This is a genomic window from Thermus aquaticus (genome assembly GCF_001280255.1).
GTDB classification, from domain to species: Bacteria; Deinococcota; Deinococci; order Deinococcales; family Thermaceae; genus Thermus; species Thermus aquaticus.
This window is the reverse complement of the sequence record NZ_LHCI01000106.1, coordinates 291,388-343,395: the sequence shown is the minus strand read 5'-3', so window position 1 is coordinate 343,395 and position 52,008 is coordinate 291,388. Positions and strand designations below refer to the sequence as shown.

Below are 52,008 nucleotides of genomic sequence, written 5' to 3'. Positions count from 1 at the left end.
ATCAGGATTGTAGCCTGGGCGCAAATCCCACTACCCTTGCTTCCCCTTTCCTTCGGCCCACCAGCCCTGGTGATCCCGGGAGCCTTTTTCCGGGGCCCCCATGCTGGCGCAAGCCAGCATGGGGTGGTATTAGGCCAGGCGCAGGGGCTCCACCTCCACCGGGGTGCTGTGGAAGGTGCTCCCGCCCCCCAGGTCCGTGAGCCTCTCCGAGGTGAGGTGGTTTACCCCCTTGCCGTCTATGGCCCACTTCTCCCACCAGGTGCCCTCGAGGACCACCGTCCCCGGCATGGGGGCCTCGGTCACCACCGCCTTCCGGGTGATGCGGCCCCAAGGAGAACGGATGTGGACCAGCATCCCGTCCCCGATCCCCCGGGCCAGGGCGTCCTCGGGGTGGATGAGGAGCCGGGGCTCCCCCCCTTCCGCCTCCACCAGGGCCCGGACGTCCCCGTAGGTGGTGTTGAGGAAGCGGTGGGCCGGGGGGGTGATGAGGATCAGGGGGTAGCCGGGCAGGGGCTCGGTGGGGATGACCAGAGGGGGCGGGCTGAAGCGCACCTTCCCTTGGGCGAAGGGGAGGAAGGGCTTGGGGAGGTTGAGCTTCAGGAAGCCCTCCTCCTTGAGCCTTTCCAGGGTGATCCCCTGGAGGAAGGGGTGGTCGGTCTGGAGGAGGCTTCGGGCCACCTCCTCGGCGCTCCAAAAGAGGGTGGGTTCCTTCAGGCCAAGCCGCTTCGCCAGCTCCCGGAAGACCCAGGTGTTGGGCCTAGCCTCCCCTTCCGGCTCCGCCAGGGGTTCGTTCCAGGAGAGGTAGTAGTGGCCGTAGCTGGTGTAGAGGTCCGGGTGCTCGTAGAAGAGGGTGGCGGGGAGGAGGTAGTCGGCGTAGAGGGCGGTTTCCGTCATCACCTGCTCCAGGACCACGGTGAAGAGGTCCTCCCGCTCCAGGCCCGCCTTCACCTTCCCGGCGTTTGGGGCCACCACCAGGGGGTTAGCGTTGAAGACGAAGAGAGCCTTGATGGGGGGGTCCAGGGCCGTGAGGGCGGTGCCCAGCTGGTTCATGTTGACGGCCCGCACCCTGGGGTTGGGGCGGAAGTAGCCTTCGGGGGGGTGCGTCCCCTCTAGGAGGTGCCGCCCGCCCAGGAAGCGCTTGTTGAGGAAGAAGGCCCCGCTGGTGGAGAGCATGGCCCCGCACCCCGGGTAGCGCCAGGCCCCGAGGAGGGCGGGGAGGAGGATGACCGCCCTTAGGGCGTTCCCGCCCCCCGGGTGGCGGGTCATGCCGTAGCCCACCCGGAGGAAGACCCTTTTCGCCTCCCCCATCTCCCGGGCCAGGCGGAGGATGGCCTCCGGGGGCACCCCGGTGAGGGCGCTCGCCCTTTCCGGGGTCCACCTCTCGGCCTCCTCCCGGTAGGCCTCGAGGCCCAAAGCGGCCTTTTCCAGGTACTCCCCGTCCACCAGGCCCTCCCGGAAGAGGACGTGGGCCAGGCCGTAGGCTAAGGCGGCGTCGGTGCCGGGGCGGATTTTGATGTGCCAGTCGGCGAAGCGGCTGGTGAGGTTCTCGTAGGGGTCAATGTGGACGATCCTGGCCCCCCTTCGCCGGGCCTCCTTGAGGAAGGGGGTCAGGTGGCTGTTGGTGGAGAGGCTGTTGATGCCCCAGAGGACGATGTGGCGGGCTTCAGGAATGTCCTCGGGGTCTGGGGCCAGGCGGGGCCCGTAGGTCATCTCCCAGGCGGCGCTCCCCGCCGTGGCGCAGATGGTCTCCAGGAGTTCGCTCGCCCCGATGGCCCGGAAGAAGGCCAGGGGGTGCTGGTTCTCTATGAGGCCCATGGTCCCGGCGTAGTGGTAGGGGAGGACGGCCTCGCCCCCCTCCCGGTCCAAGACCTCCATGAGCCTCTGGGCGATGCCGTCCAGGGCCTCCTCCCAGGAGACCCGCCTAAAGCGCCCTTCCCCTTTCCGCCCAATGCGGCGCATGGGGTAAAGGAGCCTCTCCTGGACCCGTTCCGGGTAGCGGTAGGTCTTGGCGCAGGCGAAGCCCCGGGTGATGGGGTGGCGGGGGTCCCCCTCCACCTTGAGAAGCCTCCCCTCCCTGAAGGTGAGGCGGAGGCTGCAGGCGTCCGGGCAGTCCAGGGGACAGGTGGCCCGCATGGGCCTATAGTAGCCCAAGTTTCTCCAAAAGGGCGCACCTTTCCTCGTAGGGGTCGGGGAGGAGGCCTAAGGGCTCGTCCAGGCGCAGGACGAAGCCCTCCCGGTAGAGGGGCCAGCGGGGCCAGCCTTTGGGCTCCCCTTCCCGGGCGAAGGCGACCCAGTAGCGGCGCATCCTGGCGCCCAGGGCCTCGGCCTTGGCCCGGGCCTCCTGGGTCAGGAAGAGGGGGAGGAAGGGCATCTCCTGGAGGTTGCCGAAAAGGGGGGCCAGGTCCAGGCCGTGGAAGGCCCCCAGGCCCTCGAGGCCCGGCACCCGGAAGGTGAAGAGGTAGGCGTGGGTGGGGGCGAAGGCCCTCTGGACCCGGGCCGCCTTTAGGGTGGGGCAGAGGAGGGTGCGTTCCGTCTGGTAGGCGGCGTAGGCCCTCCTGGGGTCCCGGAAGCGGCCTTGGTAGTGGGCGAGAAGGGCTTCCCGCACCCCCGGCTTTTCCCCCTTCAAGGCCTCGGCGAAGCCCGCCCAGCTCCTGGGGCCTTCCCCCGGGGGCACCTCTTCCGCCGTGGCCCCGGCGAGGAGGGGAATCCCTCGGGCCTCCCCATCCACTAGGGCCTCCAGGGGGCTTTTGGGCAGGAGGCGGGGGTTTAGGTGGGGCTTGAAGGGGGAGGAGAGGAAGAAGGTGGCCTCGAGGCTCCCCCCGCCCCCGGGCACCAGGTCCCCGACCGGAGCCCGCCTCAGGCAGGTGAGGTCCTTGGGGTCGCACCCCGCCTTGGCCGCCACCTTCTCCCCCACCTCCAGGTCCTTTTCCAGAGGGCGCACCTCGGCGCACCCCCCGGACTGGAGGATGGCCCCCTTGACGAGCCTTCTCGCCTCGGGCAGGGCCAGGAGGGTGCAGGTGAGCATGCTTCCCGCCGACTGGCCCAAGAGGGTGAGGCCCTCGGGACTCCCCCCGAAGTAGGGGGCCACCCTCTGGGCGAAGCGCAGGGCGAGGAGGGCGTCCAGGAGGCCGTAGTTGCCCACGGCCACAGGGTCCTCTTCCCGGAGGGCGGGGAGGGCTAGAAACCCCAGGGCCCCCAGGCGGTAGTTGGGCAGAAAGACCACCGCCCCCTCCCGCGCCAGCCGCCAAGCGGCGTAGATGGGCTCGGCCCCGCTTCCCGAGAGGAAGCTTCCCCCATGGAAAAAGACCATGACCGGAAACCCCCCAGGGGGTGGGGGCCTCAGGGGAAAGTAGACCTGGACCTGGAGGCAGTCCTCCTCCTGGGGCGGCATAGACCCCCCGAACCGGGCCGTGAGGCCGGGGGGCTGGGGGCAGGCCCGGACCGGCCCCTGCCTCAGGCCCTCCACGGGCCTGGGGGCGGTAAAGCGCCCCGCCTCCCCGTAGGCCAGGCCGTACACCGCCCCCACCCCGTCCCGGGCCTCGCCCCGGAGGGGGCCTTCCGGGGTGAAGAGGAAAAGCTCCGCCGCCAGGGCGGGGGAGAGGAGGAAAAGGAGGAGCCAGCGCATGGGCTTATAATCCCACAAAGATGGAGGGCCTCGAGGCGGGCTTCTGGGCCCTGGGCCTCCGGGTGGCCGGGGTGGACGAGGCGGGCCGGGGGGCCTGGGCCGGGCCCATCGTGGTGGGGGCGGTGATCCTCCCCCCAGGCCGCTATCCCTTTAAGGACTCCAAGCTCCTCACCCCCAAGGCCCGGGAGGCCCTGGCCGAGGAGGTGAGGCGGGTGGCCCTGGCCCACGCCCTGGGCCTGGCCGAGGTGGAAGAGGTGGACCGGCTTGGGGTCTATAGGGCCACCCTCCTGGCGGCCAAGAGGGCCCTCTCCGCCCTGGCCCTTCCCCCAGAGGCCCTGGTGACGGACTACCTTCCCCTCTCCATCCCCCTTCCCCTCCTCGCTCCCCCACGGGCGGACCGGGAAAGCCCCAGCGTGGCCGCCGCCAGCATCCTGGCCAAGGTCCACCGGGACCGGCTCATGGCCGAGCTGGACCGCCTCTACCCCGGCTACGGCTTCGCCAAGCACAAGGGCTACGGCACCCCCGAGCACCAGGAGGCCCTCCTCGCCCTGGGGCCTTCCCCGGTGCACCGGCGCCGCTTCACCCCCGTACGGGCTTCCTTAAGGTTTCCCCAAGACCCCTAAGCCTCTATGGGGTTAGGCTGGGGAGGAGGTGCCTATGCGGCTTTTGTGGGTTCTTCTGGTTGGGCTTCTTTCCGCCTGCACCATCACCCTCGAGGGCGTCACCCTCTCCTACCGCCTGGACCTCACCCCGGCCATCCTGCGCTTTGAGCCCGACCGGGGGGCGGGGGCCAGCTACTTCGTGGGGGAGGAGATCCGCTTCCTCCTCACCCTGGGCCGTCCGGGTTGGGTGAGCCTGGTGGTCATAGACCCCGACGGGCGCGCCTACGAGCTAGACCGCTTCTACCTGGAACGGGGCACCCACGTCCTGCCCCCCGGGGCCTACCGCTACCGCCTGGTTCCCCCCAGGGGCCTCCACCGGGTCCGGGCGGTCTACACCGAGGCCCCCCCAGCGGATAGGGTGCGGCTGGAGGGGGTCTTCACCGACTGGGACGCCCGGCTTAGGGTCTACCTGGAGGCCTCCGGGGCCCGGGGGTACCAGGTGGCGGAGACCCACTTCTACCTCTACTGAGCTGCAACTTTATTCCCGAGGGGCTTGTCAAGGGCCCTGGGTGTTGGGGTATAATTCCTCCGGACCGCGAAGGAGGTCAAAATGAAGCGGCGTGACTTTTTGAAGAAGGCAGGCATCGGCGTAGCGGCCAGCGCGGCCTTCGGCCCCGCGTTCGCCCAGGCGAGCCCCACGGTGCGCTGGCGTTTGGCCTCTAGCTTCCCCAAGAGCCTGGACACCATCTACGGGGCGGCGGAGGTCCTGGCGGAGCGGGTTTCCGCGCTCACCGGGGGCAAGTTCCAGATCCGCCCCTACCAGGCAGGGGAGATCGTTCCCGGCCTCCAGGTGATGGACGCTGTCCAGCAGGGCACGGTGGAGGCGGGGCACACGGCGAGCTACTACTACGTGGGCAAGGCCCAGGTCCTGGCCTTTGACACGGCTGTGCCCTTCGGCCTCACCGCCAGGCAGCAGAACGCCTGGATGTACTACGGGGGCGGCATTGAGCTCTTCCGCTCCGTCTTCGCCGACTTCGGCATCATCCAGTTCCCTGGGGGCAACACCGGGGTCCAGATGGGCGGCTGGTTCCGCAAGGAGATCAAGGGCCTGGCGGATATGAAGGGCCTCAAGATGCGCATCCCCGGGCCCGGGGGCCAGGTGATGAGCCGGCTCGGCGTGGTGCCCCAGGTCCTCGCGGGCGGGGACATCTACCCGGCCCTGGAGCGGGGCGTGGTGGACGCCGCCGAGTGGGTGGGGCCCTACGACGACGAGAAGCTGGGTTTCTACAAGGTGGCCAAGTACTACTACTATCCCGGCTGGCACGAGCCCGGCCCCATGCTCTCCTTCTACGTGAACCTCAAGGAGTGGCAGAAGCTTCCCAAGGAGTACCAGCAGGCCTTTGAGGTGGCCGCCGCCGAGGCCAACCAGGCCATGATGGCCAAGTACGACCAGGTGAACCCGCCTGCCCTCCAGCGCCTCCTCAAGGCCGGGGTCCGGCTCCGGAAGTGGCCCGCCGAGGTGATGAAGGCGGCCCAGAAGGCGGCCTTTGACTGGTACGAGGAGGAGGCGGCCAAGGACGCCACCTACCGCAGGGTCTACACCGCCTGGAAGAGGTTCCGGGAGGAGCAGTACCGCTGGTTTGGGGTGGCCGAGCTGGGCTACGAGCAGTTCGCCTTCCCCGCTGTCTAGACCCTGGGACACGGGAACCCCCGGGGCTACCCCGGGGGCCTTTATATACCCCGCCGCGGTGGGGTACTTAACTCCCCACGAAGCGCAGGATGGGCTCCCGCAGGAAGTAGACCAAGACCAGGACCAGAAGCTGCAGGAGGATGAAGGGGATGCCCCCCAGGTAGATGTCCCCGGTCTTAACCTCCTTGGGGGCCACGTTCCGGAGGTAGAAGAGGGCGAAGCCGAAGGGGGGGGTGAGGAAGGAGGTCTGAAGGTTCACCCCCACCAGGAGGCCGAACCAGAGCTTGTTGATCCCCAAGGCCTCCGCCCCGATGGCCAGGAGGGGCAGGGCGATGAAGGCGATCTCAAAGAAGTCTATGAAGAAGCCCAGGAGGAAGACCAGGACCATGACGAAGAGGACAAAGCCCACTTCTCCCCCGGGAAGCCCCGTGAGGAAGCCCTCCACCCACAGGTCCCCGTCCACCCCCCGGAAGACCAGGCTGAAGAGGGTGGATCCGATGAGGATGAAGATGACGAAGGCGGTGAGGGTGGCCGTTTGCTCCATGGCCTGGTAGAGGACCCGGAAGGAGAGGCGGCGGTTCAGGGCCGCCAGGACCAGGGCCCCCACCACCCCCATGGCCCCGGCCTCCGTGGGGGTGGCCACCCCCAGGAGGACGGTGCCCAGGACCAAGAAGATGAGGACCAAGGGGGGGACCATGGAGAGGAGGGCCCGCCGGAGGAGGGGGTTTTGGCGGATACGGGGGAGGAGGAAGAGGGTCCAGAGGAAAAGCCCCAGGAGGACCTCGAGGCCCTCAAGCCAGCCAGGCAACTGGAGGAACTCCCCCAGCTTCCAGGATCCCACCCCTACCAGGAGGTAAGAGAGGAGGGCGAAGGCGGCCTCGGGCTCCTTGCCGGCGTCGGGGCGGGCCTCGAGGGGCAGGGCCGGGGCCCACGTGGGCCGGAAGAGGGCCACGTAGATGACGTAGAGGAAGTAAAGGCCCACGGTGAGGCCCGCGGGGACCAGGGCCGCCCGGTACATGTCCCCCACGCTCACCCCCAGCTGATCCGCCAGAACGATGAGGACCACGCTGGGGGGGATGATCTGGGCCAGGGTGGCGGAGCCCAGGATCACCCCGCTGGCGAAGCGGGGGTTGTAGCCATATTTGAGCATGATGGGCAGGGAGATGATGCCCATGGCCATGACGCTGGCCGCCACCACCCCCGTGGTGGCCGCCAGGATGGCCCCCACGAAGACCACGCTCAGGGCAAGCCCGCCCCTAAGGGGCCCGAAGAGCTTGCCCATGGTGTCCAGGAGGTCCTCTGCCAGGCCGCTCCGTTCCAGGAGGATGCCCATGAGGGTGAAGAAGGGGATGGCCAGGAGGAGCTGGTTGGACATGATGCCGAAGATGCGGTCGGGCATGGCCCGGAGGAGGGCGGGCGGGAAGATGTCCAGGGCGATGCCCAAAAAGCCGAAGACGATCCCCGTGGCCCCCAGGGCGAAGGCCACCGGGTAGCCGGAGAGGAGAAAGAGGATGAGGGCCAGGAACATCAAGGGGGGCATGAGGGCATGGAGGTCCATCACTCCACCCCCCTCCCCTTTTCCTCTGCCAGAGCGTAGACCCCTGCCAGGAAGGCGATGCGCTTGATGAGCTCGGAGAGGCCCTGGAGGGCCAGGAGGGCGAAGCCCACGAGGAGGGCCAGCTTGATGGGCCAGCGGGGAAGCCCGCCCGCGTCGGGGGAGGTTTCCCGGATGGCCAGGCTGGTCATGGCCCAGGGCCAGGCTAGGTAGAGGACCCCGAGGGCCATGGGGATGAGGAAGAGGAGGGTGCCCAGGAGGTCTATCCAGGCCCGGGTTCGCGGGGAGAGGCGGCCGTAGATGAGGTCAATGCGCACGTGGGCGTTCTTCTTCAAGGCGTAGGCCCCTCCCAGGAGGAAGATGAGGCTGAACATGTACCACTGGGCCTCGAGGTAGGCGTTGGAGCTGTAGCTGAGGCCGTAGCGCATGAGGGCGTTCCCCGCCGAGAGAAGGGCTACCAGAAGCGTGAGCCAGGCGATGATCCGGCCCACCCCTTCGCTGAGGGCGTCTATGGCTTTGGCCAGACCGAGGAGCAGGCGCATGTTTTACCTCCAAAACCCGCCCCATCCTAAGGGAGGGGGGAAGAGGCCGTCAACACGGGCTTTTCCAAAGCCCGCACAAATATGCGCTACCGGGCCCGCCTTATGCCGGCCACCAGAAAGGCCCCCAGGAGGAAGAAAAGCCCCGCCAGGAGGAAGAGGACCGTGTAGCCCAGGCCCGGGCTTGCCGCGTTGAGGAGGTCCAGGGGGCGGCCAAAGGCCCCGGCCAGGACCTGGGGCACCACGATGGAGGTCTGCCACAGGCCCATGTCCGTGGCGTGGGCCTCGGGGTCCTTGAGGACGTCGGCCACCAGGGCCCAGTCCACCGCCAGGTAGACCCCGTAAAAGAGGCCGAAGAAAAGGGCGAGGAAGAGGAGGAGGTCGTAGCGGGGGAAGAGGAGGATGAAGGGCATGAGGAGGCCGAGCCCCGCGCCAGAGAGGTAGATGAGGGGCTTCCGCCCCACCCGGTCCGAGGCCCGCCCGGCGGGCACGCTGGCCAGGGCCGCCCCCAGGGAGATGAGGAGACCCAGGAGGGCCACCGCCTGGAAGGGCTCCTCCGTGATGGTCTGCCCCAGGGCCTGGAAGGCCCGCACCACGTCGGCCAGGAAGTACTGGAGGTAGGTCTGGGCCAGGTAGAAGCCCAGCATCACCAGAAAGCGGGTGAGGTAGACGAGGAGAAAGTCCCGGTCCCGCCAGGGAGCGGCCATGGCGGAAGAGAAAGGGCGGGGGTTGGCCCTGGGCAGGCGGTCCGGCACCAGGGAGAGGCTAAAAGCGGCCCCCAGGAGGTTTAGGAGGGCCGCCAGGTAGGCCTGGGGCTGTAGGGCGAGGAGGAAGCCCACCACGCCCCCCAGGACCTGTCCCGAGACCTGGAGCACCCCCATGTACCCCGAGGCCGTTCCCCTCTCCCCTCTGGGGACCAGGTCGGGGATGAGGGCCGAGTAGGGCCCGGTGGCCAGGTCGTCGGCTACTTGGAGGAGGAGGTAGGCCAGGAGGAGAAGGCCGTAGCTTGGGGCGTGGGCCAAAAGGACGAGGGCGAAGGCGGTGAGGAGGCTTCCCCAGAGCAAAAAGGGCCGCCTCCGCCCCAGGCGGTCGGAGAGGTAGCCCATGATGGGGGGCCCCAGGATGGCCATGGCCGCCCCCAGGCCGAAGAGGAAGCCCAGCCTGGAGGCCTTCTCCTCCGGGGGGGAGAGCTCGGCCACCTTGGCCGGGAGGAGGACCAGAAGGACCAGGAACCACTTGAAGCTGGTAGCGAACCAGTAGGCGGAGAGGCGCAGGAAAAAGCCCGGTCCGTGGGCCATGGGGGCACTTTACCAAACCGCGGCCTCGGGGACCACCAGAAGGGGCAGGGGGCTTTCCTGGACACGAGGACCTCCACCATCCGCCCCAGGCGATGGCGCCAGGTGCTCCTGGCCTTGGAGCCCAGGACCAGGAGGTCCGCCCCCCGGTCCTGGGCCAGGCGGGGGAGGACCGGGACCTCGCCCCGGTGGAGGAGGTAGCGGGCGAGGCCGCCCCGGGCCAGGGCCTCAAAGTAGGCGCTGGGGACCACGTGCAAAAGCTCGGCGGGCATGCCTAGCCCCCTTGCAGGTACCGGGCCGTGGCCACCATCCATTCCAGGGTCTCTCCCAGGTCCACCGCCGCCAAGAGCCTCGCCACGAGCACCTCCTGCGCCCACTATAATCCTAGGCGTGCTCCGGCTTGGCGACCACCTCCTGGACCTCTCAAAGCCCCGGATCATGGGGATCCTCAACCTGACCCCGGACTCCTTCTCCGACGGCGGGCTCTACCTGGACCCGGAAAGGGCCCTCTTAAGGGCCAAGGCCATGGTGGCCGAGGGGGCGGACCTCCTGGACCTGGGGGCCGAGTCCACCCGTCCCGGGGCCGAGCCCGTGCCGGTGGAGGAGGAGAAGCGGAGGCTTTTGCCCGTCCTCGAGGCCGTCCTCTCCCTGGGCGTGCCGGTCTCCGTGGACACCCGCAAGCCCGAGGTGGCCGAGGAGGCCCTCAAGCTTGGGGCCCACCTCCTGAACGACGTCACCGGCCTAAGGGACGAGCGCATGCTGGCCCTGGCCGCCCGCTACGGGGTCCCTGCGGTCATCATGCACATGCCCGTCCCCGACCCCAGGACCATGATGGCCCACGCCCATTACGGGGACGTGGTGGCCGAGGTCCGGGCCTTTCTCAAGGCCCAGGCGGAGAGGGCCCTGAAAGCCGGCGTGCCCCAGGTGGTCCTGGACCCCGGCTTTGGCTTCGGCAAGCTACTCCCCCACAACCTGGCCCTCCTCCGCCACCTGGAGGCCATCGTGGAGCTGGGCCACCCCGTTCTGGTGGGCCTTTCCCGCAAGCGGATGATCGGGGAGCTCACGGGGGTGGAGGCCCCCCAGGAGCGGGTCTTTGGCTCCGTGGCCGCCCACCTCTACGCCGCCATGAAGGGGGCCAGGCTCCTTCGGGTGCACGACGTGAAGGCCCACCGGGAGGCCCTTCTGGTCTGGGAGGCCCTCTGGGGGTGAGGGATGGGGGAGATCGCCCTTCTGGGCCTGGAGTTCTACGGACGGCACGGGGTCATGCCCGAGGAGGGGCGGCTTGGGGCCCGGTTCGTGGTGGACCTCTGGCTGGAGGTGGCCTTTGAGGGCAAGGGGGACTGCCTGGAGGAGACCGTGGACTACGCCAAGGTCTACGCCCTGGTGGAGGAGGCCGTGCGCCACCGGCGCTTCTACCTCATAGAGGCCCTGGCCGACCACCTGGCGGAGACGCTCCTTCAGGCTTTTCCCAGACTTCTCGCCGTCCGGGTAAGGGTGCACAAGCCCCACGCCCCCATCCCCGGGGTCTTCCGCGACGTGTACGCCGAAACGCGAAAAACCCGCTCCTAGAGGGCGTTTCTTTGGCTCATCTTGCGCTCATGGAAGGGGTGTGGTAGCATGGCCCCGCCCGAAAGGGCCAAGGAAAAGGCGTATCCCTGCCCCCACCGCTCCTTTGAGCGGTGGGCTATAAAACTTCTCACGCCCTTGGGCTAAACTGAGGGTGCCCGTAAAGGGGCGGGCCTGCTATGGAAAGGGTAGCCATATTTATTGACGGCTCCAACCTGTACAAGGGGTTGGTGCAGCACCTGGGCTCGGACTATCGGCTCAACTTTGTGGAGTTCATCACCCTCCTCACCGCCGGGAGGAAGCTCCTCCGGGCCTACTACTACAACGCCCCCCTGCCCCCGGAGGACCCGGCGGCCAAGGCCCACCAGAGCTTCCTCAACTACCTAAAGCGGGTGCCCTACGTGGCCGTGCGCCTGGGCAGGCTGGAGCGGCGGGCCGAGGGGTTCGTGGAGAAAGGGGTGGACATCCAGATCGCCATTGACATCCTGCGCCTGGCCTACGCCGACGCCTACGACATCGCCATCCTGGTCTCGGGGGACGGGGACTTCGCCGAGGTGGTGCGGGTGGTGCAGGACATGGGCAAGCAGGTGGAGAACACCACCTTCCACGCCCTATCCTCCCACCGCCTGGCCCAGCAGGCGGACCGCTTCTACCCCCTGGACGACTTCCCCTGGGAGCGCCTCCGGGCTACCAGCCTCCCCCAGGCCCCCGAGGCCGAAGGCTAAGCGCCCCACCGCGGCTTTGGCCCCGTGGGGCACTATAAAAGCTCTTCCGGCCGGAAGAAGAGGGCGATCTCCCTCTGGGCGTCCTCGAGGGTGGCCGAGCCGTGGATCACGTTCTCGTCAATGGTGGTGGCGTAGTCGCCGCGGATGGTGCCGGGCAGGGCGTCCTTGGGGTGGGTAGCCCCCATCATCTTGCGCACCTCGGCCACGGCGTTGGGGCCCTCCAGGACCATGGCCACCACCGGCCCCGAGGTGATGAAGCCCACCAGGGAGGGGAAGAAGGGCTTTTCCCGGTGCTCGGCGTAGTGCCTTTCCGCAAGCTCCTGGGAGATCCTGAGGGCCTTGAGGCCCACGATGCGGAAGCCCTTGCGCTCAAAGCGGGCCAGGATCTCGCCCACCAGGCCGCGCCGGAAGCCGTCGGGTTTCACCATCACGAAGGTGCGCTCCATACCTCCTGGAGTCTAGCAGGTCTTATGCCACCCCGGCAAAAGGCTCCTGGGGAACTTACCGGGGCCGGTGGGCTGAAGGAAACAGGCAAGGGTGTTAGGGGCGGAAGTAGCCCAGGAGGATGTAGGCCACCACCACGATCCAGAGCAGGATGAGGAGGGCGTCCCGCCAGCTTACCCGGGGCCTTTTGGGGGGCTCCAGGACCTGGGTGGGAAGCTCCTCCGGCTCCTCCCCCAGCTTGAGGCGCACCGGGGAGCCCTGGGCGGCCTCGAGGGGGAGGGCGTAGGGCCTCTGGCCCTGGGGGAGCTCCTTGGGTAGGCGCACCACGACGGCGCTCACGTTGTCGGGCCCGCCCCACTCGTTGGCCAGCTCCACTAGCCTCCTGGCCGCCTCCTCGGGGGGGAAGTTCTTCAGCACCTCCTTCAGGGTGCGGTCCTCCAGCACCCCGGAAAGCCCGTCGGAGCAGAGGAGGAAGGTGTCCTCGGGGAAGAGCTTGAGGCCCAGGAGGTCTACCCGGGCCTGGGGAAAGGAGCCCAGGGCGTTGGTGATCACGTTGCGCCAGCGATGGGTCCTGGCCTCCTCGGGGGAGAGGAGGCCCTGGCGCACCCTTTCCGCCACCCAGGAGTGGTCCTCGGTCAGGAGGGTGAACTCCTCCCCCCGGAGGAGGTAGGCCCGAGAGTCCCCCACGTGGGCGATGAGGGCGTAGGGGAGGTCCAAGAGGAGGCAGGTGGCCGTGGTGCCCATGCCCCGGTTCTCCGGGCGCTGGGCCTCGGCGTAAATGAGGGCGTTGGCCCGCTCAAAGGCCTCCAGGAGGGCCTTGGGGGAGGGCTCGGCCTCCTTGAGGCTTTCCAGGATGGCCTCTACCGCCAGCCTGGCGGCCACCTCCCCCGTGCGGTGCCCCCCCATCCCGTCCGCCACCACGAAAACCCCGCCCCAGGGGGTGAGGGCGTGGCCCACGGCGTCCTCGTTTTTGGGCCGCTTGCGGCCGGGGTGGGTTTCCAGGGCGAAGGAGAGGCTGGGCACGGGGGGATTTTATACCACCCCATGCTGGCCCAAGCCAGCATGGGGGCCCCGGCAAAAGGTTCTTTGGGGAAGTCACCAGGCATGGTGGGCCGAAGGGAACGGGAAACAAGGGTATTGCTGCATAGCCTTGACGCATACCGCATAGCGGGGTATGGTGAAAATAAGCCCGGGCGAAACGCCCGGCGGTTTTGTTTTGGAGGGCGCCATGCGCTTGGAAAAGATCGCCCCCTACACCTACCGCATCCCCAAACAGGGGAAGATGCGGGTGGACGCGGTCTTTTTCGCCTCGGAAGAGATCTTAAAGGACCTCGAGGCTGAAGGCTACGCCTCCTTGCAGCAGCTCATGAACGTGGCCACCCTGCCCGGCATCGTGGAGCCCGCTCTGGCCATGCCCGACATCCACTGGGGCTACGGCTTTCCCATCGGCGGTGTGGCGGCCTTTGACCCGGAAGAGGGGGGCGTGGTGAGCCCAGGCGGGGTTGGTTTTGACGTCAACTGCGGCGTCCGTCTCCTCGCCTCCAACCTGACCCTCGAGGACCTCCTCCCCCGGCAGCGGGACCTGGCGGACACCCTTTACCGCCTGGTGCCCTCGGGGGTGGGGAGCGAGCGGAAGGACGTGCGCTTCAGCAAGAGGGAGCTGAAGGAGATCCTGAAGGAGGGGGCGGGCTGGCTCATCAGGAGGGGCTTTGGCTACCCCGAGGACCTCCGCTTCATAGAGTCCGAGGGCCGCCTTCCCTGGGCCAACCCCGAGAAGGTCTCCGACCGGGCCTTTGAGCGGGGGGTCCCGCAGATCGGCACCCTGGGGAGCGGGAACCACTTCCTGGAGGTCCAGTACGTGGACGAGGTCTACGACGAGGAGGCGGCCGAGGCCTTTGGCCTCTTCCCCGGCCAGATCACCGTCCTCATCCACACGGGGAGCCGGGGTCTGGGGCACCAGGTCTGCCAGGACTACGTGGAGCGCTTCCTTAAGGTGGCTCCCCGCTACGGCATTGAGCTGGTGGACAAGCAGCTTGCGGCGGCCCCCATCAGGAGCCCCGAGGGGGAGGACTACCTGCAGGCCATGGCCGCCGCCGCCAACTTCGCCTTCGCCAACCGCCAGCTCATCGCCCACTTCGTGCGGGAGGCCTTTGAACGGGTGGGCTTCGCTCCGAGGGACCACGGCCTTCGGGTCCTCTACGACCTGGCCCACAACAACGCCAAGTTTGAGGAGCACCGGGGAAGGCGGGTCCTGGTCCACCGCAAGGGGGCCACCCGGGCCTTCGGCCCCGGGCACCCCGAGATCCCCCTGGAGTACCGGAAGGTGGGCCAGCCCGTCCTGGTGCCGGGGGACATGGGCCGCTACTCCTACGTCCTTGCAGGCACGCAAAGGGCCATGGAGGTCTCCTTCGGCAGCAGCTGCCACGGGGCCGGGCGCAAGATGAGCCGCCACCAGGCCAAGAAGGTGGCCCGGGAGCGGAACCTGGTCAAGGAGCTGGCCGAAAGGGGCATTCTGGTGCGGGCCGCCACCCGGGCCACGGTGGACGAGGAGATGCCCGAGGCCTACAAGGACGTTTCCCTGGTGGTGGAGGCGGTCCAGGGGGCGGGGATCGGGCGGAAGGTGGCCCGGCTCAGGCCCCTAATCGTGGTCAAGGGCTAAGCCTCTTCTCACCCTTTTCCGCTTTCATGGGGGGATGAGGCTTTTCGCCCTTCTCCTCTTCCTCTCCCTGGCCCTGGGCCAGACCCTCCTTCCCGCCCGCACCTTTGGCCTAGAGTTCCGGGAGGAGGGCGGGGCCTGGGTTTACGAGGGGGAGGGGGTGCGCCTGGTCTACGTGCCCGGGGTGGGCTGGGCGGAGCCTCCCCTGGAGCTGCCGCCTCCGGAAAGGGAGAGGCTTCCCCTCGAGGTCCTCAAAGCCCTGGGCTACTTCCAGGTCCCCGAGGCGGGGGCGCGCTATGGGGGCCAGGGACGCCTCTTCCGGCTGGTCTTGGACCTTCCCGCCCCCCACCTGGGAAGCCCGGGGGGAGGGGGGGGGGGGGGGAGCCTGGGGGGGGGCCTTCCCTACCTGGTCCCGGGCCTGCTGAGCGCTCCCTGGCCCCAGGGCCTGTCCGCCGAGGTGCGCCTCCTCCCCCGGGGCACCCGGCTCACCCTGAAGGCCCCGGGAAGCCTCCTCCGCTACCGGCTTTTCCCCCTGGAGAACCCGCCCAGGCTGGTCCTGGACCTCTACCTCCTCCTTCCCGAGGTGGAGGAGGCCTTGGCCCCGGGGGTCCGCTACCGGGAGGTCTACGCCTTCACGCCCGAGCCCCTGAGGCTTTACCTGGTGGAGGCGGAGAGGGGCCGCCTCCTCCCCGTGGGGACCCCCCTCAAGCGGGCCCTGCCCAAGGACCTGGCCCCGGATGCCCTGGCCGTCCTCAACGGGGGGTACTTTGACCCCAAGACGGGCGCCCCCATCGGCCTCTGGGTCCAGGACGGGGTCACGGTCTCCTACCCCTTTGGCCGGGTGGCCCTCATGTGGGATGGCTTCCAGTTCTTCCTGGGCCTTCCCCGGTTTGAGGCGGTGGTGGCCGGGCCGGGCAGGGAGCGGGTGCGGGTGGGGGTGAACGCCTCCCGGGCCCGCTACACGGCCCACACCGTCCCCGGGGTGGTGGGCCGGGAGGGGGAGGAGGGGGCGGTGGTGGTGGCGGACCGGGTCCAGGCCCTTCTTCCCGCCCCCCTGGACCTTCCCGCCGGGGCCTGGGCCCTCACCTTCCCCAGGGGGCTTCCCCCCTTCCCCCTAAAGGTGGGGGACCGGCTTTCCCTCTACGGGCGGCTGGACCCCCCGTTCCGCTACGCCCTCGAGGGGGGCCCCCTCCTGGTGCGGGAGGGGCGGTACGCCTTTGATCCCGCCCGGGAGAACTTCAAGGACCCGAGGCCCCTCCAGGCGGTGGCCCCCCAGGCGGCCGTGGCCTGGACCAGGGAGGGAAGGCTTTGGCTTCTGGTCTCCGAGCCCACCACCCCCAGGGTCCTGGCCCGGGGCCTCCTCGCCCTTGGGGCCTGGAACGCCCTGCGGATGGACGGGGGCGGCTCGGCCCAGCTCTGGGTAAAGGGGAGGCTGCGAAGCCCCTACCAGGGGAGTCCTAGGCCGGTGGTGAGCGCCTTGGCCCTTTACGCCCCATAATGGCCTTGTGGAGCCCGGCTTCCACCTCCGCTACGCCGGGCGGCTGGCCTGGCGCTACCGGCTCCTTTTCGCCCTGGGCCTCGCCCTCCTGGGCCTCCTCCACCCGGGCTTCGCCCTGGCCTCCCCTCTGGCCCTTCTCCTCCCCGCCCGCCTCTTCGCCCGCCGGGCCTTGAGGGAGATCTCCCGGGTGAGCCTGGCCTACGCCACCGCCCTGGCCTACGGGGAGGAGCGGCTCTGGGCCGAGGCCAGGCGGGTGCGGCTAGAGCTTCCCCCTTTTCCCTGGGGGCTCCTCCTGGCCTACCTCCTCGTCCTCCTTTTCCTCTTGGCCCTTGCCGCCTGGCGGCCGGGAGGAGGGGAGGGAGGGGCCTGGAGCCTGCCCGGGGTGGAGCGGCCCCTTCGTCCTCCCGGTGAGCCCGCCCCTGGGAGTACGGCTCCTCCTCAGGTCCAGGAGGGAGAGCCAGGCCAGGGAGAAGGGGCCACCCGGACCGGGGGGGAGGCCACAGAGGCCCAGCAAGGGGGTCTTGAAGGCGGGGGGGTAGAGGGCCAGGAAAGGGGCCTCGAGGGCGCCGCCCCCGCAGGCCCAGGACAGGAAGAAGGGCAGGGTGGCAAGGGGCCCGGGGAAGGCCAGGGAAGGGGTTTTGAGAACGCCGCCCCCGCAGACTCCGGGGCTAAGGGCCCAGGACCCCAAGGGGAGGAACCCGGCGGGGGAGCCGGGCCAGGCCTTGGGGGGCCCGCCCCGGAGCTGGGGGAGGCCCCCCAGGTTCTCCCTCCGGCCTTGGAGGGGCCGAGCCAGGGCCTCCTGGAGCCCGGTGGGGAGGGCGGGGAAGGGGCTCTGCCCTCCCCCTGGCCCGGGGGAAGGCCGCCAGAACGGGTGCGCCGGGGGGCCGAGGTCTACCTGGAGCGCACCCCCCTTCCCCCGGAGGCCCGGGAGCTCATCCGGCGCTATTTCGGCGGGCCATGACCTTTTCCATGGCCTCGGCCACGCTTACGGGCCCCACCTCGAGGCGGTCCGCCATGGGGAAGGCCCCCATGGACCCGCCGTGGCCGAAGCGGGCCCCCACCCGCAGGTCCACATCCTTGAGGAGCGCCCGCATGAGCTCGTGCTTCCTTCCCCCCTCCATGGCGGCGTAGGGGTTTTCCCGCACCTCCACCAGGCGAACCTCCCCTTCCTCCACCTCGTAGATGGCGAAGCGGGGGGCGTGGCCGAAGGGGCCGGGGTAGACCCGGCCGGGGTCGTTTTTGGCCAGGGCGATGGCGAGGCGCAAGGCCATAGGATACACCCCCAGGGTAAACCCTACGCTTCCCGCCGCCACTCCCCGCTTTTGCCCCCCGCCTTGTGGAGGAGGCGGACTTCTTGGATCACCAGGCCCTTGGAAGCGGCCTTCAGCATGTCGTAGACGGTGAGGGCGGCCACGGCGCAGGCGGTTAAGGCCTCCATCTCCACCCCGGTCTCCGCCTTGGTGCGCACCGTGGCCTCTATGCGCACCCGCCTGGCCTCCCGCAAAAGCTCCACCTTCACCTCCACCCCGGTGAGGGGCAGGGGGTGGCAGAGGGGGATCAGGTCCGAGGTCTTCTTGGCGGCCATGATGCCCGCCAGCTGGGCCACGCTGAGGGGGTCCCCCTTGCCCACCCCGCCCGCCTCGAGGGCCTTCAGGGCCTCCTCGGTGAGCTCCACGAAGGCCTCGGCGGTGGCGGTGCGGAAGGTGGCGGGCTTCTCCGTCACGTCCACCATATGGGGCTTGCCGTCCTTGAAGTGGGTGAGGTCCATGGCCTCAGTGTAGTAGCCCAGCTCTAAAGGGCGAACTCCTTCAGGAGGCCCTCGAGGTCCAAGGCCTCGGTCTGCCCCTGGGCCGGGTAGACCTCGGGGTAGCGGGGCAGGTAGGCCTTGAGGCGCTCCCCAAAGGTGGGCACCTCCGCCTTCCAGAAGACCCCCACGGGGATGCGCTCCCCCCACTCCAGGGCCTTCTCTTGGAATAGAGACATCTTGCGGTCCAGCTCCTCCGGGGGGAGGCCTTCAGGCACATGAGGGTCGTACCCCTCCTCCTGGAGCTTGTAGAGGCGGGGGGCGAACCACTCCTTGGTGTGGAGGTCGTTGTAGGTGGGGCAGGGTTGGAGGACGTGGAGGAAGGCCAGGCCCTTGTGGGTGATCCCCTCCTTGATGAGCTCCTTTAGGCCCTTCACATCGTAGGCGTAGCCTCGCCCGATCCAGGTGTACCCGGCGGCGAAGGCTAGGAGCAGGGGGTTGAGGCGGCTTTGGGGGTTGGGCTTGGGGAGGCTTTTGGTCTTTTCCCAAAGGCCCAGGGTGGGCCCCGCCTGCCCCTTGGTGAGGCCGTAGACCTCGTTGTCGTAGAGGATGTAGAGCATGTCCACGTTTCTCCGGCCCGCCGCCACGAAGTGCCCGGCCCCAATGCCGAGCCCGTCCCCGTCCCCGCCCACGGCCACCACCGTGAGGTGGGGGTTGGCCAGTTTGGCCCCCTGGGCCACGGGCAGAACCCGGCCGTGGAGGGTGTGGACCCCGTAGACGTTGAGGTAGTGGGGGGTCTTGGCCGAGCAGCCGATGCCCGAGAAGACGGCCGTCTGCGAAGGGTCCCTCTTGAGTTCAAAAAGGGCCATTTGCAGCGCGGAGAGGATGCCGTAGTCCCCGCACCCGGGGCACCAGTCGGGCTGTTTCTCCGCCTTGTAGTCCGCAAGCTTGAGCTCCACCATGCTAAACCCCCTTCCTGAGCACCAGCTTTGCCGGGGCCTGGCCCCGCTTAATGGCCTTCAGAGCCTCCACCGCCTCGTCCAGGGTGATGGGGCGGCCGTTGTACTTCACCACCCGGTGGTGGACCTTCTTCAGGGTCTCCTGCTGGACCAGGTCGGCCAGCTGGCCGGAGAAGTTGTGCTCCACCGTGACCAGCCGCTTGCCCTCCAGGAGGTGGCCGATCTCCGGGAAGGGCCAGAGGAGCCTAAGGTGCAGATACCCAACGCCTTCCAAGTGGTCTAGGGCCTCCAGCATGGTCCCCTTCACCGTGCCAAAGCCCAGGACCAGAACCTCCCCGTCCCGGTAGAGGGTGTACTGGTCCTCGAGGGGGATCTCCTTCCTGGCGGTCTCCAGTTTCCGCATGCGCTTTTCCATCTGCCCTTCCCGGAGGACGGGGTCCTCGGTGATGTGGCCCACGGGGTCGTGCTCGTCGGAGGTCATCCAGTAGAAGCCGCCCGGGGTGCCGATGGGGACGAAGGGGGAGATGCCGTCTTCGCTTTCGCTGTAGCGCTCGTAGGGACCGAACTCCTCTTTGGGAAGTGCCCGCTTTTCCCCGTCCAGCTTCAGAACCTGGAAGGCCTCCTTGGGCAGGCTTTGGCCGCTACTGGCCAGGAACTTGTCCAGGAGGTGGACCACCACCGTCTGGTAGCGCCAGGCCCAGGCCAGGGCCTTCTGGGCGTCCAGGAAGGCGTCCAGGATGTCCCCGGAGGCCAGGACGAGCCTGGGGTACTCCCCGTGCCCGCCCCGGATGGCGAACATCAGGTCCCCTTGCTCGGTGCGGGTGGGAAGCCCGGTGGAGGGCCCGCCCCGCTGGTAGAGGGTCACCACCAGGGGGGCCTCAATCATCCCGGCGAAGCCCATCCCCTCGGCCATGAGGCTGAAGCCGGGGCCGCTGGTGGCGGTGGCCGCCTTGGCCCCGGTGAGGGCGGCCCCGATGGCCATGGTCACGGCGGCGATCTCGTCCTCGGTCTGGACCACGGCCACGTCGGCGCCCGGGAAGGCGGTGTGGGCCTCCAGGTAGGTGGACTCGTCCGTGGCCGGGCTGATGGGGTAGTAGGTCTGGAAGCGGAGGCCCCCGGCCAGTTTCCCTAAGGCGGCGGCCTGGGCCCCGGTGAGGTAGACCCGGCCCGGCTCGTAGCCGTTCAGGTGGAGGCGGAAGGGAAGCTCAGGTACCTCCTCGCGGTAGACGGCCTCGGCCACCTTCTGGTTGAGCTCCAGGACCTTGCCCCTAAACTGCAGGGCCAGGGCCTCGAGGAGGGGCTCCAGGGGGTAGCCCAAAAGGTGGAGGCTCGCCGCCACGGCGATGGTGTTCAGGGTGCGCCGGGCCTGGAGGGAGGGCACCCCTAGCTCGGCCCCGATGCGGTCCGCCACCTCCTCGTAGGGGTAGGGGATGGGCCTCACCCCGGCCTCCACGTAAGCCCCTAGGATGTCCTTTAGGCTCGGGTCCCGCTTGCCGAAGCGCTCCGCGAGGCTTTCCGCCACCCGGTGGTCCAGCATGGGGAGCTTGTGGAGGGAAAGCTCCAGGACCTTGGGGTCGTAGAGGAGGACGCCCCCTTCCCGCACCTCCCCCAGGTGGCGGGCCAGGGTCTCCCCGTCCAGGGCCACCAGGAAGTCCACCCTCTCCCGGAAGGCCTGGACCGGTTTTCGCCCCAGCCGCACGTCCAGGTAGGAGTGCCGCCCCATGATGTTGGAGTGGTACTCCCGCTTGGTGGCCACCCACCACCCTCCCTTGCCCACGGCCCGGGCGAAGAGGGTGGCCGCGGTCTCTATCCCGCCCCCTTGGGGGCCGCCCACGCGCCAGGTGAAGTCATCCATAAGGCCTCCTTTGTTCAGGGATAGGCTACTCCTTTTGGGCCCTCATGAGTAGGGACAAGGGTCTCATACCCTTGTTTCCTGTTTCCTTCGGCCCACCATGCCTGGTAACTTCCCCAGGAACCTTTTGCCGGGGCCCCCATGCTGGCGCAAGCCAGCATGGGGTGGCCTCACTCCTCCCGGTCCGCCTCGTGAAGCCGCCTTCCCCAGAGGCTTTGGGGGGCGTGGTGCTCCAGAACCAGGGCCCGCACCTGGGGGTCTTTTATGCGTTCCGCCGCGTAGAGGGGGTGGTGGCGGCGCACCTGGAAGGCTCCCAGGAGGCCCTGGCGCAAGGGATAAGGGGGCAGGGGCGGGGCCAGGAGGCCCACCAGGACCCGCTCCCAGGGGCGGTAGGGCCTCAAGGCCTTGCCGGCGTCGTGGAGGAGGGCGGCCCGCAAAACCGCCTCCGGGGCCTCGGGATAGCGGGCCAGGAGGCGCTTGGCCACCCGCACCCCGTGGGCCCGGTCCCGGGGGTCCATGGCGAGGTAAAGCTCCCGCTCCTCCTCCTCGAGGAGGGCCAGGGCGAAGGCGTCGTCGGGGGCCTCCTGGGCCAGAAGGGCCCGGAAGAGGCGGGCAAGCCTCTTCCCAAGCCCCATTTAGATGAACTTCTTCAGCATGTTGGCGATCTCCCCGGGCTTCTTGGGGTCCACCTTGCCCTCGGAGACCTCGGCGGCGCAGACGTTCAGAAACTCGTGGAGGATCAGGGTAGCCGCCGCCTCCATGGCCTTCTTGGTGGCGGTCATCTGGGTGAGGACCTCGTCGCAGGGGCGCCCCTCGGCCACCATCTTCTGCAGGCCCCGCACCTGGCCCTCAATGCGCCGAAGCCGCTTCAGGATGTTCTCCACGGTATCCGGTCCCAGCTCGGTGGTCCTGGTCATGGGGGCATTATATACCATTACCCCCTATGCCGTCCTCGCTCACGGGTTCCTCGGCCTCCGGGGCCTTGGGCTTCCGCACCCAAAGAAGCCGCCCTCCCAGCAGACGGGCCAGGCGGCGAAGCTCTTCGCTAGGATCCTCTCCCTCCTCCGCTTCCCATGGAGGGTCCTCCAGGGGAGGCTCCGGTTCGGGCGGGGGAGCGGCCACCGGGGGAGGGGCTTCTCTTGGGGGGACCGGCTTGGTGGGGGGTGGGGGGCTAGCCCCACTCAGGCTTTTTTTTTCCAGGACGAAGGCCAGCTCCTCCACCCCGAACTGGGCCCGGGCCAGGGGGAGGAGGTGGGCCTTCTGCTCCTCGGCCTTCTTGTGGTGGAAGGCCTTGCTCTCGGGGAAGCGGAGGACGAGGGTCTTCCCCTCCAGGTGGGGCCTGGCCTCCCGCACGAAGGCCCTTAGGGTGGGCTTCAAAGCCTCCAGGAAGGCCCGCCACCCCTCGGCCAGGTCCTGGGCTTCCCCCGCCTCGGGGGGCGCCTTGGGCCTGGCGGGGGCGTGGGGGTCAAACTCGGGGACCGGGCCTGAGGCCGAGGCGGGCTCGGGGGGTGGGGTGGGCCCGGTGGGGGCCAGGTTGAGGAGGTTGAGGAGGGCGGCCTCCAGGGCCAGAAGGTCCGAGCGCCGGCTCAAGCGCTCCAGGGCCTCGTCCAGGCGGGTGAGGGCCTGGAGAAGCTCCTCGGGCCCGGCGGGAAGCCTGGCCCCACCGAGGCCGTAGGCGGCGTAAAGCCCCTCCCTGAGGACCTCCATGAGCCCCCCCACCAGGCTCCTCGGGGCGAAGCCCAGGCCGTAAAGCCGCCTGGCCTCCTTTAAGGCCTCGGGGACCTTTCCCAGGAGGAGGGCCTCGGCCAGGCGGGCGAGGGCCTCCTTTGGGGGGAGGCCCAAAGCCGCCTCCACCTGGGTTCGGGTGAGGGGGCCCTCGAGGAGCAAAAGGCGCTCCAGGAGGCTTTCGGCGTCCCGCATGGCCCCGTCCGAAAGCCTGGCGATGAGGAGGAGGGCCTCCTCCTCGGCCTCCCTACCCATTTCCTCCAGGATGCGCCGAAGCTTCAGGGCGATCTCCTCCTCCCTAAGGCGGCGGAAGCGGTAGTGCTGGACCCGGGAGAGGATGGTGGGGGGCATCCTCTCGGGCTCGGTGGTGGCGAAGACGAAGAGGACGTGGGGCGGGGGTTCCTCCAGGGTCTTCAGGAGGGCGTTGAAGGCGCTTTTGGAGAGCATGTGGGCCTCGTCCAGGATGAAGACCTTTTTGGGGGCGGTAAGGGGGGCCAAAAGGATCCTCTCCCTCAGCTCCCGCACGTCCTCCACGGAGTTGTTGCTGGCGGCGTCAATCTCCACCACGTCGGGGTGGGCGCCCTTCTGCACCGCCTGGCAGTGGGGGCAGACCCCGCAAGGGCGCTCGGGCCCCTGGCACCCCACGGCCATGGCCAGGAGGCGGGCGGTGGTGGTCTTGCCCACCCCCCGGGGGCCGGAGAAGAGGTAGGCCTGGGCCAAGCGCCCTTCCCGTATGGCCCGCAGGAGGGGCTCCTTCACGTGCTCCTGGCCCACCACCTCCTGGAAGGTGAGGGGGCGAAAAGTCCGGTAGAGGGCGCCCACAGGGGCTAGTATAGGGCTTGGTGCGGAGCTTCCTCTCCTTTCACGTCAAGGCCCCCCTGGAAAGGGTGGCCGCCTTCGCCGAGGGGCGCACGGGAGGGGCCGGGGTCTACCTGGTGCCCGACCCTCCTTGGACCAGCCTCTACCACGAGGCCCTCGAGGCCCAGGAGGACCCGGAAGCGGCGCGGGCCTTCCTGGAAGAGCTTTCCCACCTGGGCCAGGCCCTGGCCTTCTTTGTGGGGGAGGAGGAGAACCTCCTCTTCCTCCTGGCCCAAGGGGGGAAGGTGCGGGCCCTCCTCAAGAAGGGCCCCGAGCTGGGGGAGGACCTCTTTGGCCCCGAAGACCTCCTTTCCCTCCTCGCCCAGGCTCGGGCCATGCCCCCGGTGAGCGCCACCATGGCCCTGGCCTCCCACTTCGGCCTCCACCCGGACCACGCCGCTTTGGGCTTTTTGGACCTCCTGGAGGCCGAGGAGGAGGAGGGCCTGCCCGAGGAGGTGGTCTACCTTGAGTGAGCCCCTGGTGGTCAAGATGGGGGGGAGCCTGCGGGCCCCGGAGGCCCTTTTGGAGGAACTGGGCCGCTACCCGGGGCCCTTGGTCCTGGTCCACGGCGGGGGACCGGAGATCGGGGCGTGGCTTTCCCGATTGGGCCTGGAAAGCCGCTTTGAGGGGGGCCTGAGGGTCACGCCCCCCGAGGCCATGGAGGTGGTGGAAATGGTCCTCACCGCCATCGGCAAGCGCCTGGCCGGGGGGCTTTCCCGAAGGGGGCGGAAGGCCGTCGCCCTCTCGGGCCAGGACGCCCTCCTCCTCCGAGGGAGGGCCCTGCCCCACCTGGGCCGGGTGGGGGAGGTGGTGGGGGTGGAAAAGGCCCTCCTCCGCTTCCTCCTGGAAGGGGGCTACACCCCGGTGGTGAGCCCCATCGCCCTGGACGAGGCGGGGGCTTTAAACGTCAACGCCGACACCGCCGCCGGGGCGGTGGCCGGGGCTCTGGGCTGGCCCGCGGTCTTCCTGACCGATGTGGAAGGGGTCTATAAGGACCCCAAGGACCCCTCCACCCGCTTTCCCCGCCTCACCCCGGAGGAGGCTTCCCGCCTTAAGGAGGAAGGGGTGGTCCAGGGGGGGATGATCCCCAAGGTGGAGGCGGCCCTCTTCGCCCTCCGCCAGGGGGCCCCCTGGTCGGCCATCGCCAGGGGGCGGGAGGGGGTCTTGCGGGCGGTCCTTTTAGGCGAGGCCGGGACCCTCTTCAAAGAAGCCTGAGGAAGGCCGCCAGGAAGGCGGGGAGGTCCTTGGGCCCCTGGGCGGTGACCAGGTGGCCGTCCACCACCACCCCCGCCTCCTGGTAGAGCCCCCCGGCGTTGACCAGGTCGTCCTCGTCAAAGAGGTCCGCTGGCAGAATCCCGATGCGCCGCACGCCACACCTCCAGGAACTCCTTCAGGATATTCCCCGTCACCCCCCAGATGTCCACCCCCCGCCAGGGGAAGTGCCACACCCGCCTGCCCTGGCGCACCTCGCTCCAGGGGGTGAGGGCCAGGAGCTCGGCCAGGGGGGGCAGGAGGACCTCCGCCACCTCCAGGGGGTTGGGCCTCAAGGGGGGAAGGTCCGGGCGGAAGACCACCACGGGCTGGACCAGAAAGCCCTGGGGGGAGAGGGTGGGGGAGAGGAAGCCCAGGGGCTCGAGGCCCCCAAGCCCCACCTCCTCCATAGCCTCCCGCAAGGCCGCCTCCACCACCCCTTCCCCCGGCTCCACCACCCCTCCGGGGAAGCTCACTTGCCCGGCGTGGGTGGGCAGGTGGGGGCTCCTGCGGGTGAAAAGGAGCCGCTCCCCCAAAAGGGGCACGGCCACCGCCGCAAGCCGAAAGCCCCTTGGCGGCTCTAGGCCTTGCGGCAGGCCTTGAGGGAGCGCCGCCTTAAGGCGCTCTCGGGGTCCAGGCCCCTTTCCACGAAAAGCCCCACCAGGTTCCACAAGGCCTCCTCCAGGTCCCCTGCCGCCAAAGCCCGCCTAAGCCCCTCCTCGCTTCCCCGGTCTAGGCCCTTCTTCTGCAGCTCGTAGGCCTTGAGGAGGGCGGGTAAGGACCTGGGGCCGCAGGGGTCTTCCTCCTTGCCCTCCATGGCCTTCAGCTCCTCCCAGCGGGCCTTGACCTCCTCCGGGGTCTTGGCCGTGGCTTCCCCGAAGACGTGGGGGTGGCGGCGGATGAGCTTTTCCACGATGCGGCCCTCCACGTCGGCGTAGGTGAAGGTGCCCCTTTCCTCGGCGATGACGCTGTGGAAGGCCACCTGGAGGAGGACGTCCCCCAGCTCCTCGGCCATGGCCCTGGGGTCCCCCTCCAGGATGGCGTCCGCCGCCTCGCCCGCCTCCTCCAGCAGGTAGGGGACCAGGCTCTCGTGGGTCTGAGCCCGGTCCCAGGGGCACCCCCCGGGCCCCCGCAGGCGGCGCATGACCTCAAGAAGCCGCTCCATGCCCCCCATTCTCCCTTAAGAGGAGCCCCCCCGCCAGGGACAGGCCCACCAGGAGCAGGGACAGGGGGTCCAGGGGGGCCCTTTCCAGGACCAGCCCCCCTTCCCCCGGGACGGGGAGGCCCGTGGTGCGGGTGAGGAGGAAGAGGAGGACCAAAGCCCCCACCAGGTACCGCCCGGCCTTGAGCCACCCGGGGCCCAGGGGCACCTCCAGGAGGGGGAGGAGAAGGAGGGCCAGGCCAAAGCCCAGCTCCAACGCCAGGAGGACCATGAAGAGGAGGCCGTACCATAAGCCCGGGCTCTGCAGGGCCAGGGCGGGGTCCTTCAGGCGGAAGACCTCCCCGCAAAGCCCCCCGCCCAGAGGGGTCTCCCCAAAGCCCAGAATCTGGAGGAAGAAGGGGAGGATGAGGAGGAAAGCGGCCAGGCGGAGCACCCTTCTATGCTACCGGTCCCGCCGGGCGAAAAGGGTGGCGGCGAGAAGGGTGAGGAGAAGGCCAAAGAGGACCAGGTAGCCGAGGCCGAGAAGGGGCCCCACCGTCCCCAGCCTTTCGGCCACCAAATAGCCCACGGGGCCGGTGAGGACGGGGGCCTTCAGGCCCAGGAGGAGGCCCACCCGGTGGATCTCCTGGGGGTTGAGGAGGAGGGCCAGGGTGAGGAGGCCCTCGAGGGGGTAGTCCCTAAGCCTCACGGCCAAGGCCACCGCCAAAGGGCCATAAAGGACGTTCAGAAGGCAAAAAAGGCCAAAGCCTAGGGCCAGGGCCCGCCTCTCCTCCAGAAGGAGGGCCGAGAGGAGGGCGGCAAGCCCCAGCCAGAAGAGGAGAAGCCCCATGCCCGAAAGGAGAAGCCAGAGCCCCGCTTCCCAGGAGAAGCCCAGGAGGCCCGCTCCCAGAAGGAGGCCCAGAAGAAGGGGCGGCGCCAGGCCCAGGAGGACCCCAAGAACCCCCTGCAGGAAGGCCAAAAAGGGGCGCACAGGGAAGCCCAGGAGAAAGGCCCACTCCTCCCGGGAGGCGAGAAGGGGCACCGCCAGGGCCAGGACCAGAGGGGGGAGGAGGAGGGAAAGCCCGGAGTAGAGGCCCACCAGGCCCACCCCCTCCCCCCGGCCCTGGAAGCCCAGGGCCAGAAGGGGGGGCAGGAGGAAAAGGCCCGCGGTCCAGGGGTTGCGGGCCACCTCCTTGAGGAAGAGGGCGGTCACGGCCTAGGGGGTGGGAGGAAGTCCGTGGGGACCCAGGGGCGCTTTTCCCCCTCCTTCAAGGCCTCCTTCCAGGTGAGGACCCGGCCTCCCCGCCGCTCCGGCCGCTCCTTGAGGTGCCGCTCCAGGTTCTCCCGGCTCTTGAAGGCCAGAAGCCCCGAGCCCATGGGGGTGCGGACCTTGGGGTTGTGGTAGAGGACGGCCCTTTCCGCCTCCACCCAGAGGGGCTGGGTGCGGGTGCTTTCCAGGAAGTCCGCCAGGTAGACCTCCTGGGCCTTGAGTTGGGGCCCGCCCCAGCCCGAAAGCTGGTCCAGGAGGCAGGCGAGGTCATCGTAGAAGAAGGCCTTGCCCTGGGGGTTCACCGCCTGGGCGGCGTGGCGGGCATCCAGGATGGTCATGAAGCAGTAGGGGCAGGCCTCCACCCCCACCCGGAGGGCCCTGGGGGCGGCCAGGGCCTTGGGGAGGAGGGGGAGGGCCAAGAGGGCCAAAAAGCGGCGGCGTTCCATGGGTTCACCTCCACTCTACCAAGAAGGCCACCCCGGAAGGTCCCGGGGTGGCCCAAGATCGGGTTAGCGCCCCTTGGGAACGGTGTACTCCCTGGGGTCAAGGACGGCTTCCTTGGAGTGGAAGAACTTGGAGAAGGTTTCGTTGACCTCTAGATCGCCGATCCTTCCGCGCACCCTCCAGACGTAGTTCCCGCTCACCCCGGGGATGAACCAGCCCCGGTAGTACCCGGGCTGGCCGTGGGCCCGTCGCAGGTCCACCTGGAAGGCCTCCCCGTTGGGGGCGATGATCTCCACAATGAGGGTCTTTTCCAGCCCCTCCACGGGTTTGTCCCCTTCCGTGACCCTAAGGTCCAGGGAGTTGGGAAAGCCGGCGAAGGCCGGGTTGTAGAGGAAGCCGATCACGATCCTATATGGTCCCACCTGACGGCTCTCGTGGGCTAGAGCCAAGGCCGCCAAAGCCACGAGAAGAGCGGTTAAGAGCCTCCTGATTCCCATCATGGCCTTACCTCCTTAGCGCCTAATGGCTGTGGCCGTGCCCGTGGTCTTTCTCCCCGCCCAGAAGCCCCGCATGCCGGGCCAGGAGGGCTACCAGGTTCATCTCGGGCAGGGGGGCCAGGTCTAGGAGGGTCTGGAAGGTGAAGAAGTTCTGCCGGCCGTGCTGGGCCTTGTGGGCCTCGGCGAAGGCCCGGGCCTTGGCGGGGCTATCAAAGGCCACGAGCTTGGCGTTCATCACCACCATCATCCGCTCCCCAAAGTAGTAGGTGGCCCTCCGGGCGGGGATGAGGCGCACGCTTCCCTGAGGGTTCTGGGGATCGTAGCTTCCCCGATCGGTCACGTAGAAGGTGGCCCCTTCCCCGTCTTTCAGGCCGTGGACCCAGGCGTAGTTCACCATGCAGGCGAGGCTCTCAAAGTGGAGGGCCTCCACGGTCTCCTTGGGGTTGTGGGGGGCGGGCCGGGGTGCCTTGAAGGAGATCTGGCTGTAGGTCTGCTCAAAGAAGCCCTTGGCGAAGGTGCGCCCCCGCCACTCTCCCTCCGGGGTCTTGATGGGCATGCCGCAGAAGGCGCAGGTGGCCTCCTCCCAGGGAATGGGCTTCGGGGGGATGAGGTCCCTGCCCATCCCGGGGGACATGCCCATCTGGCTGTGCCCCATATGGGCCAGGGCCGGGGCCGCCAGCGCCAAACCGCCTAAAGCCGCCAAAACCTCACGCCGCGTCTTCGCCATAGACCACCTCCATTAGCCAGGGGAGGCGCTCTCCCCTTGGGCCCAAGACCTCTTCCGGGGGGCCTTCCTCCAGAAGCCTTCCCCCCTTGAGGAGAACAAGCCGCTGGGCCAGGGCGGCCTCCTCGAGGTCGTGGAGGGCCAGGAGGACCACCCCTTCCCCCTTGTCCCTGACCCAGTTCCAAAACCGCTCCCGCCCCCTGGGGTCCAGGGCGGCGGTGGGCTCGTCCAGAAGCCAGACGGTGGGGTTTCCCATGAGGCTTGCGGCGATGGCCAGGCGCTTGGCCTGCCCCCCGGAGAGCTCCCCCACCCGCCTGGGCAGGAGGGCCTCTATGCCCATGCGGAAGACGGCCTCGTCCAGGGCCTCCCGGGTCAGGCCCTTCACCTCCTGGGCCCCCTTCAGGACCTCGAGGGCCTTCAGGTGGGGGAAGAGCCTGGGGGCCTGGGGCAGGTAGGCCCGGAGGGCCAGGGCCTTGGGGTCCCTGGGGTCGTGGCCCAGGAGGGAAGCCCTTCCCCCATCGGGCTTGAGCCTCCCCGCCAGGACGGCCAGAAGGGTGCTCTTGCCCGCCCCGTTGGGGCCGAGAAGCCCCACCACCCCGCCTTCGGCCCGGAGGTTCAGGCCGAAGAGCCTCCCCCGCTTGACTAGCGCCTCCACCGCCACCATAGAAGACCTCCGCCAAGCCCCAGGAGAAGGGGGGCCGGGTTGGGCTTTTTCTCCTGGGGAAGGGGCCTCGGCTCCGGGTCCGCCAGGCCGAGAAGCCTCAGGCCCGGCACCTGGGTCTCGGCGCTTTCCCAGAGGACCACCCCGGGAGAGAGGGCAAAAAGGGAGAGCTCCGGCTGCCGGGCGAGGAGGAGGGCGAAGCTCCCGCTGGGGAGGTGGGGTACGGGAAGAGCCGGGGCCCGGTCGTAGGCGTTGCCCCGCACCCGGGCCTTGGCCTTGGGGGCGTCCACCAGGAGGTCGTAGAGGTTGCCCGAAAAGGCGTTTTCCACCACCTCCGCCGAGTTCTCCCCCCGCTCCCGGGTGATGCGGAGGGCGGTGCCGTTTTCCAGGAAGCGGTTTGCCCTCACCGCCACCTCCTTGGCGTCCAGGAGGACCAGGCCCAGGGTGTTGCCCAGGAAGAGGTTGGCCTCCACCCGGCTTTGTCGCTCGTCCTGGACCAGAAGGCCGTAGCCGATGGGGGTCTTGTGGTCCAGGAGCCGGTTTTTGGCCACCAGGTTGGCGGCCCCGTGCATGACGGCGTTGCCCACGGCGTTTTCCCGGCTCAGGTTCGCCTCCACCCGCACCTCCCAGGAGAACATCACATGAAAGCCGTAGCGGCCATTTCGCTCCAGCAGGTTCTTGTGGATCCGCATCCCGGGGCTGTACTCCACATAGATGGCATCCATGTAGCCCGAGAGTTGGCTCCCTTCCACCCCCGCCTCCGGGCTCCGGTAGACCAGGACCCCAGGGGAGCGGCCCAGGCCCCGGGCCTTCAGGCCCCGCACCTGGGCCTTCGGGGAGTCCTCCACCCTGACCGCCGTGGGGGCCCCTTGCACCTCCACCCCTTCCAGAAGGCATCCCTCGCACCCCTTCAGGTAGATGGCGGCGTCGGGCTCAAAGAAGTCCTCCTCCTTCCCGGCCCCCACCACCTCGAGGCCCCTCACCCGTATTCCCGGGGCCAGGAGGCTCAGGGTGTGCCCCCTCGTCCCCCGAAGGACCGCCCCCTCCCCCTCCACCACCAGGCCCGGGGCGCTGAGGACCAGAGGGCCCTCCACCTCCCCGGTGAGCTTCAGGACCGGGGCGGCCAGGGCCAGGCTCAGGAGAAGGGGGCCCATACACCGCCAGGCTAGGGCAGGGGGGTGGGACATTCGTACTTCCGGCGGAAAGTACATTTGTCCCGGTCCCGGGGTCTAGACTCTTCCCTGTGAGGCGCCTTCTCCCTATTCTCCTCTTCCTCTTCCCCGCCCTGGCCCAGGTGGTGGTGGTGGAGCCGGGCTGGGTGCGCCTGGTGCCCCCGGTGGTCCCGGACACCGCCGCCTACCTCACCCTGGTGAACCGGGGCCAGACCCCCTTAAGGCTTGTGGGGGCCGAGACCCCCGTGGCCAGCCGGGTCTCCCTCCACCGGGACCACCAGGAGCACAAGGGGGGGCACGCGGTCTTGGGCATGCGCCCCCTGCCCTACGTGGAGGTTCCCCCGGGGGGTAAGGTGGCCTTCCGCCCCGGGGGCTACCACCTGATGCTGGAGGGTCTCAAGCGGCCCCTGAAGGCGGGGGAGAAGGTGGAGCTCACCCTCCTCTTCCAAGGGGGCTTGAAGGTTAAGGTAGTCTTGCCCGTGGAGAGGCGATGAAGCGCTTTTGGCCGGCCTTCCTAATCCTGGGGCTTTTGGGCTTAGGCTACCTCCTCGTGCCCAAGGGTAGCCACAGCTTTTTCGGCACCCGCCTCCTGAACCCCAAGCCCGTGGACTTCACCCTCGAGGGCCCCAAGGGCCCCGTGCGCCTGGCCGACTTCAGGGACAAGCTGGTCCTCATCTTCTTCGGCTTCGTGCACTGCCCCGACGTCTGCCCCACCACCATGATCTCCCTGAAGCAGGTCTACGAGAACCTCTCCCCCGAGGAGCAGAGGCGCGTCCAGGTTATCTTCATCAGCGTGGACCCCGAGCGGGACACCCCGGAGATCGCCGACCAGTACGCCAAGGCTTTCCACCCCGCCTTCCTGGGCCTCACGGGAAGCCCCGAGGAGGTCCAGGAGGTGGCCCGCGCCTTCGGCGTTTACTACCAGAAGACCGCCTACCGGGGCCCCGGGGCGTACCTGGTGGACCACACCGCCACCACCTTCGTGGTCCAGGGGGGCAGGCTGGTCTTACTCCTAAGCCCCGACAAGCTCAACTTCGCCCAGAACCCGGGTTATCTTCCCAAGGTGGTGGCGGACCTGCGGGCCCTCCTGTAAGCTGAGGGCACGATGGATTTCAAGGGACTTTTGGAGAAGGCCAAAGAGGCGGCCAGGTCGGTGGCCCAGGAGGCCGAGAAGCGGCTTCAGGAGATCAAGGAGAAGCTGGACCAGGACAAGGACGGGCGGCCCGACGTCCTGGAAAAGGCCCTGGAGGAGGCGGAAAAGGCCTTGCATGAGGCCAAAAGCCGCCTGGCGGACCTGGACCAGGACAAGGACGGCGTTCCCGACAAGCTGAAGGAGGTCTCCGAGCTGGCCAAGAAGGCGGCGGAAACCGCCAAGGCCAAGGCCGAGGAGGCCGCCCACCTCCTCAGGGAGCGCCTGGGTAAGGGCGAGTAGGTGCCCGCACTTTGGTTTCGCCACATGAGGTGCCCAAGCCCGGGCTGAAGGCTTTTCTGGGGTACTTAGCCCAAGGCCACGTCCAGGGCCATCATCAGGGCGAAGCCCATCATCACCCCGAAGGTGGAGACGTCCCCGTTGCCCTCCCTTTGGCTTTCGGGGATGACCTCCTCCACGATCACGAAGACCATGGCTCCGGCCGCCAGGGCCATGAGGTAGGGGAGAAGGACCAGCATCTCCTGGACCAAAAGCGCTCCCAGGACCGCCCCGATGGGTTCCACGATGGCGGAAAGCTGGCCGTAGAACCAGGCCAGGCCCGCCCCCACCCCGGCCCGCCTCAGGGGCCAGGCCACGGCCAGGCCCTCGGGCAGGTTCTGCAGGCCGATTCCCAGGGCCAGGGCGATGGCCCCGCCCAGGGTGGCCGCCCCCGTGGGGTCCAGGCCAGCCGCCCCGAAGGCCACCCCCACCGCCAGGCCCTCGGGGAAGTTGTGCAGGGTGATGGCCAGGATAAGGAGGGTGGTGCGCCGCCAGGGGGTGGGGATCCCTTCCCGGGCCTCCATGGGAAAGCCCAGGTGCAGGTGGGGCAGGAGGCGGTCCAGAAGCCGGAGAAGGGCCCCTCCCGCCAGGAAGCCCACCACGGCGGGGACCCAGGGGGTCACGCCCTGGGCCTCGGCCATCTCCATGCCGGGGACGAGGAGGGAGAAGACGCTAGCCGCCAGCATCACCCCGGCGGCGAAGCCCAGCATCCCGTCCAGGAGCTTGCGGCTGGGCTCCCGGGCCAGGAAGACGCTGGCCGCTCCCAAGGCGGTGAGGCCCCAGGTGAAGAGCCCGCCCAAAAGGGCGTAGAGGAGGGGCGCTTCCATGGCCCCGATTTTAGGGGAGCCTAAATCCCCCGGCAAGCCCCCCTTGGGGTATCCTGGAATCAGGTATGCTGGATAAGCTCGCGCGCTTAGAGGAGGAGTACCGGGAGCTGGAGGCCCTTCTCGCCGATCCCGAGGTCCTGAAGGACCAGAAGCGCTACCAGGCCCTTTCCCGGCGCTACGCCGAGATGGGGGAGATCATCGCCCTCATCCGGGAGTACCGCAAGGTCCTCGAGGACCTGGAGGGGGTGGAAAGCCTCCTGGAGGACCCCGAGCTCCGGGAGGTGGCCAAGGCGGAGAGGGAGGCGCTTTTGGCCCGCAAGGAGGCCCTGGAACGGGAGCTTGAGCGCCACCTCCTGCCCAAAGACCCCATGGACGAGCGGGACGCCATCGTGGAAATCCGGGCCGGCACCGGGGGCGAGGAAGCGGCCCTTTTCGCCCGCGACCTTTTGGAGATGTACCTGCGCTTCGCCGAGGAGATGGGGCTGGAAACCGAGATCCTGGACTCCAACCCCACGGACCTGGGCGGCTTCTCCAAGGTGGTCTTTGAGGTAAGGGGCCCCGGGGCCTACGGCACCTTCAAGTACGAGAGCGGGGTTCACCGGGTGCAGCGGGTACCGGCCACGGAGACCCAGGGGCGCATCCACACCTCCACGGCCACGGTGGCCGTTTTGCCCAAGGCGGAGGAGTCCGACTTCCAGCTCAACATGGACGAGGTCCGCATTGATGTGATGCGGGCCTCGGGGCCCGGGGGCCAGGGGGTCAACACCACCGACTCGGCGGTGCGGGTGGTCCACCTGCCCACGGGCATCATGGTCACCTGCCAGGACTCAAGGAGCCAGATCAAGAACCGGGAGAAGGCCCTCATGATCCTCCGTAGCCGCCTTCTGGAGATGAAGCGGGCCGAGGAGGCGGAAAAGCTCCGCCAGGCCCGCCTGGCCCAGATCGGCACCGGGGAGCGCTCGGAGAAGATCCGCACCTACAACTTCCCCCAGTCCCGGGTCACGGACCACCGCATCGGCTTCACCACCCACGACCTGGAGGGCGTCCTCTCGGGTAAGCTCCAGCCCCTTCTGGAGGCCCTCAAGCGGGCCGACCAGGAGCGCCAGCTGGAGGCCATGACGGAAGCGTGATGCGCCGCGAGATCCTGGTGGTGGCGGCCATCCTCATGGACCGCCAGGGGCGGGTCCTCCTGGTGGGCAATGACTGGGGGCGCAAGGGCCTGGTGCGCTACACCCTCCCCGGGGGAACGGTGGAGCCCGGGGAGACGGTTCCCGAGGCCCTGGTGCGGGAGGTGCGGGAGGAGACCGGCCTAAGGGTGAAGGCCATTGAGCACCTGGCCTACGTGATCCAGGTGGAGGACCGCCGCAAGAACGAGCGCACCCTGGCCCTGGCCTTTAGGGCCAGCTACGAGGGGCTTCTGAACCCAAGGGACCCCGACGGCCACATCGTGGAGGCCCGCTTCTTCACCCTGGAGGAGGTGGCCCAGAAGCTTGCGGGCCACCGCCCCCTCCAGGAGCCCCTCATGGACTACCTTCAGGGCGAGCGGGGGCGGTTTTACGCCTACCCGGGGTGGGGCCTGGAGGGGGTTAGGGTCTAGGGCCCCAGCTTTCGCTTCAGGTAAGCCACAAGCTCCTCTATGGCCTTGCGGAGGGCCCTTTGCTCCTCGGCCAGGGCCTCCAGGGGGTCCTTGTGGGGCTCGAGGCCGGATAAGGTCTTGAAAAGCAGGGTGGTGTTGCCGCACCTGGGGCAGGCGATGCCTTCGGGGCGGACCGAGGGGGCGTAGAAGATGCGGGCCCCGCACCGGGGGCAGAGGAGGTACTTGGCCCCCAGGGCCTCTCCCTTGCGCACCTCCTTTTCCAGCTCCACGGCCTCCTCCCGGGGGAAGCCCAGGAAGTAGTCCTCCCCCACCTTGAGGAGGCCCGGGGTTTCCTCGGTGCTCTTCAGCTCCCCCCGCTTCCCCTCGGGGACCTCCCAGGTGAGGCCGTTCCAGCGGAAGTGGCGGAGGTGCTTCTTCCCCTCCCGGTCCTCAATCTCCACGATGAGCTGGAGGTTGGGGTCCTTGGGGTAGTAGTAGAGCCGCACCGCCTGCACCCCGGAAAGGGCCTGGGTCTTGGGCAGGGTGTAGCTCAAAGGGCCTTCCCCCCGGGCGGGGTAGCCCACCAGGCGCTCCAGGTCGTAGATGGTGAGGCCCAGGCGGCCAGAATCTCCGTAAAGGAGGCGCTCCACATGCTTGAAGGCGGCCTCGAGGCCTGGGTCCATGGCAAAAGTCTACCCCGGGAAGGCCTTCCCGGGGTAGACCCAAAGTTCACGGGCTCAGGGCGCGGGCCAGGTCACGCAGTAGGGCTTGAGGACCGCATACTTGCCGCCTCCGTACTGGGAGAGCATGGCCTCCTGGACCCCCTTCTCCGGCCACAGGTAGTCCACCACCAGGGGGGCGTCCTCGTTCCCTGCCCCGCCCAGGTTCCAGGGGCCCGCCTCCTTGCCCACGGGGCGGAAGTGGTCGGGACCATAGCCGTCCTGGCTCCCCACCAGCACGTAGAAGCAGACCTTCTGGCCGGAAGCGGGGTTGAAGTACTTCTTGTCCACTTGCAGGATGACCTGCTTGTCCGCCGGGTTGCTGGCCACCACCACCCCGTCCGCCGTGTCGGTGCCGTCGGGGAAGCCCACCCGCTGGCCGTACTGGGGCCAGCCCGCCGCCTTGAGGAAGAGGTCCCAGGGGTGCTCGGGGTCAAAGGCCACCTTGGCCCCTTTGGCGAAGGTCTCGGTTTTGCCCCCTTCCTTGTAGTCTATGTAGACGTTGATGAGCTGGTGGCTGAAGCCGGCAGGGGCGCCCCAGGGGTTGGTCATCTCCTTGAAGGTGAAGACAAAGGTCCAGGTGGCCCCGCCGTCCAGGATGCGCATCTCCAGGAGGTCAAAGAGCCCCTTAAAGGGAGCGAAGGCCTGGTCCTTGGGGTAGGTGTAGGTGCCGGGGCCATGCTCGTCCCCCTCGGGGTCCTTGACCACCAGCACCTCCTTGCCCGCCAGGCGCTGGGGGAGGCTCAGGGCCAGGGGGTTGCCGTTCGGGGCGATGTCCAGGATGCGACCCTCTTTTTCTAGGACTATGGCCAGGCGAAGGGTGTCCCCGGCCTCCGCCTTGAGGGTGGTGTAGGGGATGCGCATCTCCACCACGTCGCCCACGAAGGCCCGCCTACCCGCCAGGTCGGCGGGGGAGCTGGCCAGAACCCAGGCCCCGTCCCGGTAGGCGTAGCGCACCAGCACCCCCTGACCCTCCCGTACCTGGTTGAAATCTAGAGTGATCCGTTGTTGCAAAGGAAAGCCCAAGGAAACCTCCCCGCCCTCGGGGAAGGCGGCCCCGCCCTCCTCCCTGGGGGTGGTGGCGTAGACGTGGAGGCGATACCCCTGGCCCACCAGGTCCAGGGCTCTGGTCCCGTCCCGCAGGTCCACCCGGAGGTAGACGTTCTGCTCGTCAAACCCCAGGTAGAGGCCTTTGATGAGGTCGTCCGGGGTCTGCATGGTGGTGCCGTCGGCGTCGGGGAGGTAGGCGGCCCCTTTCCACTCCTCCGCCTCGGCCCGCCCGTCCAGGTTGGGCTTCAACCGCCCTGGGGTTCCCTGGGGTTGCACGGGGGGGCGCACGGCGATGTAGAGCTCCTCCGGGGGCTTCTGGCCCAGGGTTTTGTAGACCGCCTGGAGGATGGAGCGGAAGGCCTCATCAAAGGGGGGGTGGTTGGGGAAGCCGGTGTCCTGGCCGTACCACCAGAACCAGTCGGAGGCCTGGGCGGCGTAGATGAGGCCCATGGCCTTCTCCACCACCTGGGGGTCGCCACCCTGGTCCTTGTAGGCCATCACCGCCTGCCGGGCCCGGCTCAGCCGGTCCCAGGCCTCGTTTTCCTCCGGCTCCCCGGCCCACATGGCGAAGTCCCCGGCCCAGCCCCCGGTGCCCAGCCTGGCGATGGGCAGGGAGGGGAGGTTCAGGACCTCGGAGAAGAGCACGGTTTCCAGCGTGCCCTTCTTCTGCTCCTCCGCCAGGCGCTTGTAGAGGAGGCGGCGGAAGTCGTTGCCGTTATTCGGGTAGTTCTCCCAGGCGTTCTCCCCGTCCAGGGCGATGGTGAGGACAGCGTTGGGGTTCTGGCCGATCACCTGGCGGCGGATCTCCAGGAGGGTGCCGATGAAGTCCTCCACCGCCCGCTCGGCGGGCATCTGGCTGTAGCTGAAGCCGATGCGGTCCGAGAGGTCCCGGTGCCGGAAGAAGAGGACCACCTGCTTGCCGTTTTTCTCCACCCGGTAAAGCCGGGTGAGGGTGGCGGGGTTCACGGGGAAGCCGCTCTTGCCCAGGATGGCCTCGTCCGTCACCAGGAAGCCGATGCCCTCCTCGGCGTAGAGCTCCGCGGCCTTCTGGCTCACGGCCCCTTCGGGAGGCCACATCCCCTTGGGGGCCTTGCCGAAGAGCTTCTGGAAGTAGTCCCGCCCGGCCCGGACCTGCCAGCGGGCGTCCTCCGGCCAGGCGATGGGCTCTTTGGGCAGGGCCAGGGCGGGGTTGGACTCGCGGATGGCCTCCTTGTCTATCAGGATGGGCAGGATGGGGTGGTAGTAGGGGGTGGTGATGAGGTCAATCTGGCCCCGCTCCCAGAGCTCCCTGTGGAGGGGCAGGATGGTGGCCATGAGCTCCAGGTGCTTCTTGAGGACGTAGGCCAGGTCCTCCTGGGTGAAGCCCCGGTCCTTGCGGTAAAGGGCCTTCAGCCCAGGGTCCCGCTCAATGTAATCCACGTTGATCCAGTAGAGGTTCCAGAGCACCCGCAGGTCCTGCAGGTCCTGGTCGGCGAAGGTCTCGCCCCGGATTTTCTTGGCCTGGAGCTCCTTGTAGCGGGGGCTTTTTTCCACGAAGCGGGGGTTGATGTCAAAGAAACGCTCCACGATGAAGGCCCGCTCCTCTTGGGAAAGCTGGCCCAGGGGCTTTTCCGAGACCCGCCAGTAGGCGTCTTTGGCCTTCCCCGAGAGGTAGTCCTCAATCTGCTTGAGGAGGGTGGAAGTGTAGTCAAAGGTGACCTTGATCTCGGGGAACTCCTTGAGGACCTCGGCCATCCAGGGGTAGCTGTTCGTCCCGTGCATGCGCACCCATGGCCCCTCGTATTGCCCGGTGACAGGGTTCTCGTAGGGGGGCTGGTGCTGGTGCCACAGGATGGCCACCTTGAGGGGCTGGGCAAAGACAGCGCCCAAGGCCAAGACGAGTGTGAAGAAGGTTCTTTTCATGTCTTCTCTCCTCCTTTAGATTAGAAGGGAACGAGGCCTGCTAGCGTGAGGCGCGGGGTGAGATCGGCGGACACCTCGAGGCCCAGGTAGAGCGTGCCCAAGCCTATCTTGCGCTGCCCTTGGGCATAGAGGCCAAGCCCGTTGTTCCATGCCAGTCCCGCTTCGCCAGAGAAGCCTAGAACCTGCCCCTGGAAGCCCACTTGTGCGGCCAGGGTTTGGTAATCGGTGGAGAGGCGGAGAAAGGGTGCGGGTTCCAGGGCGCGGTAGAGGAGCTGCAGGCGCGCCTCTTTTAGCCCCACAAAGCCATTCCTGGGGCCTTCCAAGACGAAGACGCTTTGGTTGCGGAAGAACAAGCGGGAAAGGCCAAACCCTGTGGGCTCGCTGCCCGCCAGGTCTAGGCTGAAATCTCCCAGGGTGGAGGCCAGGTAGAGCTCCGCCTCCAGGTCCTTCTCCTTGTAGCCCAAGGCCAGCCGGGCCCCCAGGCCTTGTCCGGCGGTGAAGCCGGTCACGCTCTGGCCGAAGGTGGCCCCTAGGTTCAGGGTGGGCTGGAGGGCTCCAAACTGGGGGAGGTTTAGGGCCAGGAAGGCCCCGCCTCCCGTGGCCCCGGAGGGAAGATGCCAGCCCCCGGTGGCGAAGACTGCGTCCACAAAGAAGGAAAAGCCCTCTAGCTTGCCCCCCAGGCTCCCCAGAACGTAGGCGTTCTGGCCAGGCACGGCCCCAAAGTAGAGGCCTAGGTCATACTCCCCGGCCCGAGTGCTGAGGCCCAGGGTGGTGAGGCCCACGCCAAAGCTGTCCACGTAGCTCAGGAAAGGGCGGGAGAAGAGGGGCGCGTTGAAGCCCATGGCCAGGTTCAGATCCTGGTACCGGGTACCGATTCTGCCGGACTGGAAGAGGAGGCCTCCCCCGCTTTGGCCTGCCAGGCTGAAGGCCAGGTGTAGGTCCTCTGCCTGGTAGGTCAGGTGCAAGAAGGCCTGCCCTTCCTGGACCTTGAGCCCCTCCACGTCGATCCTCCCGTGGAGGAAGCCTTTCAGGCCCAGGCCCTGGGCTCCGCTCTTGATCTTGAGGACCCCGTTTTCCCGAACGAGCTCCACCACAGCGTTTTTGCCGCCAAAGCCGTCATCGGTGGTGTCCAGAGCGTTGGGGTCTTCGGTCCAGACCCCGTCTACGTAGTACTTGTATTGATGCCGGCCCGGAGGCAGGTCCAGAAGGATGTACCAGACCCCGTTGGCCCCTTTATACATGGGGGTTTCGCCCCAGCCGTTGAAGCTTCCTCTGAGGCTGACGCTCCGGGCCTGGGGAGCGTGGTAGGTGAAAAGTACCTTACCCTCCACCAGCCGGGGTGGCCCCGCCTCATAGCTGGCGGTGGCCTCTTCCCCAGGGACCCGGATTACCCCGTTGCGCCCACCATAGCCATCATCGGTGGTTTCCAGAGCGTCCGGGTCCTCTTTCCAGGCGCCGTCTACGAAGTACTTGTACTGATAAACCCCCGGAGCTAGCTTTACGGTGACGCACCAGTTGCCGTCGGGCTGTTTGGTCATGGGGAGCGCCCCAGGGTCCCAGTTGTTGAAGCTGGCGGGTAGGGTGACCAGCTTGGCCTCGGGAGCGTAGTAGCAGAAGACCACCCCTTCCGGCGTGATGCGGGGTGGGGCGGCCCAGGCCTGGGCCAAGACCAAAACCAAAACCAAAACCAAAACCAGTAGGAAAAGGGTTCTTTTCACCGTCAACACCTCCTAGAAGCTCACCGCCGTGCTCACCCGGAATACGGGGCGGAAGCTCTTGTACGCGTCAAAATCGCCCTCTCCCAGGCTCAGGCTCAGGGTGAGGCGCTCCAGGCTGAGGTCGGCCTGGGCGTAAAAGGTGGCCAGGCTCTCCGTGGGTCTCAGAAGGCTCTTGGCGAAGAACCGCCAGGGGGCCTTGCGGGCCTCACCCTCCAGGTAGAGGGTGTAGCCAAGGGTGTCGCTGAGGCTGAAGCCGGTGTTGGCCTTGAGGGCCAGGTCATACCCCTCCGCCTTGCCGTACCAGGCCAGCTCCAGGAGCCCAGAAAGGCGGTTTTGGCTCGGGCTGGCGGCGTATTCCAGCTTGGCGTAGGGTCTCAGGTCCTGGTAGGTGTTCTTCCACCCCTCGAGGCCAAGCCCAAAGGTGCGCCTGGCGCTCCCGGTATAGGTGAGGCCGAAGGCCTTCAGGGTGAAGCCCGCCAGGTCCTCGTTCTTCAGTTCCCCATACACCTCCGCCTGGGCGTTTTCCCGCCAGGGTTCGCCAAAGAGGCGGGTTTCCGAGGCCCAGCGTTGGGAGAGGTAGGCCCGGTACTCAGGGGCCACATGGCGGAAGCCCAAGAGGTAGCGAAAGCCAGTTAGGGGGCTTGGTCCCTGGAGTTGGGCTTCCACGGCCACACCCCCCACGCCCTCTGCAGTGCCGTAGGCCACCTCACCCAGCAGGCGGTGTCCGCTCAGGTCTGTCCCTGCTTGCAAGGCTAGGGCGTGGTGAAGCTGGTCCCCGTAGGCCTTGTAGGCGTAAAGGCCCAGGAGGTCCACGGTCTCCACCCGGTCGCGGTAAAGGGTGAGGAAGCCTGTATCCTGACCCAGGCGGGCCACGTGGACCTCCAAGGGCCGAAGGTCCAGGCGGAACCCGGTGCCACTCCCCCAGCCTTCGGCTTGGGAAACCCCTAGAAGGTCCCCCGCCTGGCCCTCCTTGAGGTTGTAAAAAAGGCGGAGGCTAAACCCCTCTCCCCGGAAACGGAGCTCGGCATCCCCCAAAGCTAGGGGCTCCCTAGCCCCTCCATAGAAGTAGGCCCGACCCTCGGCGGCCCCACCGGCGAAGCGCAGGTTGAGGTTGAGTTTGTGGGTGGCCTCTCCCTGGAAGAAGCTGCCGCTTTCCGGGTCCTGGACCCAGCCCGTGGAGAACTCGTAGCTTCCAGAAAGCCCCCCGGCCAGGGCCAGGCCTAGAAAAGCACCGATGGCGGTGAATCGCTTCCACATAGAACTCCTAATGGAGCCCCGGGAAGCCGGGGCCCCAAGAAGGCTTTACTTAAAGCCCTTAATGGTGTCCTCCATGATCAGGACCTCATTCTCCACCTTGTAGGCGTAGGCGATGCGGTTGCCGTCGCCTTGGCCAGTAGGCGGGGTGGGGTCTTCCACGTCGTCCCAGCTCCCAGCGGTGTACTTGTACTCCAGCCAGGGCGAATAGTCCACCCGGTTGACCTGGATGGCGGCGTCGGGCAAGACCTCCACGGGCTGGTCAAGGGTGATTTCCTTGACCCACTTGCCACCAACCTGGGTCATGGCCTCGTGGTTCCAGCCGTTCATGACCCCAGCCACGTGCACCGTGCCCGTGAAGCCCTGGGGCGGGGTGGCCTCGAGGCGGATCGCATTCACCGTAAAGGGGGTCTTGTTCGCCCGGCCCTGTTTGTTCCACTCGTTGACGATGGTGGCCTTGCCATTCCCCTCATCGGTGATCAGGCTGCTCCGGTTGATACCCCGGTCAAAGCTTTCAGCGCCAGCCCAGTTAAAGTTGCCATCGGTGCTCCCCACGTACTTGTAGTGGATGCGCATCCCCGTGTCCAGGGTCACTTTGGTCTGGAAGCTCCCCGTTTCTCCCGGTACAGGGCTCATCTTAATGGGGCTTGTGTTCCAGCTTGTGAAGTCCCCTGCCAGGTAAACCGCGGTGTAGTCTTGGGGCACGTTGGTCACCTTGAAGGTGACCTCTACCTTGTCCCCAGTTCCTACAGGGGGCGTGCAGGCGGCGAGCCCCAGCATCAAAAGGCCAACTGCCCAGAAAGCCGGCTTTTTCATAGCTCCACCTCCTTCGGGAGCCCCTGTGGAAGGGGTTCCACTTTCATGGCTCCTTCATTATATCCCGCACCCGGCTTTGTCAATATGGGGGCATGGTCCTTCTTTTCAAGCCTCTTGAGCTACGGGCGCTCCGCCTCAAAAACCGCCTGGCCATGTCCCCCATGTGCCAGTACTCGGCCACCCTGGAAGGCCAGGTCACGGACTGGCACCTCCTCCACTACCCCACCCGGGCCCTGGGCGGGGTGGGGCTGGTGATGGTGGAGGCCACGGCGGTCCTCCCCGAGGGCAGGATCAGCCCCTTTGACCTGGGCATCTGGTCCGAGGAGCACGTTGCGGGCCTCACCGAGCTCGCCCGCCGCATCCGGGAGGCGGGGGCGGTGCCCGGCATCCAGCTGGCCCACGCCGGGCGCAAGGCGGGGACGGCCCGGCCCTGGGAGGGAGGCAAGCCCCTGGGGTGGCGGGTGGTGGGGCCAAGCCCCATCCCCTTCGCCGAGGGCTACCCCGTGCCCGAGGCCCCGACGGAGGAGGGGATGGCGAGGGTTTTGGAGGCCTTCGTGGAAGGGGCCAAAAGGGCCCTCCGGGCGGGCTTCCAGGTGGTGGAGCTCCACATGGCCCACGGCTACCTCCTCTCCTCCTTCCTCTCGCCCCTTGCCAACCGGAGGGAGGACCTTTACGGGGGAAGCCGGGAGAACCGGATGCGCTTTCCCCTGGAGGTAGCCAAGGCGGTGCGGGAAGCCCTGCCTCCGGAGCTTCCCCTTTTGGTGCGGGTCTCGGCCACGGACTGGGCGGAAGGGGGGTGGGCCCTCGAGGACACCCTGGCCTTCGCCGAAAGGCTCAAGGTCCTAGGGGTGGACCTCCTGGACCTCTCCAGCGGGGGGGTGGTGCCGGGGGTCAGGGTCCCCGCCGCCCCGGGCTTCCAGGTGCCCTTCGCCGACGCCGTGCGGAAGCGGGTGGGCCTGGCCACGGGGGCGGTGGGCCTCATCACCACCCCGGAGCAGGCGGAGACCATCCTCCAGGCGGGGAGCGCCGACCTCGTCCTCCTGGGCCGGGTCCTCCTCCGGGACCCCTACTTCCCCCTGAAGGCGGCCAAGGCCCTGGGGGCAGAGGCGGGGGTCCCGCCCCAGTACCTGCGGGGCTTTTAAATACCCCGCCCTGGCCACGGCGGGGCACTTAACCGCCTTTGAGGAGCTCCAACAGGGCCTGGCGGTGGGCCTGGTAGGCCGCTCGCCCCTGGGGGGTGAGGCGAACCCAGGTCCTGGGCCGCCTTCCCTGGTACCCCTTTTCCACCTGCACGTACCCGGCCTCCTCCAGCTTGGCGAGATGGCTGGAGAGGTTGCCCTCCGTGAGGTCCAGGGCCTCCTTGAGCCAGGTGAACTCCACCTGGGCTCCTTCCCCCAACGAGGCCAGGAGGGCCATGAGCCTCAGGCGGGTTTCCTGGTGGATTACCGGGTCCAGCGCCACAGGAGCCTCCCCCCGTAGGCCAGGCCCAATAGCCCCACCAAGCCCATACCCAGGTGGAAGTGCTCCGGGAATAGGCGGAAGAGAAGGAGGTCTAAGGCGAAGAGGCCGAGCCCGGCCCAGGTGATCCCAGGAATCTGCCAGAGCGTGCCCACGTAAGCGTAGGCGAAGGCCACCAGGCTGATGAGGAAGCTTTCCCCCTCGAGGTCCTTGGGCGGCAGGAGAAAGATCCAGTGGAGGAGGAAGAAGAGGGTGAGCAAGCTCCAGAAGTAGAAGGTCTGCAGGCCCAGGGGAGTCCGCACGCTTACCCCCTGCCGGAATCCCAGGTAGAAGGAAAGGAGACCCCCCAGAGGGCTCGCCACGGTCCAGAAGCGCTCGGCCATCCCCGGGCTCCACACCGTGAGGAGGCTACCCATCGCCCAGATCCCGCCCCAGAGCACCAGGATCCAGCCCCCTAGAAGGGCCAGCCTGAGCCTGGTTTCCCGCTCGGTCTCTTCCAGGTTCCGCCAAAGCACCTTAGCCTCTTCCTGTTTCACAACCCACCTCCTCCGAAAAGCACCCTCAAGTACCCGCCACCTCCGGAAAACCCCAGGGGAAGGGCGTACCCCCCGCCGAGGCCCAGGAGCCAGCCCCCCTCCCGCCCGGAGAGGAGGAAGGCCCGGACCCCCAGGTCCAGGAGAAAGCCGCCTCCCGCCCGGCTTTCCCCACCAAACCCCAGGACGGGCAGGAGGTAAACCCCCTCCCCCCAGGGGAGCAGGGGACCTACCAGAAAGGCCCCGCCGCTACCTGAAGGCCCACCCCAGGCTTCCCCGCCTATGGCGATCCCCTGGAAGGTGCCAAACCCTCCGCCGCCTCCCTGGAGGCCCCCCTGGAAGCCCACAAAGCCGTAGCCCAAGGAGCCTGCCAGGGCCGTGCCCAGCAGGAGGCCGAGACTCAGGACCAGGGTTCGCATGCCTCACCTCCTACAAATAGGTTTGTATCACAGAGTACTGTGCGTGTCAAGGGGTCAGCGCCAGGCCCCTTCCGTTAAACTTTCCCCATGAAGGCCATAAGGGTGCACCAGGTGGGCGGGCCGGAGGTTTTGCGGCCCGAGGAGGTTCCCGTACCCGAGCCGGGTCCTGGGGAGGTCCTGGTCCGGATTTTCGCCAGCGGGGTCAACTACATTGACACCTACAAGCGGAAGGGCCTCTACCCCATGCCCCTTCCCTTCACCCTGGGAGAGGAGGCCGCCGGGGTGGTGGAGAAGGTGGGGGAGGGCGTGGTGGGGGTGAGAGTGGGGGACCGGGTGGCCTTCGCCACCGTCCAGGGCTCCTACGCCCAGTACCAGGTGGTGCCCGCCGAGAGGCTGGTCCCCGTCCCCGAGGGCCTGGACCTGAAGCTGGCGGCGGCGGCCCTCCTCCAGGGGATGACCGTCCACTACCTCCTGGAGAGCGCCTACCCCGTCCGCCCCGGGGACCAGGTCCTCATCCACGCCGGAGCGGGGGGCGTGGGCCTCCTCTTCATCCAGTGGGCCAAGCGCAAGGGGGCCACGGTCTACGCCACCGCCAGCACGGAGGCGAAGCGGGCCCTGGCCCTCGAGGCCGGCGCCGACTACGCCCTCCCCTACGAGGGCTTCGCCCAGGCGGTGAAGGCCCTCTCCGGGGGCGGGGTGGACGCCGTCTACGACGGGGTGGGGAAGGACACCTTTGAGGGGAGTCTGGAGGCTTTGCGGCCCCGGGGGTTCCTGGTCCTCTTCGGCCAGGCCTCGGGGCCTGTTCCCCCCCTGGACCCCCAGGTCCTGAACCGCAAGGGAAGCCTCTACCTCACCCGGCCCACCCTCCACCACTACACGGCTAGCCGCCGGGAGCTCCTTTGGCGGGCGGGGGAGGTCTTTCGGGCCCTCCGGGAGGGGTGGCTTAAGGTGCGGGTTGGGGCCGAGTTCCCCCTGGAAAAGGCCAAAGAGGCCCACGAGGCCCTGGAGGGGCGGAAGACCGTGGGCAAAGTCCTCCTAATCCCCTAGGAAGCGGGCCCGCCAGGCCTTTAGGCCCTCCTCGGGCAGGCCCGCCCCCCGCACGGTGCAGGCCAGGGCCGAGAGGGCCACGGCCCCCTTCAGGACCTCTTCCAGGGTTTCTTTTCCCATGGAAGGGAGGCTTTCCCTGACGAGGCCCCTCCTAAAGAGGAGGGCGAGAAGCCCGGCGGTGAAGGTGTCCCCGGCCCCCACGGTGTCCACCACGTCCACCCTCTCCCCGGGAACGCGCACCTCCACCTCCCCTAGGAAGGCCACCGCCCCCTCGGGGCCCAGGGTCAGGACCTTGAGGGTGGGGGGGAGGCCGCGCACCGCCTCCAGGGGGTCATCAAAGAGGAGGCGGGCGTCATCCCAGGAGAGCTTGAGGAGGTCCACCCGCTCCAGATACCCGAGGATCAGGGCCCGCTCCCGGGGGGTGGGCGGGTTGCGCAGGTTGGGGTCGTAGGAGAGGAGAGCCCCTTGGGTCGCCTCCAGGAGGGCCTCCACGCCCTCTTGCGCCCGGGCCTCGAGGGCCAAGAGGGAGCCGAAGTGAAAGGCCCAGGCCCCCCGCGCCGCCTCCGCCTCCGGCCGGTAGGGGGCCTGGAAGGGCCGGTGGAAGCTGTAGTGTGCGTTGCCCTCCCGGTCCAGGCGCACCAGGGCCAGGGGCATGGGGGCAGGGTGGCGGAAGAGCCTGGGGTTTAGCCTCCGCCTTTCCATCTCCCCTTCGCACCAGAGGGAAAGCCAGTCCGTCCCCACCTCGGAGAAGAAGCGCACGGGAAGGCCAAGCCGGGCCAGGGCGCTCGCCGTGTTCAGCACCGAGCCCCCCAGGGCCCCCGTGAAGCGCAAGGGGTCTTCCTCCTCTAGGACCAGGTCCACCAGGGTTTCCCCCACCAGGGCCAGCATGATGCCCCACTTTACATTCCGGGGGGAAGAAGTGGTATAATCGCCGAGAACGCCTAGGGAAAACCCCCTTCCTTCGCGGTGAGGTCCTTTATAGGAGGTGCAGGATGCTTGGAGGATATGCCCACAAGCTGGCCCGCATAGACCTGTCCACCGGCCACGTGGAGTACTTCGCCCCCGACCCCAAGGACCTGGAGATGTACGTGGGGGGTCGGGGCCTGGGGGTCAAGTACGTGTATGAAAACGGCCCCAAGGTGGACCCCCTGGGCCCCGAGAACCTCCTCTGCATCATGAATGGCCCCCTCTCCGGCACCCGGGCCAAGATGTCGGGACGGCTGGCCGTGGTCACCAAAAGCCCCCTGACCGGCACGGTCACCGACAGCCACATGGGGGGGTGGACCGCCGCCAAGCTGAAGTGGGCGGGGTTTGACGGCCTCCTCATCAAGGGGGCCTCGGAAAAGCCCGTCTACCTCCTGGTCAAGGACGGGGAGGTCTCCATCCACGACGCCTCCGACCTCTGGGGCAAGACCACCCACGAGGTCCACCGCATCCTCCGGGAGCGGCACGGCGAGGAGGCCGACGTCATGGCCATCGGCCCCGCCGGGGAGAACCTGGTCCGCTTCGCCAACTGGATCAACAACGACGAGCGGGCGGCGGGCCGCGGGGGCACCGGGGCGGTGGCGGGCAGCAAGAAGCTGAAGGCCATCGTGGTGGTGGGCAAGCAGGACCGCATGCCCCAGCCCAAGGACCCCGAGCTTTGGCGGGAGGCGGACCGCCTGGCCTCGGCCACCATCAACGACCCCAAGAACGTGACCGCCCCCAAGAAAGGCGGGCTCTCCCTCTACGGCACCAACGTCCTCATGAACATCACCAACGTCATGGGGGCCCTGCCCACCTTCAACGCCCAGCACACCTGCATTGAGGGGGCGGAGAAGATCTCCGGCGAGTACATTCGCGAGCACCGCCTCATCAAGGACAACACCTGCCACGCCTGCCCCGTGGCCTGCAAGAAGATGGTGGAGGTCCACGTGGACGGCAAGACCATCCGCTTTGAGTCCTACGAGTACGAGTCCGCCTGGGCTCTGGGCGCCCACGCCGGCCACACCGACACCGACTGGACCGGCTACGCCATCTACCTCTGCAACGCCTACGGCATGGACACCATTGAGGCGGGCAACGCCATCGCCGTTCTCATGGAGGCCACGGAGAAGGGGTACTACCAGGGGGCGGACGGCCTCCGCTTCGGCGACAAGGAGGGGGAGGTGCGGGTCCTCGAGGCCATCGCCTTCCGCCGGGGCGTGGGGGACATGCTGGCCGAAGGCCCCGCCCGCTTCGCCAAGGCCATCGGCCACCCCGAGATCTCCCTGGAGGTCAAGGGCCAGTCCATCCCCGCCTACGACCCCCGGGGCCTCAAGGGCATGGGCATCGCCTACGCCACCTCCAACCGGGGGGCCTGCCACCTCCGGGCCTACACCCCCGCCTCGGAGATCCTGGGGGTGCCCTACAAGACGGACCCCCTGGCCTGGCAGGGTAAGGGTGAGCTTACCAAGCTCTTCCAGGACCTCTCGGCCTTCACCGACTCCCTGGACCTCTGCAAGTTCAGCCAGTTCGCCGAGGGGCCCGAGGAGTACGCCAAGCAGCTCGCCGCCTACTGGGGGCGGCCCGTGACCCCCGAGGAGATCCTCAGGATCGGGGAGCGCATCTACAACCTGGAGCGCCACTACAACAACCTGGCGGGCTGGGCCGAGGGCTCGGACTACCTGCCCCAGCGCTTCCTCCAGGAGCCCTCAGATTGCGCCGGCTCCAAGGGCCAGCTCACCGAGCTGGACCTCATGCTGGAGGAGTACTACCGCGCCCGGGGCTGGGAGCGGGGCGTGGTGCCTCCGGCCAAGCTTCAGGAGCTTGGCATCCTCCCCCAGGCGGCGGACTAGGAGGTTTTTGGGGCCTGGGGCTTTGGGGCCCCGGGTCCCCTATACTTTTCCCATGCCCAAGGTGAACCTCTACGCCACCTTCCGCGACCTCACGGGCGCTTCCCAGGTGGAGGTGCGGGGCCGCACCGTGGGGGAGGCCCTGAAGGACCTGGTGGCCCGCTACCCCGCCCTGGGAGCGGAGCTTTTTGAAGGGGAGGAGCTTTTGGAGCGCGTTTCCGTCTTTCTGGAGGGCCGGGACGTGCGCTACCTGGAAGGTCTTGCCACCCCCCTGGAAGAGGGGGCCACCCTGGACCTCTTTCCCCCGGTGGCCGGCGGCGGAAGCCTGGGCGGGGAGTTCGGGGCCCTGCCTCCCTGGCTTTTTGAGGCCTACCTCCGCTCCTGGGGCGGCGAAAAGGAGGCCGAAGGGGTCTTCCGCCTCCCCGGGGCCCGGGTGCGCTTCGCCGAGGCGCCCCCTTTGGAGGTGGGAAGCCTCCGCATCCCCCGGCTTCGGGTGGAGGTGGAGGGGGAGGAGGCCGAGGCCTGGTGGGGCCGGATCGCCCTGGCCGCAAGCCGCGGGGGCGGCTAAGCACGCCGCGGCAAGGGCCCTAGAAGAGCCTGCCTTCCAGAAAGGCCCGGCTCCTAGGGTCTTGGGGCGCCTGGAAGAAACGGGAGGCGGGGGTCACCTCCACCACCTGGCCCAGGTGGAGGAAGAGGGCCCGGTCGGCCAGGCGCCTGGCCTGGAAGAGGTCGTGGGTGGCCAGGACCACGCCCCGCCCTTCCCTGGAAGCCTCCTTTAGGAGGGCCTCCACCTGGGCGGTGTTGGCGGGGTCCAGGCTGGCGGTGGGCTCGTCCAGGAGGAGGACGCTGGGCTCCACCAGAAGGGTTCGGGCCAGGGCCAGGCGCACCGCCTCCCCCCCGGAGAGCCCCCGGGCGGGGCGGTGGGCCTTTTCCCAGAGCCCCACCCGCTTTAGAAGGACCTCCGCCCGGCGGAAGGCCTCCCTCCTGGGCGTGCCGTGGAGAAGGAGGCCGAAGGCGGCGTTCTCCAGGACGCTCCGGCGCAAAAGGGGCGGGGTCTGGGGCAGGTAGGCCCTGAACCCGCCCTCCACCCGGCCCGCCTCCGGGGAAAGGAGCCCCGCCAGGATGCGCAAGAGGGTGGTCTTGCCGCTTCCCGAAGGACCAAGGACGGCCAAAACCTCCCCCGGGTGGACCAGAAGGCCCTCCACCTCCAGGACGAACCCCGGGTGTCGGTGGCGGATCCCCTCGGCTAGGAGCGGCTTCATTCCCGCTCCAGGATAACCAGGAGGGCGGTGACCAAAAGGGCCAGGCCCAGGAGGACCCCGCCCAGGGCCAACGCCGCCTCCAGCTCCCCCTTGCGGGTCTCCACCACGACGGCCGTGGTCAGGACCCGGGTCTGGTGGCGGATGTCCCCGCCCACCAGGGTGGCCGCCCCCACCTCGCTGATGGCCCTTGGCCTCCCGCACCCTGGCCGGGTCCTCCTCGGGGCCCGCTAGGAGGAAGTGGTTCTCCGCCAGGCAGAGGCCCTGGGCGATCCGGCCCCTGGCCAGGGCCTCCCCTTCCAGATCGGGGGCGTGGACCAGAACGGCGTTCACGTCCTTCCTTTCCGCCAGCCTCAGGGCCTGCCCCGTGCCCACGGCCAGCACCTGGACCGGATGGGGGAAGGGGGCCAAGAGCCGGTCCAGAAGCCCCGAGTCGTACACGCTGGTGGTGGTGGCGAGCCTCAGGGCCTGAGCTCATAGGAGGAAGGGGAGAAGGAGCCAGAAAGCCCGCATGGCCTTAGCCTATAGGCGTGGAAGCCCTGGAGGCCTTTGTGCGCCACTTTCAAGAGGGGCGTTACTTTGAGGCCCACGAGGTCCTGGAGGAGGCCTGGCGGAAGGCCGAGGGCGAGGAGCGGCGCTTCCTCCAGGGCCTCATCCTGCTGGCGGCGGCCCTGCACCGGGGAAAGGGGGGAGTCCGCAACCTGAGGAAGGCGGAGGCCAAGCTTTCTGGCCTTCCTTCCCCCTACCTGGGCCTGGACTGGGAGCCCCTTTGGCAGGAGGCCCGGCGTAGACTTGGGGCGTGAAGACGGAGGTCCTGGTCTACCGCGGCAACCTGGTGGAAAACCGGCACCGGGTCTCCCTGGCCCTTTACGGGGAGGAGGGGCTTCTGGCCTACGGCGGGGACCCCACCCTAGTGAGCTACCTGCGCTCCTCGGCCAAGCCCTTTCAGGCCCTAGCCCTTTTCCTCTCGGGGGCGGTGGAGCGCTTCGGGCTTGGGGAGGAGGAGATCGCCTTAGCCACCGCCAGCCACGACGGCACGCCCCGCCACGTGGAGGTGGCGGCCCGCTTCCTGGAAAAGCTGGGCCTGGGCCTTGAACACCTGGCCTGCGGGGTCCACCCGCCCTTCTCCCGGGAGGCCCGGGAGGCTTTGCAAAGGGCGGGGAAGAGCCCCACCCCCCTCCACCACAACTGCTCCGGCAAGCACGCCGGCATGATGGCGGCCGCCTTGGCCCTGGGGGCCCCCGTGGAGGGCTACGAGCGCCCCGAGCACCCGGTCCAGCGCCTCAACCGCAAGACCCTGGCCGAGCTTTCCGGCGCCGAGCCCCTTTGGGCCACCGACGGCTGCAGCGTGCCCACCTTTGCCCTCCCCCTGGCCCGGGCCGCCCGGGCCTTCTACCTCCTGGCCCAACCCGACCGGGCCCCAAAGCCCTACCAGGAGCCCCTGCGCCGGGTGGGGGAGGCCATGCGCCGCCACCCCGAGCTGGTGGCGGGGCCAGGGAGCATAGACACCTTCCTAATGGAGAGGCTTCCCCTTTTGGCCAAGCGGGGGGCGGACGGCTACTACGGCCTGGCCCTTTTGGAAAGCCCCAGGGGACCTTTGGGCGTGGCCCTCAAGGTGGAGGATGGTTCCGCCCAGGCCCGGGAAGTGGCGGTGGTGGCCCTTTTGCGGCTTCTTGGCCTCGAGCCCGGCCCCACCCCTTGGGACCGGCCTGAGGTGCGGAACCACCGGGGGCTTCCTGTGGGGCACCTGGAGGCCAGGCTGGAGCTTTCTTGGGTCTAGGGCTTCTTGCGGAGTTCCTCCAGGATATCCGAGGTGTTCTGGGCCACCCGGATCAGGGAGACGCTGGCCTCCAGAAGGATCCGCAACCAGATGGCGTAAAGGAGAAAGCCCAAAGGCGCCAGGACCACCAGTAAGGCCCTGGCCCAAGGACTCGCCGAAGCCGGCCAGGCTCCAGCCTAGGGCGATGGCGTAGAGAATCCCCGTGAGCCTGAGGGTGATAAAGCGGCGGAAGCTCAGGTCAAAAAGGGCCTGAAAGAGCCTTTCTAGTCTTGCTCTGTCAAAGCGTCCCTGGGCTTGCCTTGCAAAGGTCGGGATAATGGGCGTATATTCCCGCCCTGATGGGCAAGCGAGGCTTCCTTCGCAGGGAGGCAAGCCCCAAGGAGGTGCTGGAACACTGCCTGCGCCTGGCCCGGGAGGTGGCTCCACCCACCCCCAAGGGCCAGCGGGGCCGCCCCTGGCGCTACGACCACGGCCTTTACCTGGCCCTTCTTCTCTTCCGCGCCTTCTTCCACCTCACCTACCGCAAGACGGAGGCTCTGCTTCAGGACCTCATGGAAGCCCCCTTCCCCTCCCATCAGTCCTTGGCCCACTACGCGGTGCAGCGCCTGGACCTCAAGCTCCTGGAGGCCCTACTGGAGAGGCTTTCCCGGGAGCTGGTCCGGGGGCACGCGCGGCTTGTGTTCCTTCGCCGGGAGGCAAGCCCCAAGGAGGTGCTGGAACACTGCCTGCGCCTGGCCCGGGAGGTGGCTCCACCCACCCCCAAGGGCCAGCGGGGCCGCCCCTGGCGCTACGACCACGGCCTTTACCTGGCCCTTCTTCTCTTCCGCGCCTTCTTCCACCTCACCTACCGCAAGACGGAGGCTCTGCTTCAGGACC

59 protein-coding genes and 3 pseudogenes are annotated in these 52,008 nt (G+C 68.3%); 24 read left to right on the top strand and 38 right to left on the bottom strand.

All coding sequences use genetic code 11. The features are described 5' to 3' along the window. Positions 1-129 precede the first annotated feature (129 nt). Positions 130-2,133, bottom strand: coding sequence for a molybdopterin oxidoreductase family protein (locus BVI061214_RS02810; protein ID WP_053767201.1), 2,004 nt, complete (start codon positions 2,131-2,133; stop codon positions 130-132). A gap of 4 nt (positions 2,134-2,137) precedes the next feature. Continuing rightward, on the bottom strand, positions 2,138-3,625 hold the full coding sequence (locus tag BVI061214_RS02805) for a carboxylesterase/lipase family protein (protein WP_053767200.1): 1,488 nt from the start codon (positions 3,623-3,625) through the stop codon (positions 2,138-2,140). 20 nt (positions 3,626-3,645) lie between these two features. On the opposite strand from BVI061214_RS02805, the gene BVI061214_RS02800 reads away from it, so the two are divergent. From BVI061214_RS02800 to BVI061214_RS02790, 3 genes are all read left to right on the top strand, one after another. After that, on the top strand, positions 3,646-4,248 hold the full coding sequence (locus BVI061214_RS02800; RefSeq protein ID WP_053767199.1) for a ribonuclease HII: 603 nt from the start codon (positions 3,646-3,648) through the stop codon (positions 4,246-4,248). Positions 4,249-4,282: 34 nt separating this feature from the next. Continuing rightward, on the top strand, positions 4,283-4,756 hold the full coding sequence (locus BVI061214_RS02795; RefSeq protein ID WP_053767198.1) for a DUF4384 domain-containing protein: 474 nt from the start codon (positions 4,283-4,285) through the stop codon (positions 4,754-4,756). A gap of 81 nt (positions 4,757-4,837) precedes the next feature. Beyond that, a complete protein-coding gene (locus BVI061214_RS02790; protein ID WP_003046778.1) occupies positions 4,838-5,917 on the top strand; it encodes a TRAP transporter substrate-binding protein in 1,080 nt (359 codons plus the stop codon). 67 nt (positions 5,918-5,984) lie between these two features. Here BVI061214_RS02790 and BVI061214_RS02785 read toward each other — a convergent pair whose 3' ends face one another. The 3 genes from BVI061214_RS02785 to BVI061214_RS02775 all read right to left on the bottom strand — a co-directional run bounded on the left by BVI061214_RS02785 (position 5,985) and on the right by BVI061214_RS02775 (position 9,309). Beyond that, a complete protein-coding gene (locus tag BVI061214_RS02785; RefSeq protein ID WP_003046779.1) occupies positions 5,985-7,475 on the bottom strand; it encodes a TRAP transporter large permease in 1,491 nt (496 codons plus the stop codon). Continuing rightward, positions 7,475-8,014, bottom strand: coding sequence for a TRAP transporter small permease subunit (locus tag BVI061214_RS02780; protein WP_053767197.1), 540 nt, complete (start codon positions 8,012-8,014; stop codon positions 7,475-7,477). The genes BVI061214_RS02785 and BVI061214_RS02780 overlap by 1 nt, the downstream gene beginning before the upstream one ends. An 86-nt stretch (positions 8,015-8,100) precedes the next feature. After that, positions 8,101-9,309 (bottom strand): MFS transporter, encoded by a 1,209-nt coding sequence (locus BVI061214_RS02775; RefSeq protein ID WP_053767196.1) that lies wholly within the window; start codon positions 9,307-9,309, stop codon positions 8,101-8,103. A 92-nt stretch (positions 9,310-9,401) separates the two neighbouring features. Between BVI061214_RS02775 and BVI061214_RS13705 the strand changes: the two genes are divergently transcribed. The 4 genes from BVI061214_RS13705 (at position 9,402) to BVI061214_RS02755 (ending at position 11,597) form a co-directional block, all read left to right on the top strand. Next, complete coding sequence (locus tag BVI061214_RS13705; RefSeq protein WP_053767195.1) at positions 9,402-9,584, top strand: hypothetical protein; 183 nt, start codon at positions 9,402-9,404, stop codon at positions 9,582-9,584. A 112-nt stretch (positions 9,585-9,696) separates the two neighbouring features. Next, complete coding sequence (gene folP, locus BVI061214_RS02765) at positions 9,697-10,515, top strand: dihydropteroate synthase (protein ID WP_003046788.1); 819 nt, start codon at positions 9,697-9,699, stop codon at positions 10,513-10,515. Between the two features lie 3 nt (positions 10,516-10,518). Continuing rightward, the gene (gene folB, locus BVI061214_RS02760) at positions 10,519-10,875 is read left to right on the top strand and encodes a dihydroneopterin aldolase (protein WP_053767194.1); all 357 of its coding nucleotides are present in this window, start codon (positions 10,519-10,521) and stop codon (positions 10,873-10,875) included. A 176-nt stretch (positions 10,876-11,051) separates the two neighbouring features. Then, entirely contained in the window at positions 11,052-11,597 is a 546-nt protein-coding gene (locus BVI061214_RS02755; protein WP_003046792.1) for a LabA-like NYN domain-containing protein, read from the top strand. Between the two features lie 32 nt (positions 11,598-11,629). On the opposite strand, the gene ndk is transcribed toward BVI061214_RS02755, so the two are convergent. Together ndk and BVI061214_RS02745 are read right to left on the bottom strand one after the other, a co-directional pair. Beyond that, a complete protein-coding gene (gene ndk / locus BVI061214_RS02750; protein WP_053767193.1) occupies positions 11,630-12,043 on the bottom strand; it encodes a nucleoside-diphosphate kinase in 414 nt (137 codons plus the stop codon). A gap of 94 nt (positions 12,044-12,137) precedes the next feature. Beyond that, positions 12,138-13,064 (bottom strand): PP2C family protein-serine/threonine phosphatase, encoded by a 927-nt coding sequence (locus BVI061214_RS02745; RefSeq protein WP_053767192.1) that lies wholly within the window; start codon positions 13,062-13,064, stop codon positions 12,138-12,140. Between the two features lie 205 nt (positions 13,065-13,269). On the opposite strand from BVI061214_RS02745, the gene rtcB reads away from it, so the two are divergent. From rtcB to BVI061214_RS02730, 3 genes are read left to right on the top strand one after another with little or no spacing between them, the layout of a single operon-like run. After that, the gene (rtcB, locus tag BVI061214_RS02740; protein WP_053767191.1) at positions 13,270-14,700 is read left to right on the top strand and encodes an RNA ligase RtcB; all 1,431 of its coding nucleotides are present in this window, start codon (positions 13,270-13,272) and stop codon (positions 14,698-14,700) included. Between the two features lie 34 nt (positions 14,701-14,734). Next, positions 14,735-16,195, top strand: coding sequence for a phosphodiester glycosidase family protein (locus BVI061214_RS02735; RefSeq protein ID WP_053767190.1), 1,461 nt, complete (start codon positions 14,735-14,737; stop codon positions 16,193-16,195). Positions 16,196-16,202: 7 nt separating this feature from the next. Then, positions 16,203-17,156, top strand: coding sequence for a hypothetical protein (locus BVI061214_RS02730; protein WP_053767189.1), 954 nt, complete (start codon positions 16,203-16,205; stop codon positions 17,154-17,156). Here the strand turns inward: BVI061214_RS02730 and BVI061214_RS02725 are convergent. The 7 genes from BVI061214_RS02725 to dnaX form a co-directional block, all read right to left on the bottom strand. After that, complete coding sequence (locus BVI061214_RS02725; protein ID WP_053768564.1) at positions 17,128-17,460, bottom strand: NifB/NifX family molybdenum-iron cluster-binding protein; 333 nt, start codon at positions 17,458-17,460, stop codon at positions 17,128-17,130. The genes BVI061214_RS02730 and BVI061214_RS02725 overlap by 29 nt on opposite strands. Positions 17,461-17,489: 29 nt before the next feature. Beyond that, positions 17,490-17,963, bottom strand: a complete 474-nt coding sequence (gene moaC / locus BVI061214_RS02720) for a cyclic pyranopterin monophosphate synthase MoaC (protein ID WP_003047240.1) — start codon at positions 17,961-17,963, stop codon at positions 17,490-17,492. Between the two features lie 23 nt (positions 17,964-17,986). Beyond that, complete coding sequence (locus BVI061214_RS02715; protein WP_053767188.1) at positions 17,987-18,901, bottom strand: 2-oxoacid:ferredoxin oxidoreductase subunit beta; 915 nt, start codon at positions 18,899-18,901, stop codon at positions 17,987-17,989. Between the two features lies 1 nt (position 18,902). Further along, entirely contained in the window at positions 18,903-20,753 is a 1,851-nt protein-coding gene (locus BVI061214_RS02710) for a 2-oxoacid:acceptor oxidoreductase subunit alpha (protein ID WP_053767187.1), read from the bottom strand. A gap of 167 nt (positions 20,754-20,920) precedes the next feature. Next, positions 20,921-21,385, bottom strand: a complete 465-nt coding sequence (locus BVI061214_RS02705) for an HD domain-containing protein (protein WP_003047247.1) — start codon at positions 21,383-21,385, stop codon at positions 20,921-20,923. Next, entirely contained in the window at positions 21,386-21,667 is a 282-nt protein-coding gene (locus BVI061214_RS02700) for a metal-sensitive transcriptional regulator (RefSeq protein ID WP_003047248.1), read from the bottom strand. A 7-nt stretch (positions 21,668-21,674) separates the two neighbouring features. Then, entirely contained in the window at positions 21,675-23,297 is a 1,623-nt protein-coding gene (dnaX, locus tag BVI061214_RS02695) for a DNA polymerase III subunit gamma/tau (RefSeq protein ID WP_053767186.1), read from the bottom strand. 17 nt (positions 23,298-23,314) lie between these two features. On the opposite strand from dnaX, the gene BVI061214_RS02690 reads away from it, so the two are divergent. Together BVI061214_RS02690 and argB are read left to right on the top strand one after the other, a co-directional pair. After that, positions 23,315-23,806 carry a hypothetical protein gene (locus BVI061214_RS02690; RefSeq protein WP_156303208.1) on the top strand — a complete coding sequence of 164 codons (492 nt, stop codon included), beginning with the start codon at positions 23,315-23,317 and terminating at the stop codon, positions 23,804-23,806. Next, entirely contained in the window at positions 23,799-24,548 is a 750-nt protein-coding gene (gene argB, locus BVI061214_RS02685; protein WP_053767184.1) for an acetylglutamate kinase, read from the top strand. The genes BVI061214_RS02690 and argB overlap by 8 nt, the downstream gene beginning before the upstream one ends. Here argB and BVI061214_RS12420 read toward each other — a convergent pair. The 10 genes and pseudogenes from BVI061214_RS12420 to BVI061214_RS02640 form a co-directional block, all read right to left on the bottom strand. Beyond that, a pseudogene (locus BVI061214_RS12420) lies at positions 24,535-24,660 on the bottom strand (DJ-1/PfpI family protein); the annotation flags it as partial. The gene argB and the pseudogene BVI061214_RS12420 overlap by 14 nt on opposite strands. A 4-nt stretch (positions 24,661-24,664) precedes the next feature. Beyond that, a complete protein-coding gene (locus BVI061214_RS02680; RefSeq protein ID WP_053767183.1) occupies positions 24,665-25,135 on the bottom strand; it encodes an NUDIX hydrolase in 471 nt (156 codons plus the stop codon). A 29-nt stretch (positions 25,136-25,164) separates the two neighbouring features. After that, the gene (locus BVI061214_RS02675; protein WP_053767182.1) at positions 25,165-25,758 is read right to left on the bottom strand and encodes a MazG family protein; all 594 of its coding nucleotides are present in this window, start codon (positions 25,756-25,758) and stop codon (positions 25,165-25,167) included. Further along, a complete protein-coding gene (locus tag BVI061214_RS02670) occupies positions 25,733-26,179 on the bottom strand; it encodes a hypothetical protein (RefSeq protein ID WP_053767181.1) in 447 nt (148 codons plus the stop codon). The genes BVI061214_RS02675 and BVI061214_RS02670 overlap by 26 nt, the downstream gene beginning before the upstream one ends. 9 nt (positions 26,180-26,188) lie before the next feature. Continuing rightward, positions 26,189-26,938: a hypothetical protein gene (locus BVI061214_RS02665; RefSeq protein WP_053767180.1), complete on the bottom strand. Its 750-nt coding sequence runs from the start codon at positions 26,936-26,938 to the stop codon at positions 26,189-26,191. Then, entirely contained in the window at positions 26,935-27,441 is a 507-nt protein-coding gene (locus BVI061214_RS14005) for a nitrous oxide reductase accessory protein NosL (protein WP_053767179.1), read from the bottom strand. The genes BVI061214_RS02665 and BVI061214_RS14005 overlap by 4 nt, the downstream gene beginning before the upstream one ends. Positions 27,442-27,504: 63 nt before the next feature. After that, positions 27,505-27,939 carry a hypothetical protein gene (locus BVI061214_RS02655; protein WP_053767178.1) on the bottom strand — a complete coding sequence of 145 codons (435 nt, stop codon included), beginning with the start codon at positions 27,937-27,939 and terminating at the stop codon, positions 27,505-27,507. A 19-nt stretch (positions 27,940-27,958) separates the two neighbouring features. Next, positions 27,959-28,663: a nitrous oxide reductase accessory protein NosL gene (locus tag BVI061214_RS02650; RefSeq protein WP_053767177.1), complete on the bottom strand. Its 705-nt coding sequence runs from the start codon at positions 28,661-28,663 to the stop codon at positions 27,959-27,961. After that, positions 28,644-29,324 (bottom strand): ABC transporter ATP-binding protein, encoded by a 681-nt coding sequence (locus BVI061214_RS02645; protein ID WP_053767176.1) that lies wholly within the window; start codon positions 29,322-29,324, stop codon positions 28,644-28,646. Before BVI061214_RS02645 ends, BVI061214_RS02650 begins: the two co-directional genes overlap by 20 nt. After that, positions 29,303-30,475 carry a NosD domain-containing protein gene (locus tag BVI061214_RS02640; protein ID WP_248841712.1) on the bottom strand — a complete coding sequence of 391 codons (1,173 nt, stop codon included), beginning with the start codon at positions 30,473-30,475 and terminating at the stop codon, positions 29,303-29,305. Before BVI061214_RS02640 ends, BVI061214_RS02645 begins: the two co-directional genes overlap by 22 nt. An 89-nt stretch (positions 30,476-30,564) precedes the next feature. Between BVI061214_RS02640 and BVI061214_RS02635 the strand changes: the two genes are divergently transcribed. Genes BVI061214_RS02635 through BVI061214_RS02625 form a run of 3 tightly spaced genes read left to right on the top strand, consistent with a single transcriptional unit; the run spans position 30,565 to position 31,925 of the window. After that, positions 30,565-30,987 (top strand): copper chaperone PCu(A)C, encoded by a 423-nt coding sequence (locus BVI061214_RS02635; protein ID WP_053767174.1) that lies wholly within the window; start codon positions 30,565-30,567, stop codon positions 30,985-30,987. Further along, a complete protein-coding gene (locus BVI061214_RS02630) occupies positions 30,984-31,586 on the top strand; it encodes an SCO family protein (RefSeq protein WP_003047279.1) in 603 nt (200 codons plus the stop codon). Before BVI061214_RS02635 ends, BVI061214_RS02630 begins: the two co-directional genes overlap by 4 nt. A gap of 12 nt (positions 31,587-31,598) precedes the next feature. After that, positions 31,599-31,925, top strand: a complete 327-nt coding sequence (locus BVI061214_RS02625) for a dolichyl-phosphate-mannose--protein mannosyltransferase (protein WP_053767173.1) — start codon at positions 31,599-31,601, stop codon at positions 31,923-31,925. Positions 31,926-31,990: 65 nt separating this feature from the next. Here the strand turns inward: BVI061214_RS02625 and BVI061214_RS02620 are convergent, their stop codons facing one another. Then, positions 31,991-32,788 (bottom strand): ZIP family metal transporter, encoded by a 798-nt coding sequence (locus tag BVI061214_RS02620; RefSeq protein ID WP_053767172.1) that lies wholly within the window; start codon positions 32,786-32,788, stop codon positions 31,991-31,993. A 65-nt stretch (positions 32,789-32,853) separates the two neighbouring features. Here BVI061214_RS02620 and prfA point away from each other — a divergent pair, with 65 nt between their 5' ends. Further along, entirely contained in the window at positions 32,854-33,918 is a 1,065-nt protein-coding gene (gene prfA / locus BVI061214_RS02615; RefSeq protein WP_053767171.1) for a peptide chain release factor 1, read from the top strand. Beyond that, the gene (locus BVI061214_RS02610; RefSeq protein WP_003047293.1) at positions 33,918-34,385 is read left to right on the top strand and encodes an NUDIX hydrolase; all 468 of its coding nucleotides are present in this window, start codon (positions 33,918-33,920) and stop codon (positions 34,383-34,385) included. The genes prfA and BVI061214_RS02610 overlap by 1 nt, the downstream gene beginning before the upstream one ends. Here BVI061214_RS02610 and BVI061214_RS02605 read toward each other — a convergent pair. Genes BVI061214_RS02605 through BVI061214_RS02585 form a run of 5 tightly spaced genes read right to left on the bottom strand, consistent with a single transcriptional unit; the run spans position 34,382 to position 41,823 of the window. Beyond that, positions 34,382-35,047 carry a hypothetical protein gene (locus tag BVI061214_RS02605; protein ID WP_053767170.1) on the bottom strand — a complete coding sequence of 222 codons (666 nt, stop codon included), beginning with the start codon at positions 35,045-35,047 and terminating at the stop codon, positions 34,382-34,384. The genes BVI061214_RS02610 and BVI061214_RS02605 overlap by 4 nt on opposite strands. Positions 35,048-35,101: 54 nt before the next feature. Continuing rightward, positions 35,102-38,035, bottom strand: a complete 2,934-nt coding sequence (locus BVI061214_RS02600) for a glucodextranase DOMON-like domain-containing protein (protein WP_053767169.1) — start codon at positions 38,033-38,035, stop codon at positions 35,102-35,104. Between the two features lie 20 nt (positions 38,036-38,055). Then, entirely contained in the window at positions 38,056-39,753 is a 1,698-nt protein-coding gene (locus BVI061214_RS02595; protein ID WP_162208006.1) for a glycogen-binding domain-containing protein, read from the bottom strand. A gap of 12 nt (positions 39,754-39,765) precedes the next feature. Further along, positions 39,766-41,010, bottom strand: coding sequence for a hypothetical protein (locus tag BVI061214_RS02590; protein ID WP_053767167.1), 1,245 nt, complete (start codon positions 41,008-41,010; stop codon positions 39,766-39,768). Positions 41,011-41,055: 45 nt separating this feature from the next. Then, the gene (locus BVI061214_RS02585; RefSeq protein WP_053767166.1) at positions 41,056-41,823 is read right to left on the bottom strand and encodes an early set domain-containing protein; all 768 of its coding nucleotides are present in this window, start codon (positions 41,821-41,823) and stop codon (positions 41,056-41,058) included. Between the two features lie 92 nt (positions 41,824-41,915). Between BVI061214_RS02585 and BVI061214_RS02580 the strand changes: the two genes are divergently transcribed. Beyond that, positions 41,916-42,965 carry an NADH:flavin oxidoreductase/NADH oxidase gene (locus BVI061214_RS02580; protein WP_053767165.1) on the top strand — a complete coding sequence of 350 codons (1,050 nt, stop codon included), beginning with the start codon at positions 41,916-41,918 and terminating at the stop codon, positions 42,963-42,965. Between the two features lie 28 nt (positions 42,966-42,993). On the opposite strand, the gene BVI061214_RS02575 is transcribed toward BVI061214_RS02580, so the two are convergent. Genes BVI061214_RS02575 through BVI061214_RS02565 form a run of 3 tightly spaced genes read right to left on the bottom strand, consistent with a single transcriptional unit; the run spans position 42,994 to position 44,233 of the window. Then, on the bottom strand, positions 42,994-43,284 hold the full coding sequence (locus BVI061214_RS02575) for a winged helix-turn-helix domain-containing protein (RefSeq protein WP_003047308.1): 291 nt from the start codon (positions 43,282-43,284) through the stop codon (positions 42,994-42,996). Beyond that, positions 43,266-43,817: a hypothetical protein gene (locus BVI061214_RS02570; RefSeq protein ID WP_053767164.1), complete on the bottom strand. Its 552-nt coding sequence runs from the start codon at positions 43,815-43,817 to the stop codon at positions 43,266-43,268. The genes BVI061214_RS02575 and BVI061214_RS02570 overlap by 19 nt, the downstream gene beginning before the upstream one ends. Continuing rightward, positions 43,814-44,233, bottom strand: a complete 420-nt coding sequence (locus BVI061214_RS02565) for a hypothetical protein (RefSeq protein WP_053767163.1) — start codon at positions 44,231-44,233, stop codon at positions 43,814-43,816. The genes BVI061214_RS02570 and BVI061214_RS02565 overlap by 4 nt, the downstream gene beginning before the upstream one ends. Before the next feature lie 87 nt (positions 44,234-44,320). On the opposite strand from BVI061214_RS02565, the gene BVI061214_RS02560 reads away from it, so the two are divergent. Continuing rightward, the gene (locus BVI061214_RS02560; protein ID WP_053767162.1) at positions 44,321-45,280 is read left to right on the top strand and encodes a quinone oxidoreductase family protein; all 960 of its coding nucleotides are present in this window, start codon (positions 44,321-44,323) and stop codon (positions 45,278-45,280) included. Here the strand turns inward: BVI061214_RS02560 and BVI061214_RS02555 are convergent. Beyond that, positions 45,269-46,168, bottom strand: a complete 900-nt coding sequence (locus BVI061214_RS02555; protein ID WP_053767161.1) for a carbohydrate kinase family protein — start codon at positions 46,166-46,168, stop codon at positions 45,269-45,271. The genes BVI061214_RS02560 and BVI061214_RS02555 overlap by 12 nt on opposite strands. A 104-nt stretch (positions 46,169-46,272) precedes the next feature. Here BVI061214_RS02555 and BVI061214_RS02550 point away from each other — a divergent pair, with 104 nt between their 5' ends. Next, a complete protein-coding gene (locus tag BVI061214_RS02550; RefSeq protein ID WP_053767160.1) occupies positions 46,273-48,096 on the top strand; it encodes an aldehyde ferredoxin oxidoreductase family protein in 1,824 nt (607 codons plus the stop codon). Between the two features lie 52 nt (positions 48,097-48,148). After that, positions 48,149-48,661 (top strand): ubiquitin-like small modifier protein 1, encoded by a 513-nt coding sequence (locus BVI061214_RS02545; RefSeq protein WP_053767159.1) that lies wholly within the window; start codon positions 48,149-48,151, stop codon positions 48,659-48,661. 19 nt (positions 48,662-48,680) lie between these two features. Here the strand turns inward: BVI061214_RS02545 and BVI061214_RS02540 are convergent, their stop codons facing one another. From BVI061214_RS02540 to BVI061214_RS14165, 3 genes and pseudogenes are all read right to left on the bottom strand, one after another. Next, entirely contained in the window at positions 48,681-49,355 is a 675-nt protein-coding gene (locus tag BVI061214_RS02540; RefSeq protein WP_053767158.1) for an ATP-binding cassette domain-containing protein, read from the bottom strand. Beyond that, positions 49,352-49,540, bottom strand: a pseudogene (locus BVI061214_RS12415) (ABC transporter permease); the annotation flags it as partial. The gene BVI061214_RS02540 and the pseudogene BVI061214_RS12415, both read right to left, overlap by 4 nt. Position 49,541: 1 nt before the next feature. After that, positions 49,542-49,817: pseudogene (locus BVI061214_RS14165) on the bottom strand (substrate-binding domain-containing protein); the annotation flags it as partial. A 65-nt stretch (positions 49,818-49,882) separates the two neighbouring features. On the opposite strand from BVI061214_RS14165, the gene BVI061214_RS02530 reads away from it, so the two are divergent. Further along, positions 49,883-50,155 carry a DUF309 domain-containing protein gene (locus tag BVI061214_RS02530; RefSeq protein WP_053767156.1) on the top strand — a complete coding sequence of 91 codons (273 nt, stop codon included), beginning with the start codon at positions 49,883-49,885 and terminating at the stop codon, positions 50,153-50,155. Next, entirely contained in the window at positions 50,152-51,132 is a 981-nt protein-coding gene (locus BVI061214_RS02525; RefSeq protein ID WP_003047338.1) for an asparaginase, read from the top strand. The genes BVI061214_RS02530 and BVI061214_RS02525 overlap by 4 nt, the downstream gene beginning before the upstream one ends. On the opposite strand, the gene BVI061214_RS13690 is transcribed toward BVI061214_RS02525, so the two are convergent. Further along, positions 51,129-51,260 (bottom strand): DUF4282 domain-containing protein, encoded by a 132-nt coding sequence (locus BVI061214_RS13690; RefSeq protein WP_248841710.1) that lies wholly within the window; start codon positions 51,258-51,260, stop codon positions 51,129-51,131. The two genes, BVI061214_RS02525 and BVI061214_RS13690, sit on opposite strands and share 4 nt — an antisense overlap. 210 nt (positions 51,261-51,470) lie before the next feature. Here BVI061214_RS13690 and BVI061214_RS13685 point away from each other — a divergent pair. Further along, positions 51,471-52,008: hypothetical protein (locus BVI061214_RS13685; protein ID WP_248841709.1), on the top strand; the 538-nt coding region annotated here is incomplete at its 3' end.

What these genes read in the sequence shown, in the direction of transcription:
- BVI061214_RS02610 (WP_003047293.1), top strand. Translation starts at nt 33,918, where the DNA reads ATGCGCCGCGAGATCCTGGTGGTGGCGGCCATCCTCATGGACCGCCAG.
- BVI061214_RS14005 (WP_053767179.1), bottom strand. Translation starts at nt 27,441, where the DNA reads ATGGAACGCCGCCGCTTTTTGGCCCTCTTGGCCCTCCCCCTCCTCCCC.
- BVI061214_RS02630 (WP_003047279.1), top strand. Translation starts at nt 30,984, where the DNA reads ATGAAGCGCTTTTGGCCGGCCTTCCTAATCCTGGGGCTTTTGGGCTTA.
- BVI061214_RS13705 (WP_053767195.1), top strand. Translation starts at nt 9,402, where the DNA reads ATGGCGCCAGGTGCTCCTGGCCTTGGAGCCCAGGACCAGGAGGTCCGC.
- BVI061214_RS02655 (WP_053767178.1), bottom strand. Translation starts at nt 27,939, where the DNA reads ATGATGGGAATCAGGAGGCTCTTAACCGCTCTTCTCGTGGCTTTGGCG.
- BVI061214_RS02580 (WP_053767165.1), top strand. Translation starts at nt 41,916, where the DNA reads ATGGTCCTTCTTTTCAAGCCTCTTGAGCTACGGGCGCTCCGCCTCAAA.
- BVI061214_RS02705 (WP_003047247.1), bottom strand. Translation starts at nt 21,385, where the DNA reads ATGGGGCTTGGGAAGAGGCTTGCCCGCCTCTTCCGGGCCCTTCTGGCC.
- BVI061214_RS02805 (WP_053767200.1), bottom strand. Translation starts at nt 3,625, where the DNA reads ATGCGCTGGCTCCTCCTTTTCCTCCTCTCCCCCGCCCTGGCGGCGGAG.
- BVI061214_RS02795 (WP_053767198.1), top strand. Translation starts at nt 4,283, where the DNA reads ATGCGGCTTTTGTGGGTTCTTCTGGTTGGGCTTCTTTCCGCCTGCACC.
- BVI061214_RS02605 (WP_053767170.1), bottom strand. Translation starts at nt 35,047, where the DNA reads ATGGACCCAGGCCTCGAGGCCGCCTTCAAGCATGTGGAGCGCCTCCTT.
- BVI061214_RS02800 (WP_053767199.1), top strand. Translation starts at nt 3,646, where the DNA reads ATGGAGGGCCTCGAGGCGGGCTTCTGGGCCCTGGGCCTCCGGGTGGCC.
- BVI061214_RS02710 (WP_053767187.1), bottom strand. Translation starts at nt 20,753, where the DNA reads ATGGATGACTTCACCTGGCGCGTGGGCGGCCCCCAAGGGGGCGGGATA.
- BVI061214_RS02700 (WP_003047248.1), bottom strand. Translation starts at nt 21,667, where the DNA reads ATGACCAGGACCACCGAGCTGGGACCGGATACCGTGGAGAACATCCTG.
- BVI061214_RS02810 (WP_053767201.1), bottom strand. Translation starts at nt 2,133, where the DNA reads ATGCGGGCCACCTGTCCCCTGGACTGCCCGGACGCCTGCAGCCTCCGC.
- BVI061214_RS02555 (WP_053767161.1), bottom strand. Translation starts at nt 46,168, where the DNA reads ATGCTGGCCCTGGTGGGGGAAACCCTGGTGGACCTGGTCCTAGAGGAG.
- folB (WP_053767194.1), top strand. Translation starts at nt 10,519, where the DNA reads ATGGGGGAGATCGCCCTTCTGGGCCTGGAGTTCTACGGACGGCACGGG.
- rtcB (WP_053767191.1), top strand. Translation starts at nt 13,270, where the DNA reads ATGCGCTTGGAAAAGATCGCCCCCTACACCTACCGCATCCCCAAACAG.
- BVI061214_RS02785 (WP_003046779.1), bottom strand. Translation starts at nt 7,475, where the DNA reads ATGGACCTCCATGCCCTCATGCCCCCCTTGATGTTCCTGGCCCTCATC.
- BVI061214_RS02585 (WP_053767166.1), bottom strand. Translation starts at nt 41,823, where the DNA reads ATGAAAAAGCCGGCTTTCTGGGCAGTTGGCCTTTTGATGCTGGGGCTC.
- BVI061214_RS02540 (WP_053767158.1), bottom strand. Translation starts at nt 49,355, where the DNA reads ATGAAGCCGCTCCTAGCCGAGGGGATCCGCCACCGACACCCGGGGTTC.
- BVI061214_RS02620 (WP_053767172.1), bottom strand. Translation starts at nt 32,788, where the DNA reads ATGGAAGCGCCCCTCCTCTACGCCCTTTTGGGCGGGCTCTTCACCTGG.
- BVI061214_RS02625 (WP_053767173.1), top strand. Translation starts at nt 31,599, where the DNA reads ATGGATTTCAAGGGACTTTTGGAGAAGGCCAAAGAGGCGGCCAGGTCG.
- BVI061214_RS02645 (WP_053767176.1), bottom strand. Translation starts at nt 29,324, where the DNA reads ATGGTGGCGGTGGAGGCGCTAGTCAAGCGGGGGAGGCTCTTCGGCCTG.
- BVI061214_RS02560 (WP_053767162.1), top strand. Translation starts at nt 44,321, where the DNA reads ATGAAGGCCATAAGGGTGCACCAGGTGGGCGGGCCGGAGGTTTTGCGG.
- BVI061214_RS02735 (WP_053767190.1), top strand. Translation starts at nt 14,735, where the DNA reads ATGAGGCTTTTCGCCCTTCTCCTCTTCCTCTCCCTGGCCCTGGGCCAG.
- BVI061214_RS02775 (WP_053767196.1), bottom strand. Translation starts at nt 9,309, where the DNA reads ATGGCCCACGGACCGGGCTTTTTCCTGCGCCTCTCCGCCTACTGGTTC.
- BVI061214_RS02640 (WP_248841712.1), bottom strand. Translation starts at nt 30,475, where the DNA reads ATGGGCCCCCTTCTCCTGAGCCTGGCCCTGGCCGCCCCGGTCCTGAAG.
- BVI061214_RS02550 (WP_053767160.1), top strand. Translation starts at nt 46,273, where the DNA reads ATGCTTGGAGGATATGCCCACAAGCTGGCCCGCATAGACCTGTCCACC.
- BVI061214_RS02780 (WP_053767197.1), bottom strand. Translation starts at nt 8,014, where the DNA reads ATGCGCCTGCTCCTCGGTCTGGCCAAAGCCATAGACGCCCTCAGCGAA.
- BVI061214_RS02545 (WP_053767159.1), top strand. Translation starts at nt 48,149, where the DNA reads ATGCCCAAGGTGAACCTCTACGCCACCTTCCGCGACCTCACGGGCGCT.
- moaC (WP_003047240.1), bottom strand. Translation starts at nt 17,963, where the DNA reads ATGGACCTCACCCACTTCAAGGACGGCAAGCCCCATATGGTGGACGTG.
- BVI061214_RS02590 (WP_053767167.1), bottom strand. Translation starts at nt 41,010, where the DNA reads ATGTGGAAGCGATTCACCGCCATCGGTGCTTTTCTAGGCCTGGCCCTG.
- BVI061214_RS02675 (WP_053767182.1), bottom strand. Translation starts at nt 25,758, where the DNA reads ATGGGGGGCATGGAGCGGCTTCTTGAGGTCATGCGCCGCCTGCGGGGG.
- BVI061214_RS02790 (WP_003046778.1), top strand. Translation starts at nt 4,838, where the DNA reads ATGAAGCGGCGTGACTTTTTGAAGAAGGCAGGCATCGGCGTAGCGGCC.
- ndk (WP_053767193.1), bottom strand. Translation starts at nt 12,043, where the DNA reads ATGGAGCGCACCTTCGTGATGGTGAAACCCGACGGCTTCCGGCGCGGC.
- prfA (WP_053767171.1), top strand. Translation starts at nt 32,854, where the DNA reads ATGCTGGATAAGCTCGCGCGCTTAGAGGAGGAGTACCGGGAGCTGGAG.
- BVI061214_RS02565 (WP_053767163.1), bottom strand. Translation starts at nt 44,233, where the DNA reads ATGCGAACCCTGGTCCTGAGTCTCGGCCTCCTGCTGGGCACGGCCCTG.
- BVI061214_RS02715 (WP_053767188.1), bottom strand. Translation starts at nt 18,901, where the DNA reads ATGGTGGAGCTCAAGCTTGCGGACTACAAGGCGGAGAAACAGCCCGAC.
- BVI061214_RS02650 (WP_053767177.1), bottom strand. Translation starts at nt 28,663, where the DNA reads ATGGCGAAGACGCGGCGTGAGGTTTTGGCGGCTTTAGGCGGTTTGGCG.
- BVI061214_RS02755 (WP_003046792.1), top strand. Translation starts at nt 11,052, where the DNA reads ATGGAAAGGGTAGCCATATTTATTGACGGCTCCAACCTGTACAAGGGG.
- BVI061214_RS02600 (WP_053767169.1), bottom strand. Translation starts at nt 38,035, where the DNA reads ATGAAAAGAACCTTCTTCACACTCGTCTTGGCCTTGGGCGCTGTCTTT.